A 57671-nucleotide genomic window follows, 5' to 3' on the forward strand; every position below is an offset into this window, starting at 1 on the left:
GCCATCTTGGCCTCCTGGCTTTAATGGCGGTGTATTTTACAGAAAATCGTATTTCTTGGGTTTACGTACAGAGCCTAGAAAACGAAGCTCGAAAGGAGGGCTGCTTTCATTTAATGCTTGAAACCGGCTATCGACAACTGGAAGCAATTTCATTTTATGAGCGCAACGGATATCAGCGTCGAGGGCCATTCGGCGGATATGAATATGATCCCAATAGTATATTTTTGGAAAAGCATCTCGAATCATAGCGTCCATATGCAGCTGTGCTGGCCGGACGGATATTGCTCTAAGCGCAGCATTGAATTGTTTCGATGAAATCCTCAGAAATCATCACAAGGGTTCGCAGAGGCGTCTTTACACACTCTGTACCGAAAGCAGACTCTCAAGCTATTTTTATTATCTTCAACATCCCCCCTGGCGGCCCATCGGCCATTCTTATTGCGTAATTGCGTGATGGCCAGGCTTGAAACCATTGGCCCTAGAACCCACGATAGACCGCTATCGGCCAGAAGCTGACCTTAACTGACGTAACCTTGCTGGTATGACTTGCAGTGACGGGTCAGATCGAAGCGTAGATGCCCGGCGTTGTGGCAAATGGAAGCTCAAACAGACCTGGAGTGACAGTAGTGCTCAATCATCTTTATAGGTTTCGCCCTGTCAATAGCCTTCTTGGTGGTAACAGAGAAAGCGAGCTGGAGGGGTGCTATATCTATTTCTCGCCACCGGAAAAGCTCAACGACCCACTGGAAGGACACCGAGAGGTCATATGGAAAGGAGATTCGGTCGTATGGGAGAATTTCTTCCAGCACTTCATGGACTGCTTACTCATTCGAAATACCCAATATTTTACTGGTGAGTTTGAAGCTTTAGATTTTCCTATATATCCAAATTATGAAGTTCAAGCAGTGCCACCTGAAAATTACAGAGAGATTGCCGATCTTGTATTGAGATTTTTTGACTCGCCAAATGTAAAGAGACATATCGCAGTTTTGGCATTTAAGGAGCGAGAAGTAAATCAGAACGAGCTAATGCTGCACCTGCGGTCGATTCAGTCCTTTGCAATGCATATTATTTCTGAAGTATTAGTATCCTACAAACTTGTTGAAAAAGGCTACGGTATAAATGGCGCACCGCATGAGGAGCTGCTGACAGTCTCAACCAATCTTCTAAACTATTTCGAAGGCCTAGGTGATGAGCTGTTAGAAGCTGAATTCGACAGTTCTGCATTGGCATTTTTAAGAAGTGATGATCTGGTAAAAGGTTATGCTAGGTCGAAAATAGGCGAGTCTCAAAATTGGACACGGCTTTGCATAGATTTTCCGGAAGAGTTTTTGGCCTCAAGGATCAGACTCACAACTTCTGAATGGTTTGTAAGCTGTTTCATGGAGAATTGTGAGAACTCGGCAATCTGGGGTACGTATGGCAATAACCATCAGGGCGTTTGTCTTAAGTTTAAAGTGAATAATGATGAAGGGCAGCCTGGAATCTCGCTGATGAAGCCCGGATTAAAGCAGGGCATAAAGTGGTGGACTCAAACCAAATTTCACTTCAGTAAAGTCTCCTATACAGAAAAGAGCCCTGATCTTGATTTCTTTTGTAACCTAGCTGGATATGGCGCTCAAGAAGTTATAGACAAATGGTATACCGATAAAAGCGGAAATATAAGCTCACGAAAAATGGATGTTTTCGAGAATCAACCGCAATGGCATGCTAATTATCACAGAGACAATTTTAAAAGCCTTACGGTAAAAACAAGGCACTGGTCGAATGAGCAAGAGTACAGGCTTATTCTAAAGCCTCAGTTTAACTCCTATATTGACGAAGATGATAGAAAGCTCCGTTACACCTTTGATGATCTGGACGGTATTATATTCGGGATAAAAACCGCTGATTCAGACAAGTATAAGCTTATTGAAATGGTAGAGAGGATGTGTCAGACAAGAAACCGTGAAGAATTCACATTTTACCAATCGTTCTATGATTCTTCCGCTGATGCCATTCTTTATCGGCCAGTCGCTCACGTTGGCAAACAAGGTGTTAGAACGCATAGGGACTGAGCACCGGTCCAAGCTGACCGCCGGTTTGATGAGAAACGGCGACTGCTCAGAGCGATCTCATCGAAACTCGAAGCGAACAAGATCTAAAAACCTCTCGTCTTTCGAGCTTCCATTCCCTTTCCAATCGCCACCCCAACGAACTTTGACCCCTACCTTCAGAACGGGCCGGAGTCGGCCAGAAGCTGTCATTGACCATGGGACTGCTCGCGGCCTGGGGCTGAACGATACGAACATAATTCGCAAGCACGTTTGTTGAATTTTGAAAGACATAAAGAGGATGGCGGACTTGGAGTCGAAGATGTTGGGCTTCTCGCAGGCTCAAAAATACCGACTCTGCTTGAATTCTCCAAGGTTTCGCACATAAGCTGCATTACTTAATCCAGCACAGTGTTCTGAGAGGCTAGACATTGAAAGATCCAAAAGTTTTCATTTCTTATAGCTGGTCCAGTCCATCTCACGAACGTTGGGTTCTGGATCTCGCAGAAAGCCTTATGGCATCAGGAATAGAAGTCAAATTAGATAAATGGGATTTGAGGCTTGGTGGAGATGCTGTTGCTTTTATGGAGTCGATGGTAACCGATAAATCCATCGATAAAGTGCTAATAATTTCAGATAAGAGTTATTCAGAGAAAGCCGATGAGCGTCGCGGCGGTGTAGGAACAGAGACACAAATTATCTCCAAAAAAGTGTATGAGCAAGTAGATCAAGAGAGATTTATAGCAGTAATCGCAGAGAAGGATGACGAAGGTAAAGCATATATCCCCACCTTCTATCATTCTCGTCTATATATTGACCTTAGCAATCCAGAAGCTTATTCCGAAGGGTTCGAAGAGCTGATTCGATGCATCTACGGCCAGCCCCAATATCAAAAGCCGAAACTAGGAAAAAAACCAGATTTTCTTAGCAAAGAAATTACTATTAATCTCGGCACTGCCCCATTAGCCCGACGAGCCATGACGTCCATTAAGGAAGGAAAAAATATTGCAGGTGCTGCGCTCGAAGAGTACCTGACAATTTTTGCGGAAAACTTAGAGCGCTTCCGAATTGAGCATAAAAATGAAGCCCTATTCGATGACCAAGTAGTAGCAAATATTACAGAGTTTGCCGCGTACAGAAATGAACTACTCCAGGTAGTTACAAACACAGCACGATACTTAGATCAGCAGGAAGCCGCAGATCATCTTCACAGATTTTTAGAAAGCATTTTAAGATATCAAGAAGCACCAGAAAATTTAAATGGCTGGCGAGAAACGGACTTCGATAACTACAAGTTTATAATTCATGAGATATTTCTATATACAATAACCATCTGCTTAAAATATGGCAAGCTACTGATAGCGACCCAGTTATTGGATAAATCTTATTATGTTAATTCTCGTCGCGCCGCCGCATACCTTTCCAACTACGAGTGCTTTTATAACGACGCCAGCATATTAAGCCAGAGAAATCAACGCCTTCAGTTAAATAGAACATCCCTAAGCGCAGATCTCACGAAAGAGTTTAATAACACCAGCGGTGTAGATTTTTCGAGTCTAATGCAAACGGATTTCCTATTATTCGTTCGGTGTGAAATTCATTCTGGCCATTGGTGGCCTAAAACTCTTGTATATTTGGGCCATTATCCAGGTGCTTTTGAAATCTTTACTAGGTCCGCTTCAGCCCAATATTTTGAGAACCTGAAGAAAATTCTCAAAGTGACTGGCAAGGATGAACTTGAACAGTTTGTGGCGGACGCCACTCAGCGCGGAGGCCGTTACTACGGCTTTAGTCCTTGGGGAGTCGACTGGAAGAGACTTATGAACCTCGATGATCTCAACTGCTTACCCTAACGCGCCTACTCGACCGAACCTCGCATCTGTATGGAAAAAAAGATCGAGCCGAATATCACGATGCCTTGAGAGTAGGCTCGGAGAGCTTCCTCTTACGGGCTTCAAAAAAACGCTTGCTAGTACCCGCTTTTGCCGTTTCCTGCTGTTCGTGAAAGGCTGCATCGGCCAAAAACGGACGTTGGCGAATGACCGCTTTCGACCCAAAGCAGCCCTTCGTGGAGGACTGCTTACAGCTAAAAGCAGTCGCCCACTAACGAGTACTTCCGCCCAATAGAAGGCGTTCGTACCAGAGATGAATAATCCGTATCCGCCAGTGAATCTAAGCGTCAGATTCTTTTTTTGTGAGCCTGATGGCTGTGGTCATATGCTGTACAGCGTAGGTCTTGTACCAATTATTCATGCCTGCAATAGCTTTTTGAGCTGGTGCCGTCTCCGCTGCTCCGACTAATTCCGCACAAGCCTGCGCCATTGAGACAAGAATGCGTGCTGCTTCGGGCACGTAAGGAAGGTCATTTCCAGCCTCATGACGCTCACGAATAATCTGGTAGCGAATGTTTTCCGGGAGCGTCCAAGCACTGATTAAAAAGTCCTGAACGGAGTAATCAACGCCTTTGATTTCTACGGTCGCGGAGCGATGTTCTTCATTGAATCCTGCCGTTTCGATCAGCTCACAGCTATCGATGACAGTACTCATCATTTCTCGAATTTGTTGCCAATCAGTTTTCATTTGAATTCCTTTTCATTGTTTTCTTTCAGCAGGATACGTTGAGCGTCTTTCTGTGGACAGATGAAAGGCAGCTTATGGCCGATAGCTACCATCCACCATTTGCAGCAGCTATCCGTTTTCAGCCCATGCACGCTGTCTAACAGGAAACCCGCCACAACTGATCCAACCTCGTCGTATAGCTCTGACTCATCATCTCCCGCCGCATGCCCCAATCGGGTTTGCTCGGCACACTGGCTGCACGCAGCGTGCCCCTGCCCCAGCGCCCGTTGATCTGATCCAGCACCGCCATCACCCTGGACGCTTCTGCGGGCTGATTGACCGCAAACAGGTCATCAGAAAACTCTCCCGGCTGACGAAGATCCAGCAGCAACACCTCAGCCTTGCTGTACTTGTACCCGAGCTGAAACACATGCTCCAGCGCATCGACTGCCGCCTTGGTCAACAGTCGCACATCATCCGTCGGGTATGGCAGGGTCACGATCACCCCTTTGGCGTATTTCGCTTCGTCCGGGTTGAACATGCCGGTACGGATGCTGACTCTGACTTTCTTGCAGTAGGACTTTTGTGCCCGCAGTTTTTCCGAGGCGCGCATCATGTACGTGGCCACCGCCTCTTTGATCGGTGCCAGTTCGGTCAGCCGTTTGCCAAACATCCGACTGCAGCAGATTTCCTGCTTTGGCGGGTCAGGTTCGTCCAGTTCCAGGCAAGCCGTACCCGACAACTCACGAGCGGTTTTCTCGATCACCACGCTGAATTTTTTACGCAGGGACCACGGATCAGCTTTGGCCAGGTCCATCGCGGTCTTGATGCCCATGCCCTCCAGGTGAGCAGTCATACGGCGTCCTACTCCCCAGACTTCAGACACGGCCGTATTGCGCAGCACCCAGTCGCGCTCATGGTCACCACACAGGTTCACCACGCCGCCGGTGTGCGCCTGGAGGCGCTTGGCGGTGTGGTTGGCGAGTTTGGCCAGGGTTTTGGTATGGCCAATGCCAACGCCCACGGGTATACCGGTACATTTGAGGATTCTGGCGCGCAACTCCCGGCCCATGGCGCTGGCATCCGCAATGCCGGTCAGGTCGGCAAAGGATTCATCGATGCTGTACACCTCCACTGCCGGCACCATGGACTCGATCAGGCTCATGACGCGCTCGCTCATATCTCCATACAGCGCATAGTTCGATGAGAACGCGACGATGCCCTGCTGCTGGAGGCGTTGTTTGATCTGGAAATAGGGCTCGCCCATTTTCACAAAGGGCTTGGCGTCGTAACTGCGGGCGATGACGCAGCCGTCATTGTTGCTCAACACCACGATGGGGACTTTGGCCAGGTCAGGTCGGAATACTCGCTCGCAGCTGGCATAGAAGCTGTTGCAGTCAATCAGGGCGAAAACCGGCTTGGGCTTAGTGACCATGGCTGCGCACGCTGTGAGTAATCACCCCCCAGATCGACAGGTCGTCTCCCTCCATGACATGCCGGTCCGGGTATTTGCTGTTTTCAGACTTAAGGATGACATCCTTCCCACGGATACACAGACGTTTGCAGATCGGGTCATTGTTCAGCAGTGCCACCACGACATGCCCGTTAACGGGCTCGACCGAGCGATCGATGACCGCCAGATCCCCTGAGAAAATGCCGATGCCCTGCATACTGTCGCCATCGATAGTCGCGAGGTAAACGTGGGGCGCACGCACGTTGAGCACTTGGTCCAGCGAGATGACTTTCTCGATATGGTCCGCAGCCGGTGACGGAAACCCGGCTGGAATCTTGAACGAGCACAGCGGTAAACGAACCCCGCCTTCAGCAAGTGGACCCAAGAGTGTGAAGCTCATGACGCACGCCTTTAATAAACTGTATGTATATACAGTTAACGTTGTAGGACGCATCCGATCAATATTTCCGACAGATGTTTCTGACAGGAGGAGCACCCGACCCGATGAAGCTAAGCTCTGAACAGCACTGTCTTTGTCAGAGGTGATCACCATGTGCGGAAGATTTGTGCAGTCCCAGGGCATCGCGGATTACCTGGAAGTGTTGGCATCAGACCGAAAACTCGTCAGCGGGTATGACAACCAGCCCATTGGCCGCTACAACATCGCGCCCAGCACTCGCGTCAACATCCTGCACGGGGTGCCAGACGGATTACGAATAGATCCGGTGCGCTGGGGCTGGGCGCCCTTTTGGGCCAAGGGCAAGCGCCCTGATCCCATCAACGCCCGGGTAGAAACCGTCACCACGGGCAAGTTCTTCAAGCAACTTTGGCCAAACGAACGGGCTCTGGTGATGGCCGATGGGTGGTATGAGTGGGTCAAGGATCCGGACGATCCCAAGAAGAAACAGCCCTATTTCATTCGACTTAAAAGCCAGGCCCCCATGTTCTTTGCCGCGCTGGCCAAGGTTCATCCTGGGCTCGAGCCAAATGAAGATGACGGCTTCGTGATTATCACGGCCGCCAGCGATCAGGGGATGGTGGATATTCATGATCGCCGCCCGGTGGTGCTTGCGCCTGAGCATGCCCGGGAATGGGTGGAGAGCGATCTGGATGCACTAAGAGCTGAAGAGTTGGCGCTGGAATGCAGCCAGCCGACTGAAGAATTTGAGTGGTATCCGGTAAGCACAGCGGTAGGCAATGTAAGAAACCAAAGGCCTGAGCTGATCAAGCCGCTTTGAGGGGCAGCTACGATGGGAGCGCAGTTGCACTTTCGAAACCTGAGGGGTAACCTTTTGCTGTCGCTGCAAATTCAGCGACCGGACGTCGCGGTCCGATAGACAATAGGCGCACAAGCGCCCCCATAACAATTGCAGGCGCTTTTTTTGCGTTCGCAACTCCGTGTTATGGCGGCTGTGCGTGGGAGACCTTCGGGTCTGCCGGGTTCCTATTGTCCCGGTCCGCGAACCCGCGCACAGCTGCCACCCTCATTCGTTTCGCGGCGAACCGTGGCAGCTCCTCAACAATAGGAGTTACGCCAAGTGAAACACACTCTCAATCCGTCCAAAATTCACCCAGAAACTCATCGAGCAATGGATCTCGCGGTCATACAGACCAACTCCAGACAAATTAGCACCCAAAATTCAAAATCCCGGCACCTGGATTTGAAAGGCGGTGAACTATGATCTCGTCACCTTTGATCGAAACGGTTGGTGGAGCCTCGTTCGGCAAATGCAATGCTCAGGATCAGCGCCTGTTTAGTATCAACCCTGGGGTTTCGGGCGAAGAAGCACTTCAGCACGCCTCTCTCCTTTTAAACTGTGTGAACACACTCTCGTTCTTGGGAGCCATGGACGATGGCCACGAGACGATGCGATGGGCTTCACATTATCTGAGCGAGATGGCGAAGGCGCTGATTGATGACGTTATGCTTGGGATTCAACAGGTGCAGGACAGCGAATACAAATCTACAAATTATTAATGCTCATAGCAAAAAGCCTACACACAGCAAAGATACGCATTGCAAATATATTGATCGCAACTTGAATCACTGGCTATTTAATTGAGACTGTTGGGTTAGGGGGGGTGATAGGATGCCCCCCTATTTCACACATCTGCTAGCCCTAAAGCTCCCTGAAACCATCTTTCACTCGCGTCTCTACCACTCCCTGCAGCGCCTCCTGAAAAGCCTGCAAAGCCGGTCTGTCTGGAGCGTCCGCAGACGTATCTTAATCTCGCATGAGGCATTCAAATTCTGTCAGAACAGGAGTATTACGATACAACTGTTCCTTACCCACAACCTTACTTAGCAAACTTGAACATAAATGTTTACCTTGAGCCGTAATACCAACATATGCAATCAATTTAACGTCATTAGTTTCAACGCGTACAAATCTGACATGCTGGTTAAATTGGTGAAATCTTGGGTGAAAAAAGTGCCCACTTTTTTCAGGGATTGGATAGCTCACATATGGTGGCGCAAACATACCCCAATCGTCCGCGGTCTTAGCCGAATTACACGCGGTACACGCCACCGCCAAATTCCAGAAATGGAGTGCAAACTCAGGATAGATATCACGAGGCAGAATATGCTCGATAGGACTGGCATACGCATTATTCAACAACCACCTGCGACAGTAGCAGCACTCGTGCCCTTGCTGGCTTATCAAAAACTTTCGCAATGCTTGCTTGATCTTAGGGCCAGTGATATTACCGCTGGGCTTGCCGTAGTCACTCAACTCTTTCCAAACGCCTCTATCACCAGCCTGCGCTTTTTTCCGTAATGTTCTAATCACGACAAGCGCATTACGCCTGTGCTTTTTAACTGGGTATGCATTGCCCCAAAACTGTTTTGCAAGTGTTCTCATCATGAGCGGAGTGGGTAGCAATGGATCGGTCATTCTTACAGTTCCTTGCCCGCCAAATCATAAATCTCATCAATAGCTAGCTTAGCCTGCTCAACGAGACTTATATCTTGTTGCGAACGAACTTCTTGCTCATTCCCACTCGAATTTATAATTCCAGTCATATCATTTAGCTCATCCAACATCCCCCTTTTCTGATCCAGATCGAGATTTCCGGGAGCATTTACTGCTCGAATTGCCTGTGAAACTAATGCCGCACATCTCTCATGGACTTCACGATTATGTGGAGTGTAAACCTTAAATCCCTCAAGTAAAATAGTTTCGACAGAATGCCTCTGCTCTGGAGGAATAGGCGTTAGAAAACCTTTATTCGCCAAAAAGCAATAACTTTCCTCGCCTCCTACATTCGCCACAACTGTCGGAGAGTGCGTAGCGACAACAAAACTACATTCAAGCTTATTAGAAATAACCTCAAAAAGTTTGGGAAGCATCTGTTGCCAATGCACATGCAGACTAATTTCAGGCTCATCAACTAAAACCACAGCACCAGGCTCAACACTAGATATTATCTTTGAGAGCATTAAAACAATACACTGCTCGCCGGAACTCAGATTTTTAAATCTAACTATATTATTACTATCCTCACGCATCAATGCAGGCTCAAAGTCACGACCAACACCCACTTCCTTGATAAGGTTCCTGTTAGCCTGAGACAATTCAATAATCAAGTGCGAATTATCACCTCTCAGCAGTGCTTCATCCGTCAAATCCTCACGAACCATATAAAGCCGATGTTTCAAATTAACAAGATCCATAACGGATGCAAATACATCCCCGCGAGGTGTCGCATTAACAATCTTCATTAGTGACTTCAGCAAATTTCGGGCAATCACTTTATCCGATCGACCTCTCAACCTACTCTCACCGCAGTACTTGAATAGACGGTGTTTAGAGCTAAAACGATCTGCAGCACCTGACGAAACACCTAAAACAGGAATTTCAAGCTCACATAAGTCATCAACAAGATTAGAGAGCAGCAGACTTTTACCTGCTCCATTATTACCAATTATGTAAATCAATCGACATTTATTGGGATTTCCAATAAACAGAGAGATCACCGGCTCAATACTGAGAAGACGATAAGTACTGACAGGCTCAGCCAAATGCCGAGCCACTGAAACAGCACCTTTATGAAACACATCAGAACTTACAACCTTACAAACAGCGGGAATATCTTTGTATTTAGCATCTAAAATCTTATTGGAGCCGTCACCAAAGCTTCGTGCAAACAAAACCTTCAGCGGTTCTTTCATAAGTGCTGGATAACGCCCTGCTCTAAACTTTACTTTTGACGACCACAAATCCACCAAAGCAGCCGCAAACCCCACAGCATCCTCAGTTGTCACTCCCCGTTCAAGGTCAACTATATGACTGACATTCACACAGAGCGTTCTATAACGTATAAGCTTTGACTTATTCAACAGCCACGCAGTCAATCTCTTGGGCCTACCCCCATGATCAAAGCTTGTAAATTCAATTACGACTTCAAGTAAGTCCTCATGATATAAATATTCTTTAACTCTCTTTCTAAGATTAGCATCAGAGCCATCATTTACTCCTTCCAATACCACCAGAAGCTTTTCAGGAAGCTTATGATTTTTAAAAAGCTCATCAAGCTGACTCATTGATGTCACTACAGAGGAAGAACCAGATAGAATATCTAAAACCCCGAACAAGTCGGACTCAGGCAGTTGTAAATCCGAGTCAAGAGGAACAGGCTCTATATCGTGCACCACTAGCCTTAGCAAAACTAAATCCTGGTATGACGTACTATTATTAGGATTAAAATAATACTGAGGATAACGCACCGAATTCCATCTTGGTAAAAAGGCCTCCCCAAAATAGAGAAAGTAATCAACTACATCCATCTCACGCTTCAGCCCAGTTACAAGTGCTGCGATAGTGCCCGGATGCTGACGACCAAGTTTAACGTAAGAAGACACAACAAAATAAAAAATATAGTCATACAAAAACAAAATATTATCGCGCGTGGCGGAAGCGCACGCCTTACTCACAACCCGCTCTACAACATCGTACCCAGAAAAATCAGAGAAATCGACAGATGCACGCCCATATTGCCTAACATAGTAACCCACTAAGACCTCAGCAAGTACCAGATTATCTTTTTTCTCATTGTACGAATCGTGCTCAAGACATTCTCCGATCCATTTACTAGCTTCCCAATCAACACAGCGTACGGCAATAAGATATAGCGCCGCGGTAAAGAAATCATACTTATCCACCTCAATACAATCCAACGCCAACGCTTCAAGATCACGAATAACTTTCGCTCCAACAAGTTCCCGTTCGTCTAGCATCACCACTCCTATCATTTTCTTCAATTAAAATCAGAGACAATATTACTCCACATCAGCCATAAACCACCACAACTATAAACTACTACTGATATCCAATCTTTGTATCCAACCCGCCAACCTTTCAATCCGAACAACACCAACACCAATCAACCCCTCATGCCAAAACCTCCAAGCTTGTTACATACCTACTAGCACTATAACGACCATCTTGAGCAATCTGATGCTGTGCAGATGAGTGAATTCGTTCACAACTCGAACACATTTTGCAACACGCCTTCGCTGCAAGCACACCCACTGAGAAAAATACCGTACCAACAAAATGTGGTTACGCTCCTGGTATTTATAGAATTTTACGCGGATCGATAATTGGCTGTTGCTACGGAAGCCCTCGATCGATCCGGATCGCATAGGCCCAACCTCAGTAATAAATAAACAACTCACCAAAAAATAATTTCTTGCTGCGTCCGTTATTACTTTCCTGTTTCTTGTACCAAAACCCACCTCAGGCGTAGCATTATGTATTCACTACAGGAACGTCCCAATCAATCACTTCCTTTGATGATCGCCCTTGTCCTAGTGTCCAGCCCAGGCATCACCCAAGCTGACACCAAGGTTTTCACCGATAAAGTACGCCCTGTAATAGCGACTGATGAAACCCTCATCAGTCATATCGACCAACAGCAACACCTCGAAACCGAACTATCCCGCGCCCTCCCCTCAGATCCGCAACAAGCTGCGGCTATCATCCAGAACCGCTTGAACAGCCCCTCCGGCAAACGCCTGCAATCCGACCTCGCCAAAGCCCAACAAGATTTAACTGACGCTTGGAGCCTGGGTATTGAGAAGATCCCGGCCGTGGTCGTTGATCGACGTTATGTGGTCTATGGCGAACCGGATGTGGCCAAGGCCCTGGATCTGATCAACCGCGCCAGGAGCCAGCCGCAATGAATCGCCACCTGCTGCGCCCGGTCTCGCTGGCCCTTATCTGCAACCTGCCCTTCAGCGCATCCGCATCAATCAACTCGGCCACCATTGTTGCCTCTTCGCTCTCGCCACAGTGCCTTGAGTACAAAGTGGTCGGAATCTGCTACTGGCTGTTGTGTACGACGTTCGGCTGCAAGGTGAAGACTTCCACCAAGGTGCGCCATTACGTACCGGATGCGGTGGTGTCGGCGTACTCTAATACAGGGGCGAATCCGTGGGCCGAGCTGACGGTGCTCGGCACGCCTACTCCGCTGTCTCAAGCGGGTAATGACGCGACCACCAACCATATCGGCGAAAACGCAGCGCTGAAGTTCAAGGAAGCGGATGTGATCGGGCATCCCGGCGGTGCGACGTTCAGTCAGTTTGCCAGTGCTTCGGGGTATGCCTGCCAGGGGGCGACGTTGCCTCTGGTGCCCTACTTCGTCAGCACGCTTGATCCGATTGCCTGGCGATACGGCATCCCCGAATCGATCTACCCCGAAGCATTGATCCCCGGTCGGCGTGAAGTCGGCAGCATGGCCACCGCGGAACTATGGGGTAACGTTTATCCTCGCAGTGGCTTTCTACATCAGTCGGATGACTACAAAACGGGGGCTGTGATCGCCCAGCGGGCGGGTGATATCACCACGCGCTCCGGCCAATTCCACGTTTACTTACCCATGCTGGCCAAGGCCAAGGATGGGTATTGGCCAGCTGGTGCGCTTGTCGAGGGCGACGCCAAGACCGGTAAATGGCAAGAACTGAGACCACGCACAAGCCAGTCCTGCGCTGTTTTTCCCAATAGTGACGTTCAGATCCAGGCAGAAGACGGTGGCTATACCTGGGCACTGTGGCGGCCTTATTCGTGCTGCCAGCGGCGCGGTCAAACTTTTCTCGGCAGTACGGACTACCAACAATGAGCAAGCTAACGCTAGTTTTCAGTGGGCTTGGGCTGCTGTGGACTCTCGCAAGTTCGGCGGTTTTTGCAGCCGACCCGATAGGCGCCTCTTCCTCCGGCAGTGTCATCGGTGACGATGTGCTTTACAGCATCGGCGGCGGCAGCGCGGTGACGATGGGCAGTGCCGGGAATATGGACAGCATCGCAGTGGGCGGCGGCTGGAACAGCAATCTGGTCTGCGGAAACATGAGCCTAAGTAACACGCTGGAAAATCAGTTGAACGGGGCAACCGCTGGTTTCCAAAACATCATGACTTCAGTAGTGCAGAACGCCACTGGTGCGGTGGCCTCACTGCCCGCCTTGATCCTTCAACGTACCAACCCGGCCCTCTACAACTTGATTACCAATGGCATTCTGCAGGCCCGGCTGGATTTTGACCGCTCCAAAAGTACCTGCCGCGCCATCGGCGACAGGATGGCCGATATCGCAGGCAACCAAATGGGCTGGGGCAAGCTTGCCGAAGGCCAGGCTATGAGCAAGACCTTGCAGTCCAATACGGACGCCGTATCTGCAGTCGAACAAGTCGAAAAGAAAGGCGGTAATGATGGCGTGACCTGGGTCGATGGTGATCGCGCAGGAGGCTCCGGGCAAAAGCCGATTCGCATCGTGGGGGATGTCACCAGGGCCGGGTACAACCTGCTGAACAAACGCGCAGCCAATGACTCATCCTCGATCAACAAGGACATATGCGGCAATGGACTGGTGTGCAATGTTTGGTCTTCCCCTCAGGAAGCCAGCACTTTCGCCAACCGTGTATTGGGGGAGCAGCAGCAACAGACCTGTGACAACTGTCCAAAAACGGTCACTGCCGCAGGCGTGGGCCTGACACCTCTTATCCAGGAAACCTACGATATCAAGTTAAAGGCCCTGCAAGAGCTGCTGACAGGCAGCAAAGCGTTGTCAGTGGACAATCTAAATGCTGCCAGTAGCCATTCATTGCCGATCACGCGGGGCGTGGTGGCGGCACTGAAAGATGAACGTGATCAGGATGTGCTTGCCCGTCGATTGGCCTCGGAAGTCGCTTTATCCGATGTGCTGGAGAAGGCGTTAATTTTGCAACGCACGCTACTGGCTGGCAGCCGCGAACCCAATGTAGCGGCCAATGATCTGGCCCTGCAGGCCGTCAATTTGCAGAGTTCGTCGCTGCAGCAGGAAATTGGCAACCTCAAGATCGAGTTGGACATGCGCCAGCAACTCGCGAAGAACTCGCCCATGGCCATCATTGAGCGCAGTAAAGCCCGGGCTGAAAACTCTCGCGGGGTGTTTCAGGGAGACCCTGAGACTGGCCGCCTGAACCAGTTGCAGTCGCCAGCCAAAAGCAACCCGTGAGGCATAGACCATGAACCGGCGAATCGGGCACCGCATCCTCATCGGGCTTGGCGTTTTTCTCGCTGTCTTCGTCCTCGCAGTGTCGATGAGTGCCGCCTTGCTGCGCCTGTTCGACAGCGTCCAGCAGTGGCAACAATGGCGGGCAGATTATTACTGGCCGCTCCTCGCTTGGCGTTTGCTGCTCTACGCCGTACTGACTGTGGGCTGGCTAAAGCTCAAGGCTCGTCTGTGCAAACTACAGCGCCTGTACAGTCGCGGCCGCTTGTTGAAAATAGAAATATTGTTCGTCTTTTTGGTACTGCTGATTGAGCTGAGCAAAGTACTGTTTCAGAACGGAGGTGCGCAGTGACCCTCTACACCAATGATTACCTCGAGTACTACCTGACCCTGGTCGGCTGGCTAATCAACAACGGAATTTGGGCGATGATCCAGGATAGCGGGTTGTTTGCCCTGCCCTTCTGCATCATCGTTGTTCGCGAATGGGTGAAGGTACGCGGAGAAGGTGCTGACGAGGGCAACAAGGGCGTGCTCTCGCTGGCACGGATCGAGACCAGCATCTATATCGGTTATGTGGTCGTGGCGCTATGTGGCGTGCCGGCAGTCAATGTGAGCTTCGATACCCTGGCGTTTGACCAAAGCAGAGCTCAGCAGTGCCAATACAGCCTGCCTGCCCCAGGAGATACTGGCTGGAACACCTCATTCAGTTCACTGGCTGGCAAAAGCGCTCATATGCCAGTGTGGTGGGCCTTTATGCATGCACTGTCCAAGGCCGTGACTAGTGGTTCTGTGGCTGCAATCCCGTGTGGAACCGACCTGCGGCAGATGCGAATGGCGATCAATCAGACGCGGGTTAACAACCCATTACTGGCCCAGGAAGTGGCTGACTTTACTCACGACTGCTACGGACCTTCGCGCGCGCGGTTGTTTATGCGCAGTCCTGACGTGGTGGCTGTAAACAACAAAACAGATGCCCTCTCTGACCTGAGCTGGATTGGATCGCGCTACCTGCTCAATACAGCAGGCTATTACGACACCGACTATTCCAGAACCCCCAGAGCCTTGTGGCCCTATAACCCGGCACGCGACGTTGGCTTACCCATGGTCACGGGTGGTGGCGGGTATCCGACATGCAAACAATGGTGGATCGACGGCGGTACAGGACTGAGTGAGCGTCTGCAGAAGCAGGTCGACCCCGATGTTCTGACTCGATTCTTGGGATGGGCCAAGTGGCTGTCTTCAGATCAGATCAACGAATCCCTCGTTCGACAATTAGTCTCCCCTTCAAATCAAGTGCAAGGCGATGTGTACACAGACTACGGCGGGCAGATCGGCGGAACGGTTTGGAATGGACTGGCCCGGGCAACCGGCACATTCGGGGTTGCGATTGGCTCTTTGGGCTACTTCCCTGCAATGGATATGGTTCGCCAGGCGTTACCCATGGTTATGGCATTTTTGAAGATGGCCATGGTGATTTGCATTCCACTGGTGCTGGTTGTCGGCGCCTATCAGCTAAAAGTGGCCATGACGATGTCCGTGGTTTTCTTTGCGCTGATCTTTATCGACTTCTGGTTTCAGCTCGCACGATGGGTCGATAGCAGCATTTTGGATGCGCTTTATGGCTCTGGGTCGCCACATCTGAGCTTTGATCCGGTAATGGGGCTGAATACCGCCACTCAAGACGCCATCCTGAATTTCGTGATGGGGGCAATGTTTATCATCTTGCCGCTTTTCTGGATGGCGACACTTGCATGGGCTGGTATGCAAGTCAGCGGTGTTATTGAGGGGTTAACACGAGGATCGCAACCCGTAGATAAGGCAGGCGCAAGTGGCGCCGGGGTTGGGAAACAGGCTATCGGATCAGTTGGCGGCAAAGCCTAAAAATCGGTACGCACATCATCTGCACGGTAGTACCCCCAGCCCTCTGGACCATCACGCCATATAGCATCATCTTGCTCATGGTTGGAATGGTATTCCTCACCTAGATGTGGGGAGTCGGAAGGCGCCGCACCAGGAGCCACGTCCATTTTAGGTAGTGCCCAAATGATCAGCCCAAAGCAAGCGACCGACAAAAAAACACTCACAAACCAAGTTACAGTTTGAGCCACCAACACAGCGACCAGGATGAAGAAAGCACAACGCTTGACCCATCGTAGTGCTGAATTCTGATCCTGAAAGAAAAAACGCACACATCGACCCAAGCTATAGCCCAAGAGGCCTGCAAGCTTCTGGGTAGTCTGCGCAGTCATGGCAATTCTCCTTTGTAGCCCGTGCTGAGGGCGACCTGAAGTTACCTATACGCCAAGAGTAATTTCTATGCAAATCGATTCAGATGCCAATAAAGCCCTGCGTAAAGCCAGATCTGACCCAAAAATTTGGACATAAACCTTTCGGCGTCAGATCAGACATGATGGCACTCTCCTGGACAGTTTCGATGGATCTCAGGCGCAGGTGTTGGACGGATGATTACGCTTCAACTGTTTGGTAGAGTCAGATTTCGATAACGATTTTGCCGATTTGTGCGTTGGACTCCATGTATTGATGAGCCTCAACAATCCTTTCGAACGGGTACTTTTTTGCAATCAATGGATACAGCCCACCGCTCTCAAGCCCTTTGATGATGAAGGTTTTGGCTCGGCTCAGACGCTCTGCGTCTTGAGTGACCTCAAACAACTGATACCCGCGAATAGTCAGGTTCTTACCCAGTACTTCCATTACCGGAATACGCATTTCACTGGTGTCTAGTGCGCCGTACTGGAAGAAGATACCCAGGGGGGATAATGAATGGAGGATGCTCGCAACCTCGACTCCCCCGACCGGGTCAAATGCCATACGAGCACCTTTACTGCCGGTAATGCGGTTGACCTCAGTAACGAGATTCTGTTCTTTAGTCGCGATCACATGAGCAGCACCAGCATCCAGGAGAGCTTGCCGTTTTTCACTTGTGCGGGTAAGTGCCACAGGCACTGCCCCTAGCAAATTTGCGATCTGAATGGCGGCTAAACCGACACTACTGGAGGCTGCGCGGATCAATACAGTCTCGCCTTTTTTAAGACCCCCAATGTCGATCAGGGCTCCGTACGCTGTAACAAACTGCATCCAAGTGGCTGCTCCCTCGACTGCCGTCATGCCAGCCGGCTGCTTCACAATGGCGTGTAGTGGAGCGATGACTAACTCGCCGTACATTCCATAATCAGCGAAGGAAAACGCAGGAATGACGTTAACTTCATCGCCAATGGCGAACTCGGTAACACCCTCCCCGATGCTTTCGATGGTGCCAGCAGCTTCATAACCCAATATGGCCGGCATTTCAGGAATGAAGGTGTACTGGCCTGAACGATACATTGCCTCGGCACGGTTCAACCCCAAAGCTTTCACCTTGATCCGGACCTCTCCAATGCCTGGAGCGCGAACATCGACGTCATCGATCTGAAGCACTTCTGGGCCACCCACGCGGTGGAAACGGACGACTTTTGACATTGCTCAACTCCCGATATCTGGAAAACGTCAAAGGTAATCCGTTCTTTTGTCGCCCAGAAGACCGGCCTAAGACACAGACTGTTATCCTAAAAATAACAATCCGGTCTAAGTCAGATCATGAGTTGCCATCAATGCCTTTAACCAATGTACGAAGGCTTCGACCTTTGGCGGTAATAAATCGCGGTGTGGATAGAGAACGGAGATTCGCTTGGAGGGCACGGGGTAACCGTCTAGCACTCTGACAAGCGAACCGTCTTTCAGGTGATTGCGAACCGTCAGCTCAAGCGCTTGGAGCAATCCAAACCCGGATAACGCCGACGCAACAAACGCTTCAGTATCGTTCACGTTAATTCCCGACTTTAGGCGCATACTCGTCACCTGCTCGTCCAAGGCGAAGAACCATTCGATTGGCCGTGGATTGGTACCAGAGAAATAATTAACTGCTCGATGGCTGGCCAGATCGTCTAATGTGCGAGGTTCACCATAACGATCAAGGTAGGCAGGCGCAGCACATGTCACCATCGGTAGGTAGCCGATGCCAGTTGCGACCATGCTTGAGTCTTCGAGAGCCCCTAACCGCACAACACAATCCACGCCCTCTCCGATCAGGTCGACAGGCTTGTCGCTCGCGCCGAGGGTCAACTCAATATGTGGATACCGACTTTGGAAGTCCATAAGGGACGGGATGATAAGCAGCTTCCCAAGGGCTACAGGCATATCAATTCGCAACTTCCCGGCGAGCAGTGCCGGACGGTTACCGAATGATGCCATGACCTCATCGACCTCACCCAAAATAGCCTTGCACCGCTTGTAGAACGCCTCCCCCTCAGGAGTGAAGCTTACCTGGCGGGTTGTTCGGTTAAGCAAACGCCCTCCCAGTTGCTGCTCCAAATTCTGAATCGTTTTGGAGACAGCAGGTCGGTGAAGGTGCAAGGCTTGCGCTGCTTTGGTAAAACTGCCGGTTTCGATGACGCTAACGAAAACCTGCATCGAGTGAACGATGTCCATCAAAACGAACCTGATAAAAGATCATCACAGCATAACCGAACTGCTGCCGCATAAGTGTGCGCCCGCCCCACAACGCGACTAGCACCTTTAAAGTGTTGTGTGTCTGGATATAACTTTACCGGGTATTTACAACAGAGCTCAAAAACAGAAGCCAAAATGGTTTAAAGGATAATGGAAGGGAGCCCAAGGGTAAAAGCCCCATCCGAAAGGGCTTGCTGCGCAAAAGGCCTGTCCCTGCAATAGCTTAGGCCATCACTGTCACCAACTACCGACCATTCAGCCGTCACGCACACAACCGACAGACAACGAATAAACGACGGCACCTACATGGCTAAGAGACCCATCCGATTTCCAAGCCTTTTTATAGGCCCCAAAATCACTCCGACTTCATGGACGTGATGGCATATTGCCTTTTTAAATAGGATGAGCAGCGGGTGTTATTTTCCCGTTGAATGGACCCCATCTGATAGAGGAAAAGCCCGCCCCATGATTCTTATGTGGAGCTGGCCATGCTTAGTTTATTTCGCCGTAGCAAAACACTTCCTGACCAAGCACCGCCCCCAAACGGTTTTTTACAACCTGCTTGCGGCCAAACGCTTCTGGACACACCGCGACGGCAAAAAATGCTGGAGCACATCTGGCAACGGGCATCATTATCCCGTGCGCAATTTGAGCGCTTGTACCGCCACCCAATAGCTCGCTACGCCGAACTGGTTCAGCTCCTCCCAGCCTCACAGAACCACCACCATGCACACCTTGGCGGGATGCTGGATCATGGCCTGGAAATCGTCGCCTACGCCTTGAAAATCCGCCAGACCTATCTGCTTCCCATCGGCGCGCCTCCAGAATCGCAATCGGCTCAAGCCGAGGCCTGGACTGCAGCGGCAGCTTATGCCGCGCTGATACATGATCTAGGCAAAATTATCGTCGATGTACACATCGAGCTGGAAGATGGGCAAATCTGGCACCCTTGGCACGGGCCCATCAAGCGCGCCTATCGCTTCCGCTATGTGGACGGGCGCAATTACCAGCTTCATGGTGCAGCTGCAGCGCTGATTTATACGCAGGTACTGACCCCGGATATTCTGGATTGGCTTATTGGCTTTTCTGAGCTGTGGGCGCAGTTGATCTTTATTCTGGCTGGCCATTACGAGCACGCCGGAATTCTCGGTGAAATTGTCGTCAAGGCAGACCAGGCATCTGTCGCCCAAGCGTTGGGCGGCAATCCGTTACGTGCATTGTCTGCGCCCAAGCAGTCTTTGCAGCGACAACTGGCTGATGGTTTGCGCTACCTGGTTCGCGACACTCTCAGACTGAATCAAGCAGATGGGCCGGCAGATGGGTGGCTGACACACGATGCACTCTGGCTCGTCAGCAAACCCATTGCAGATCAGCTTCGAGCCTACTTGTTGACTCAGGGCGTCGAAGGCATACCCAGCTCCAATGCGACCTTCTTCAACATGCTGCAAGATCAGGGTGTTATTCAGACCAATGCCCAGGACAAGGCGATCTGGAAGGCAACGATCGATAACGGCCGCGGCTGGCGGAATACCTTTACGTTGCTCAGGCTCTCTCCTGCCCTGATCTGGACCGACGCGAACGATCGTCCCGCTGCTTATTCGGGAACGGTACAGGTCGAATCAGGTACCTCCGCTGATGACACCCAGAGCGATGCCCAGAGCCTCCCTCCGAGCTCGCAACAAAGCCCCCCTTTCGTATCAGCAACCCCATTTGTAGCAACTGTAAATGTTCCGTTCGAGCACCTCCCCCCAACCGCCAGCGACCCGGCCGAGGTTGAAGCATTGATGGCTCTACTAGACGACATCAAAACGCCGCTGGATTCACATCCGGTAACCAGCCCCATCGAACCAGAACCCACGCATGCGAATGCTGGAAATGAGCCGCTCTCTGAAACCCTAGCCGAAACTCCCCGTCAGAAAACCGAACTGGGCCAGGGGTTTGTTGATTGGCTCAAGGAGGGGATCGCTGCCCGACGAATCATCATCAATGACACCAAAGCACTGGTGCATACCGTAGCGGGGACTGCAATGCTGGTGACACCCGGAATTTTCAAAAGGTTTGTACTGGAGTTTCCTGCCCTTGAAGCCCAGGCGAAAGCCCAGGAGTTGAATGCATGGCAACTGGTACAGCGCAGCTTTGAGAAACTTAAACTGCATCGCAAAACAGCAAAGAGCCTCAACATCTGGACATGTAATGTGGTTGGGCCACGCAGCACGAAAAAGCTACGCGGCTACCTGCTGCAAGACCCACTGACTGTGTTCAATGAAGTCCCATTCGACAATGTGAGCCTGAGTCTTGTCGTCGAATCAGCCGAGGGTTCCAAATGAACACCCCGCTGGAATTGACACAGGACTACATTTTTACCCATGACCTTCGAGAAGCCAGCGGAAAGATCTACCTGGCCTCGACTCGCGCGCTACTCAGGCATTTTGGCCACAGCGTATCCGTCAAAAATATTGACCACCGCTCAATATTGGGATGGCGCAGAAAAGTACTGGCAGAAGGACTCACCAAACAAAGCTGGAACACCTATTCAAACCACCTGCGCAGCATATGGGGATATGCCATTGAACAAGGCACATTGACTCATTGCGCAATCAATCCGTTCAAGAAAACCACGGTCAACCCACCGAGAAGAGCCAGTAAAACGATTGACCGTAACGCGATACGAACTGCGCGCGAATGGCTAAAGTCACTGGTGATCGAAGAGCACAGCACAAATGAACGCAGCAAAATAACGCCCGCCTGGTTCTGGCTCACCGTGTACGAGATGTTTTATTACTCGGGGATTCGTATCAATGCGCTACTGAATTTGCGGTACCGGGACATCGATTGGGGCAATCGCCTGATTCAAGTACAGGCTGATACAGAAAAAACCCACCGTGAATTTTTCATACCCATTCCAGTTGGCCTGGAGCCCCATATTCGCAGGCTGCTAGATGCCGCCGATGAAATTGGTTTCGGACCGAATGACCAGATTTTCAACGTCAACAGGTTTTCCAGCCACTACCGATCCAAGGTCATGAATATTGACCAGGTCGAAGGAATGTATCGCAAGCTTATTGAAAAAATGGGCGTTCGAATGACCCCTCACCGATTCAGGCATACGCTGGCTACAGATCTGATGCGCCAACCGGAACGAAATATCCACCTGACCAAAAGCCTGCTCAATCATTCGAATATTGCTACGACCCTGTCCTACATTGAGACCGATTACGATCATATGAGAACCGTGCTGCACGAACGCAGCCTGATTCAGGGGGCGGTCGCTCTCGAGCGCCGTGTGGACGAACAGAGGCCTATGGCCGCTTTGGTGGAATTGCCTGCAGCGGTTGCCGAGATAGAACCCTCTCAGGACTGCCCACCACCATGTGAAGCCACGGTAACCGCGATCACGCAGGTCGAGAAGATACAAAAGATCGAAGCAGCGTCTCCGCCGCCGCTATTCCCAGCCGAACCCTCATCGACATCAAAGCTGCTGACTCAGGTCACCAGCCTGGCTTCCGAGCGCTACACACTTGAACAGGCAATTCTTCCGGTGGGTACGGGGCTCAGTCATGAGCTCACATGGGATGGACCTGGCACATGGTGGCAAGAACTGGGGCTTCCACCAGCCGCCATGGATGAAGGTACGGAGCCCTCTCTGCTGCTCACCTTGATGATCAGTCAGGTCGGTGGCATGAAGATCCACAATTGGGGCTAGGAAATGCGGAACCAGGATCGTAGCAATCGCACTGAAGGCAACAAACCCCGGAGAGATCCGAGCAGGCTTGTAAGCTCAAGGTAGCAATCATCTGAAACGCTTTGCAGAGCAAAAAGAATGTTCCTGCAACAGCAAAATCCACCTTCCGACAGACATTGCTTAAATCGCTAAAAACAGCCAATAACTCGACCGCTCCATATTGACATCACCTGAAGTCGAAATTAGTGTTCGACTCAGACGGCTGCATGTCTGCAAAGTGTGTGTTGTGCTTTGTACACCTTCCAGCCCCCGCCCTACCAAATCCCAGACACAAAAAAGCCGGTTAATCCTGAGGACTAGACCGGCTGTTTTGGTGTAGCGATATGGTGGGTCGTGTGGGATTCGAACCTACGACCAATTGGTTAAAAGCCAACTGCTCTACCAACTGAGCTAACGACCCGCTTCGTTGTGGGGCGTATAATACTGATTTCTAACGAGAATTCAATACCCGCTCAGAAATAAATCGGAAATAATTCAAAAATAACGGGTTGGGTCGCTAATTCCGGCAGCTGCAAAGCCTTCTGCACGCAAACGGCAACTGTCGCATTTGCCACAGGCACGCCCTTGATTGTCAGCCTGGTAGCAGGAAACTGTCAGCGAATAGTCCACGCCCAGCTTTATACCAGCCTGTACGATTTGTGCCTTGCTCAGGTTTTGCAGAGGCGCCTTGATACTGAAGCCCTGCCCCTCTACTCCGGCCTTGGTCGCCAGGTTGGCCATGACCTCAAAGGCCTCGATAAACTCTGGACGGCAGTCCGGGTAACCCGAGTAGTCCACCGCATTGACACCGATAAAAATATCTCGCGCCTGCAGCACTTCTGCCCAACCCAGCGCCAAGGACAGGAACACGGTATTGCGTGCCGGAACATAAGTAACCGGAATGCCTTCACTCGGGGCCTCGGGCACATCTATGGAGCTGTCGGTCAATGCCGAGCCACCCATGCCGTCCAGGTTCAGGCCGATAACTTTATGCTCAACAGCACCCAGATCCCGTGCAACACGTGCAGCAGCGTCCAGTTCAGCACGATGGCGCTGACCGTAGTCAAAGCTCATGGTGTAGCAGCTGTAGCCCTCGGCACGAGCCATGGCCACGACGGTTGCCGAGTCAAGGCCGCCAGACAGCAGGATCACGGCCCGTTTTTCAGTGACAACAGTTTGTTCAGTCATTTCAGCGCCCCGGCTCGTCATTCCACAGATATTTGTGCAGCTGCATTTGCAAACGTACTGGCAGGTTATCCGCCACGATCCAGTCGGCCAGGTCACGGGCTGACAGGTCATGGTGGCTCGGCGAAAACAGTACTTCGCCTGCACGTCGCTCCAGCCCGTATTCAATCAACTTGGACACTGCCCAGTCATAGTCTTCCCGCGAGCAGATCACAAACTTGACCTGGTCGTTGGGCGTCAACAGGGCGATGTTTTCGTAGAGGTTGCGGTGGGACTCCTTGGAGCCCGGCGTTTTCAAATCCAGCACGCGACTAACGCGCGGATCTACCGCCGAGATATCCAGCGCACCACTGGTCTCGATCGAGACTTCATAGCCCGCATCGCAGAGCTGCTTAAGTAGAGGAATGGCATTGGGCTGGGCCAGCGGCTCGCCGCCTGTCACGCACACATAACGCGGGCGAAAGCCGGCAACCTGCTCAAGGATGTCGTCCAGAGGGCGCACAGTCCCGCCACTGAAGGCATAAGCGCTGTCACAGTAACCGCAGCGCAAAGGGCAGCCAGTCAGGCGCACAAAAACGGTGGGCAGGCCAGCCGTCCGCGTTTCACCCTGCAACGAGTAAAAAACTTCGGTAATTCTCAATGTGTCTTGCATATTCGCCACGGGCGTAACAGCTAAACAGGCTGTCCGCCTCCGTCAGGCACTCCAAAAAATCTGCTCGCGCAGGATCCAGAAGAGCGTATTTCATAAAAGGGCGTGGATTCTAACGAAAAAACCCGCGACAGGCGCGGGTTTCTCGATTAAAGCCGGTTATTGCTTACATACGCTGCAAGTCGCGTTGCGCCAACTGTGCAGCGGAAGTGCCTGGATACTGGGCCACAACCTGCTGCAGAATGCCTTTTACCTTGTCGGTATGGCCCAGGCGGCGCTCTACGTCAGCAAGCTTGTAGAGCGAGTCCGGCACTTTGGCATGCTTGGGGTACAACTGGCTGACCTTGGCAAAGGCCTGGCCTGCCGCTTGCAAATCACCTTTGGCCAGGTTCACTTCTCCCAACCAGTACTGGGCGTTACCCGCGTACTGACTGTTGGGGTATTTGCGCAGAAAGGCAGTAAATGCCTGGCTGGCCTTGTCGAAATCCTTGGCTTTGATCAGGTCGAAAGCAGCATCGTAATAGAGCTTCTCTTTCGCCGGATCGCCAGGCTCGGCACTGGCAGCGGCCTGGGAAGCAGGCGCTGCTGTATTACCGGCGGCATTAGCGCCACCAGCAGAAGAATTATCAGGGGCGGCAGCAGGAGCAATGCCAGCACCAATACGCCGATCAAGTTCCTGGTATCGCTCCAGGCTTTCTTGTTTCATGCGCGAAATGTCGTTCTGCAGAACTTCAATCACACCCTGTTGGCGTGCAATCTGTTCCTGCATTTGTTGCAGCTGGTTGAACAGCTCGCCCTGTGCCGAGACAGGGGTCGAAACCCCTCCCCCGGCATAGGCGCCGCTCGCACCATAACCCGGTGACGGATAACTCCCCCCGCTATTGCTATAGCCAGAGTTGTCATCGACCACAGGAACCGCAGCCCATGCCGATAGCGGCAGGAGGCTGAGAGTCAGAATAGTTACAGCACGGCGGCACGTTCGCATGACGAATTACTTACGCAGTTCGACGCGACGGTTTTGAGCCCACGACTGTTCGTCGTTGCCAGTAGCGATTGGACGCTCTTTACCGTAGGACACCAGCTCCAGCTGTGCTGGAGAAACGCCTTGCAGTACCAGGTAGCGTTGAACGGCTTTCGCACGACGCTCGCCCAGTGCCATGTTGTACTCACGAGTACCACGGGCGTCAGTGTTACCTTCCAGAACAACGCGAGCGCCGTTAGCTTTCAGGTCTTTGGCGTGAACGTCCAGAGCGCGCATTGCTTCTGGTTTCAGGTCCGAAGAATCGTATTCGAAGTAGAAAACAGTGATAGCGCGCAGAGCAGCTTCTTCGCTCAGGGAACCATCAACAGCGCCAGTGTTTGCGCCGTAACCAGCGTTTGGATCAACAGCAGCGCCTTCACCGGCATTGTCGCCGCCTTTGGACGAGCAACCTACAGCTACAGCCATGGCCAGTGCCAGCGCAGCAAATTTACCAAACTTCAGCATTTCCATCGTAAAACTCCTAATGAACCCCAAGTGTTATGTGCAACGTAAAGCTATCACCACGTCAGTTCAGGTAAGGGGACCAGGAAGGTTCTCTGACTTCGCCTTGAGCGGTAGGAAGAGGGAGCCTTACGCGTCCATTAATGGACACGAGCATCAAGACTCCCCGGCCCTGCTGGCGGGTGGCGTAGATTACCATGGTGCCGTTGGGCGCAACAGTAGCAGACTCATCAAGGTTGGTATCTGTGAGGATTTTCACGCTTCCACGCTGCAAATCTTGCGCCGCAACACGGAAATTGGTGAAGCCGTCCTGACGATGGATCATTACCAGGGTCTTTTCGTCAGCCGAAAGCTTAGGACTGGCGTTGTAGTTGCCGATAAAGGTCACGCGCTCTGCGTTACCGCTGCCAACGTTGGTCTTGTAGATCTGTGGTTTGCCGCCACGGTCGGAGGTGAAATAGATGGTAGAACCATCTTTACCCCAGAAAGGTTCTGTATCAATTGCAGGGTTGTTGGTAACACGAGTCAACCCTCGGGAAGCCAGATCCATCACATAGATCTCGGCATTACCGTCCTTGGACAATACGAACGCCAGTTTCGAGCCGTCCGGCGACCATGCTGGCGCACCGTTCAGACCTTCGAAATTGGTGATTTGCTCACGGCGGCCGGTATCAATGTTCTGCACGAAGATGCGAGGACGTTTCTGCTCGAACGACACATAAGCGATGCGTTTGCCATCGGGCGCAAAACGCGGCGACAGGATCGGCTCACGGGATTGCAGCAGGGTCACGGCACGGGCACCGTCGTAGTCCGAACGTTGCAGGGTGTAACGGGTGTTGGTGGCACTGGCACGCTCGGCCGTCACGTAAAGAAGACGGGTGGAGAATGCACCTTTGATACCGGTCAGTTTTTCAAACGACTGATCGGAGATGTAATGCGCCATGTCCCGCAGCTGTTCAGCCGTGCCCGACACACTGCCAGTCAGTACTGGCTGCTCGGTTGCAACGTTGAACAAGGCGTATTGCACCTGCAGGCGACCGCCTGCCGGCACGATATTGCCTACCATTACGTACTGGGCACCCAGGGCTTTCCAGTCGCGGAAAATGACTTCGCTGGCCTGGGTAGGCAAGCCGATCATGTTCTGCTTTGGAATCGGCGCGTAGTAACCCGAGTTGCGCAGGTCATTGCCGATAATTTCAGCCATGTCGTCCGGCAGCACTGTACCGCCCTGCCAACCAAAAGGGACTACGGCAATTGGCGTTGCCCGATCGCTGCCACTGGTGACCAGGATGTTCTTTTCATCTGCTACAGCCATCCCTGCCAGGCAGCAGACGACGACCAGCAGTCCTCGAAAAAGTTTAATCACAAGGCTAGATCCTCAGGTGTGAATGTCATCTTGAACGATCGATAAGGATTAAAATCGCTGGGTTTCATACCCTGCATTTCCGTTAAACGGCCAATATTCTTGACCGCTGCCACTGCGGAGCTGTCGAACGGTCCGTCACCGCTGGATTTGGCAACCGTCACAGAGGTTACCGTACCATCTGGCAACATGCCGATCTGCAGCACCACTGTCATGTTTTTGCGCGCCGATGGCGGACGGGCCCACCCTTCTGCTGCACGAGCACGAATCAAGTCATCGAAACTGCCGGCGACCTCATCACCTTGCTCATCTGCCAGCGCCTGCTGGCGTTGCGGCGTATCGGAAAGCAAATCAGCCAAGGCTTGCGCCTTTTTCTCTTCGGTCGATTTACGAGCTGCTTCCACGGCCTTTTTCTTGGCGGCATCGGCAGCGGCCTTTTTCTTCGCATCTTCGGCGGATTTCTTTTTCGCCTCGTCTGCTACGGCCTTTTTCTTGGCGTCTTCAGCTGCTTTTTTCTTCGCATCTTCAGCCGCTTTTTTCTTGGCGTCTTCCGCGGCCTTTTTCTTGGCCTCTTCTTCCGCAGCCTTCTTGGCCTCTTCCTCGGATTTTTTCTTGGCTATGTCAGCCAGTTTTTTCTCTTCGGCTTTTTTGGCTTCAGTGGCCTTTTTGGCATCATCGGCTTTCTTGGCTTCATCAGCCTTCTTCGCCTCGTCTGCCTTTTTGGCCTCGCTCGCTTTGGCTTCGTCAGCCTTCTTGGCTTCTGCAGCTTTTTCGGCAGCCTCTTCTTTCTTTTGTTCCGCAGCTTTTACAGCTTCCTGCTCAACCTTCTTTTGTTCCATCTGCTCGACTTCGGTCTGGCGCGCGGCGGATTTCTTCGCCTCACCCGCAATCTTTTGATTGGTCTGGGTGGTCGCCTGACTTTTGGACTTGAGCTGGTACAAGGTCGCCTGAACAATCGGTTTGGAAGGCGGCAGTTCCGGAGTCATGGCAAAGCTGACAAACAGCATGCCAAAAATCAGGACGTGCAACCCTACCGCCCAGACTGCAGGCCAAAAATAGTTTTCAGAGGCGGACGGCTCCCGCTGTTCGCGCATCAGGGAGCCTCGGTTATCAAGCCAACGTTACCGACCCCGGCCTTCTGCAGACCACCCATAGCCCCCATTACCGCCCCGTAATCCACGGTCTTGTCACCGCGAATAAACACCTGGGTGTGCTTGCCGCCTTCATTGCCTGCGCGGATGATCTTGGTCACGGCGTCAGTCATCTGGGGCAAGGTCATTGCCTTGTCCATCTGCTTGTCGGTGTCGACTTCGCTGCCAAGGTTCCAGAAGTAGGTCTTGTCAGCCTTGATCGAAATGGTCAGAACCTGGGTATTGTTGTCTTGCGGCAAAGCCTCGCTGGAGACCTTGGGCAAATCAACCTTCACACCCTGGTTGAGCATCGGTGCGGTCACCATGAAAATGACCAGCAGCACCAGCATCACGTCGATGTAAGGCACTACGTTCATCTCGGCGACCGGCTTGCGCTTTTTACGCGCTCGAGCGATTAAAGCCATTGGAAATTACCTGCTTATTCTTCGCTGGTGTGCACTTTGCGGTGCAGGATCGCCTGGAATTCATCGGCGAAGGTGTAGTAGCGGCCGATCAGCGTTTCGCTACGGGCAGCAAAACGGTTGTAAGCAATAACTGCCGGGATGGCCGCGAACAAGCCGATGGCCGTTGCGATCAGTGCTTCGGCAATGCCTGGCGCTACAGTCGCCAGTGTTGCCTGCTGGGCAGTGGCCAGGCCACGGAAGGAGTTCATGATGCCCCATACGGTACCGAACAGGCCGATATACGGGCTTACGGAACCAACGGTGGCCAGGAACGGCAAGCTTTGTTCAAGCTTTTCTTCTTCACGGGAGATGGCCACGCGCATGGCACGCGCCACACCTTCCATAACCGCTTCAGGATCAACGCCCGGCTGCTGACGCAGACGCGAGAACTCTTTGAAACCGGCACGAAAGATTTGTTCCACGCCCGAGTCCGGATCCGGATTGCTACCTGCCTGACGATACAGTTTCGACAGGTCGATACCCGACCAAAAACGCTCTTCAAAGCTTTCAAGGGCACGTCGACCGGCGCGCAACATGGTGCTGCGCTGAAAAATCATGACCCACGAGGTAACCGATGCGGCCAGCAGGGTCAACATTACCAACTGCACAACAATGCTGGCATTGCTGACCAAGCTCCACATGGAGGAATGGTCGACGACGTTAGCTTCCACGCTTTATCTCCTGCTCTAAATGTTTACCCGCGCCGCTCACGTCGGCAAAGGCCGTACGTAGAGCTTCGGGAATGGCTCGGGGTTTAAAACTATCGGCGCGCACACAGGCCACCAAAAACTGCCCTTCACAGAGCAGCGTTGCATCTGCAGCCCGCCAGACCTGCTGCTTGAAACGCAGGCTGGCACGGTTGAGTTCCATCACTTGCGCACTTACCAACAGTTCGTCGTCCAGTCGCGCCGGTGCGTGGTAGCGCGCCTCGCTGGAATGCACGACAAATAACAGGTTCTCGCCTGCCAGCGCGGACTGGGCAAACCCCAATTCCCGCAGCCTTTCGGTTCGAGCCCGCTCCATAAACTTTAGATAATTTACGTAATACACGACGCCACCCGCATCGGTGTCCTCGTAATAAACGCGACAGCGATGTGCGAACGGCTCAAGCCTGTTTTGCGCGCGCATACTCTAGTGCTTACTCCTCAGGTTGCCAATCCGCCAAACCACTGTTTTTTACGCTTCTTGGCCTTTATGACCGAAGATTTTCAGCGCCAGTCCTTGAGACAGCAAAAACCTTAAAAAAATCGACCGCTAACGGCTTATTAATCATCCAAAGCATTCAGAAATTCGTCTACCACAGGCATATCGCCTAATCGTGACGGAATGTTTAAACCAAAGTGCAAATACGCATGCCGGGTCACAACGCGACCACGCGGCGTACGCATGATGTACCCCTGCTGAATCAGATACGGCTCCAGCACGTCTTCAATCGTATGACGCTCTTCGCTGATTGCTGCGGCAAGGCTATCGACTCCCACAGGCCCGCCATCGAACTTCTCGATCATGGTCAGCAGCAATCGCCGGTCCTGATGATCAAAACCATGCTCATCTACGTCCAGCAGGTTCAACGCCAGGTCAGCGACCGGCTTGGTGATATGCCCCTTGGCACGCACCTCGGCAAAATCCCGCACACGACGCAGCAAACGGTTGGCGATACGCGGTGTCCCGCGAGCCCGCCGGGCAATTTCATACGCACCTTCAGGGTCGAGCGGCAAACCGAAGATACCCGCCGAGCGACTGACAATCGTCGCCAGGTCGTCAGTACTATAGAACTCCAGTCGCTGAACAATCCCGAAACGATCACGCAACGGATTGGTCAGCATCCCGGCGCGCGTGGTCGCCCCCACCAGGGTAAAAGGCGGCAGATCGAGTTTGATGGAACGCGCAGCCGGCCCTTCGCCAATCATGATATCGAGCTGGAAGTCCTCCATGGCCGGGTAAAGCACTTCCTCGACAATGGGTGAAAGGCGATGGATTTCATCGATAAAGAGCACATCATGGGGCTCAAGGTTGGTCAGCAGCGCAGCCAGATCACCCGGGCGCTCCAGAACAGGCCCGGAAGTGCTCTTGATCGATACGCCCATTTCCTGGGCGATGATGTTGGCCAGCGTCGTCTTGCCCAGCCCGGGCGGCCCAAAGATCAATGTGTGATCCAGCGATTCGGCACGCCCGCGCGCAGCCTGGATAAACAGCTCCATCTGCTCGCGAACGGTGGGCTGGCCAATATAGTCGGCCAGGCTCAGAGGCCGAATCGCCCGATCCTGAACTTCTTCCCGGTCCCGCCCGCTTGAGGCTGTAATCAGTCGATCAGCTTCAATCACTTAAATCATCCCCTTGAGGGCTCGGCGAATCATGTCTTCACTGCTCAACGTTTTATCCTTGATCGCAGAAACCGCCTTGCTCGCTTCCTGAGGCTTATAGCCCAGGGAGATCAAGGCACTCACCGCATCACTTTCAGCGCTGGCGACCGGCACCGGAGCATCCGGCTGATTAGGGACCAGGGCGAACATGCTGGGTACTTGCTCCCACGCCTTGAAACGATCCTTCAACTCTACCAGCAGTCGTTCCGCGGTCTTTTTGCCCACCCCCGGAACCTTGGTCAAGGCCGATGTGTCCTGAGCCTGCACACAGCGCACAAGCTCATCGACTTCCAGGCTGGACATCAACGCCAGCGCCAGCTTGGGGCCGACGCCGTTGAGCCGGATCAGCTCACGAAAAAAGTCACGCTCGCGCTTGCCTATGAAACCATAGAGCAACTGGGCGTCTTCGCGAACCACAAGATGGGTATGCAGGGTCAGTGGCTCGCCGACAGACGGTAATCGATAAAGCGTGGTCATCGGTACTTCCAGCTCATAACCCAAGCCGTTTACATCGAGAATCAGGTGCGGCGGCTGTTTTTCAGCCAGAGTGCCGCGCAAGCGTCCAATCACGTTTCAGATCCTTTCACTGGCCAGATCAATGGCTGACAAATACAAAGACAGAGCCGCATCATTACAGATGAAGCCCTGTCAGGAAGCCCAATTCAGTTAAAAATTGCGTTTCACAGCCGCAAACGCCCGCCACGGCTACGGGCCGCACCCAGCCCGTGGGGCAGCAAGCTGGAGCGAGTGTGGGCATGGCACAAGGCAATCGCAAGGGCATCCGACGCATCGATTTGCGGCTTGCTGGTCAGCTTGAGCAGGTGCATGACCATCATCATCACCTGTTCTTTATTGGCGCCACCTGTACCCGCCACCGCCTGCTTGACCTGGGTTGCCGAATACTCGGCGATCTCCAGGTTTTCTTCGGCTCCCGCAACAATGGCCGCGCCCCTGGCCTGCCCCAGCTTGAGAGCCGAATCGGCATTGCGGGCCATAAACACCTTTTCGATGCCCATGGTGACAGGACCGTACGTCTGAATAACCTCACGCACCCCACGATAGACGATCTGCAACCGCTCATGCAGTTCGCCGCTCCCCGTACGAATACATCCCGAAGCCACGTACACACAGCCACGCCCAGTGTCTCGCACGACGCCATAACCGGTGATTCGCGAACCCGGATCGATACCAAGAATAAGAGTCATAACGCCTACAGCTTATGAAGTGATGCCCACCGGCACATACCCGGACAGCTTAAAGGCAGAAGCCGGAGGTGCCCAGCGCCGCGATTGTCGCGACGGAGCACCTCCGGCCTCTTGATTGACGCAATCGCTCAGGCAAGCTGCTCCAGGACGGCGTCAGGGATTTCAGCATTGGAGTAGACGTTTTGGACGTCATCCAGGTCTTCAAGCATGTCGATCAACTTGAGAACCTTTTCTGCGCCCTCCAGATCAAGCTCGGCACTGGTGGTCGGCAACATGACGATTTCAGCATCCGTCGGCTTGAACCCTGCCGCTTCCAGGGCGTTACGCACGGCATAGAAGCTGGAGAACGACGTGAACACATCGATGGAGCCATCTTCGTTGGTCACCACGTCGTCGGCATCGGCCTCCATCGCGGCTTCCATCAAGGCATCCTCATCAACGCCGGCTGCATAGGAGATCTGGCCCTTGCGCTCGAACAGATAGGCAACAGAACCGTCAGTACCCAGGTTGCCGCCACACTTGCTGAACGCATGGCGTACAGCCGCAGCAGTACGGTTACGGTTGTCGGTCATGCACTCGACCATTACGGCTACGCCACCCGGGCCATAGCCTTCGTAGCTCAATTCGACCATGTCATCGGTATCAGCCGCACCGGCACCACGGGCCACGGCGCGATCAATGATATCGCGACTCATGTTCGCCCCAAGGGCCTTGTCCAGCGCCAGACGCAGGCGCGGATTGGAACTCGGATCGCCGCCACCTTGACGGGCAGCAACGGTCAGTTCACGGATCCACTTGGTGAAAATCTTGCCTTTTTTGGCATCCTGACGCTCTTTGCGGTGCTTGATGTTCGCCCACTTAGAATGACCTGCCATAACGCACTCCGAATCCCTTTAAAAACCTTGCCAGGCCAAGGCCTGTCAATAAAAATTCTCGACCCCAAATGCAAAGGCGCACCCGAAGATGCGCCTTTGAAGGTCAGACTTACTCTGCCTTGGCTTGTTCGCGCAAACGAATATGCAGCTCGCGCAACGCTTTGGCGTCAACCACGCCAGGTGCTTGTGTCATGACACAGGCAGCACTCTGGGTTTTCGGGAAGGCAATCACTTCACGAATCGATTGTGCACCGGTCATCAGCATGACCAGACGATCCAGACCGAAGGCCAGGCCACCATGGGGCGGCGCGCCGTACTTCAGGGCGTCCAGCAGGAAGCCGAATTTCTCTTCCTGCTCGGCTTCTTCGATACCCAGCAGGCGGAATACCGCTTGCTGCATTTCCTTGCGATGGATACGGATCGAACCGCCACCCAGCTCGGTACCGTTCAAGACCATATCGTAGGCACGGGAGATCGCGGTTGCCGGGTTGGCTTCCAGCTCTTCAGGCGAGCATTTCGGTGCAGTGAACGGGTGGTGCAAGGCGCTGAAGCTGCCGTCGTCGTTCTCTTCGAACATCGGGAAGTCGACTACCCACATAGGGGCCCACTCGCAGGTCAGCAGGTTCAGGTCGTTACCCACCTTGATACGCAGCGCGCCCAGGGCCTCGCTGACGATCTTGGCCTTGTCGGCACCGAAGAACACGATATCGCCATCGACGGCACCGACGCGATCCAGGATCACGTTCAGGTTGGCCTCAGGGATGTTTTTAACGATCGGCGACTGCAGACCTTCCACGCCTTTGGCGCGCTCGTTGACCTTGATGTACGCCAGGCCTTTGGCACCGTAGATGCCGACAAACTTGGTGTAGTCGTCGATCTGCTTGCGCGGCATGCTTGCAGCACCCGGAACCCGCAGGGCCGCAATACGGCATTTAGGGTCGTTGGCCGGGCCGCTGAACACCTTGAAATCCACGTCTTTGAGCTGATCGGCAACGTCAACCAGTTCCAGCGGGTTACGCAGATCGGGCTTGTCGGAGCCGTAGCGGCGCATGGCCTCTTCGAAGGTCATGTGCGGGAATTCGCCGAATTCCAGATCCAGCACTTCCTTGAACAGGTTGCGGATCATGCCTTCGGTAAGGCCCATGATGTCTTTTTCATCGAGGAAGCTGGTTTCGATGTCGATCTGAGTGAACTCAGGCTGACGGTCGGCACGCAGGTCTTCGTCGCGGAAGCACTTGGCGATCTGGTAGTAACGGTCAAAACCGGCCACCATCAGCAACTGCTTGAACAGTTGCGGCGATTGCGGCAAAGCAAAGAACGAACCGGCGTGAGTACGGCTAGGCACCAGATAGTCACGGGCGCCTTCCGGGGTGGCACGGGTCAGGATCGGTGTTTCAACGTCCAAGAAGCCGTTTTCGTCCAGGTAACGACGAATGCTGGTAGTCATGCGCGAACGCAGGCGCAGCTTCTCGAGCATTTCCGGGCGACGCAAGTCGATAAAGCGGTAGCGCAAACGGGTTTCTTCGCCGACATCCGAGAATTCGTTAAGCGGGAATGGCGGGGTTTCTGCTTCGTTCAGAACTTCCAGCTCATAGCCCAGCACTTCGATCATGCCCGACGCCATGTTGGTATTGCCTGCACCGGCAGGACGCAGACGTACCTTGCCGGTGATCTTGACAACATACTCGCTGCGCACACGGTCGGCAGCGGCGAAGGTCTCAGCGCGATCCGGGTCGAAAACCACCTGGGCCAGACCATCACGATCACGGATATCGAGGAAAATCACCCCACCGTGGTCACGGCGACGGTGAACCCATCCGCAAAGGGTAATTTCCTGGCCGTCCAGGCTTTCGTTCAGTTGGCCGCAATAATGGCTGCGCATCATGGTAGTGGTTTCACTTCTCGTAATTCGAAATTCGGTGGAGGTCTTGCGCACCGTCGGTGCTGGTAACCTTGCAAGAGCCCGCTTGTGTTCTGACTGCTTTCGCTAGACCTCAGTCGGATTTATCGCCGCCTGCCAGATTCTTTTTCGAGCCTGTCTTGAAGTCTGTTTCATACCAGCCTGTACCGCTAAGGCGGAAACCCGGCATGGACAGCATTTTCTTCAGCTCGGGGGCCTGACAGGCTGGACAATCAACCAGCGGTGCAGCGCTGATCTTTTGAATGGCTTCCAGCTGATGACCACAGGAAGCGCACTGGTAATCGTACATGGGCATTGGCGTGTCTCGACAATCCGTTAGCGGCAACCCTTAAGCAGGGCCGCACAGCAAAGAGCGAGATTATATCTGGTAAATCGAGCCATTGCAGCCGCATGAACAGCCAGAAGCACCTAAATGCATCATAAATAGTGGGCGATTACAAGCCGTCGAGCATGCACCTCCAGCCGGCTGCGGCCTTCAACCCGCAAACACCTGCTGCTGTTTTACCTCCTGAAGGCCGCGACCCATTTTCAACAAGTGCATGACGCAGACGACCCGAATGAACCCACTGAAGTTCTTCACCCCGCCATGGCGCAAGTGAACCTCCAGGTCGATATAGGACAGCAGCGTATTTATTGAACACTTGTTGATACGTGATATATCGGACAACACCTCCCAATACACTTCCTCAAGCCGCAAACAGGTGGCAAAGCCATTCAACCGTACCGAACGTGATAATGGCCGGGCCAGCGTGATGCCAAAGTCCAGAATGGCAGGGTCAATCCTGACCCTCTGCATTGATCTGCACCCGGCATTTTCTTGCCGCATCAATCGCCCCATCGCAAAAGCACTCCATTGCGCATCATTGGATTTGATTACTCTTTTTTCAAAGAACTTGCCTCATAAAACGACATGTAAAAATTCTTATCCAGCGGATCAAACCCGCAAATCTGTAGGAGCGCTCTCGCTACGTGCGGCGAATATGGTCATGGACGGAGCAGGCAGCACCCCCATCAGATCACACCACCCCCCAACCCCCAGACCAGAGGCCTACATGCGTCTAAGACAAGGCTTTCGTAATAAGCTGATTTTGCCTAGGCCTCATCGAACAGTCTCACTCACAGATAGACCCATACGCTTAATTTGAGTAGACCCAAGCTTTGCTGTTAAATAGGCAGCGTGTTGCCCAATTTTCGCCTCCGGCGAGGGCGCATAGGCTGATGAACTCACGTGTCCAGCGCCTCCATTTTTTCTGAAGCGAACCGTGCGCAATCAGCTCTTCCTTGCGATCTATCTTAATGTGAGTCATTGAAATGTTGAAAATCGTCCACCTGATAACGGGTGCAGCGGCTTTGCTGCTGTCCTTTATTCCCAGCCTGCAATCTGAAGCTTTACCTTACCTACAACATCCTGATGCCCTTTACCTGGCGTTTTTTGGCCTGCTGAACCTGACACTGGCCCCAGTCATTCCATTCTGGAATAAAGGCCCGCGCCATCAACTGCAGAATCTGGTCAGTGCGCTGCTGGTACTGTCCGTTGTCCTGCAGACCCTGACCCTGTTCGGCCTGCTGCTGCCGATTGGTGATCAGCCCGCTGTTCTCCTGGGCCTGACACCTGCTGTTATTGCCGTACTGCTTCATCTTGCTGTCAGCTTCTATAAATCGTCACCTTCGTCGTCCTCGCAAAGCTATGACATGACCAACCGCGATACAGGGACTGTCAAATGGTTCAACACCTCAAAGGGTTTCGGCTTTATCTCCCGAGATTCCGGTGATGATATTTTTGTACACTTCCGCGCCATTCGTGGCGAGGGCCACCGTGTTTTGGTGGAAGGGCAACGTGTCGAGTTCTCGGTCATGAACCGCGACAAGGGCCTGCAGGCCGAAGACGTGATCGCAGCATTGCCGCGCCGCTGATTCAAGCCTGAAAAAAAACCGCGATCAGCCAGGCTGAATCGCGGTTTTTTTATGCCTGCACAAAACAATCAATAGTGCGGTGGCGGAGCCTCTTCTTCAAACGACTCGAACTGCCCGCCCATTTCCTCCTGGCGCTTGAGCAAGGCGGCCATCTGCATCTGCAGACGATCCACGGTGTTCTGCTGGGCCACCAGTACATCATTCAATGCCTGAATGGTGTCATCCTGAAAAGCCACGCGGCTTTCAAGGTCCATCACTCGCGCTTCAAGCGTCACGATCAACCCTCCGAAATAGTAAAACTTGCATCAAGAGCCGATGCCAGCCTGTCCCGGACAGCACGCACCTCTGCCGGCGCATAGGGTTTTGCAGGATGCTTGCCCCAGACAGGCCCTGGCCATGCCACATCAGCCCGGTAACGAACAATCACATGCATGTGCAACTGACTGACGACATTACCCAGGGTGGCAACATTGATTTTATCCGCACCGTACGACTCTTTCAGCACCCGCGCCAAAGCCGTGGTCTCAGCCCACATCCGCTGTTGGTCGGCGTCATCCAATTGAAACAGTTCAGTTATACCCTCGCGTCGCGGCACCAGGATAAACCAGGGGTAATTCGAATCATTGGAAAGCAGCAAGCGGCACAAGGGGAAGTCCCCTATCAGCCAGGTATCCTCTTGAAGACGTGTATCCAAAGCGAACACTGGGAGCTCTCCTGTTTGACCGTTCATTTCAGCACAACCCGGCACCCGGTGACACTCACCGCAGGCCAGACGACAGGAATCAAGGATACCCTTGATTGCGACTGGCATCACGCCTCCAGCCCTGCACGCACCGCAAATGCGGCGCTGCACGCCCAAGCAACAGTGCTCGAACACTTATGCACCAAAACTGCACAAAGCGCATGTTTCAAGCGCGCCAAAACGTCACCTGCCACCCCAGCGGGTGTTAACCGGTAACGCTTAAGGCGTAAATCCGGGACAGGCACCACTCCTTGCAACAAAAAACAACACCCTGAAGGCAGCTTTATCGCCGTTTGACCCAAGCAAGATCAGGCCTCATAGCTCAAAAACGCAGAATATTATTTATTTTTCAGCCAGGCAGGAATTTGAGCACGCTTGTTGCATAGATCATTGACACAGTCGCCAAGCCTGAGCAGGAGCACAGCAACCTGACGATAAATAACAATAGCTAAACAGTAGGAATTTTGAGTTTTCATTGTAGGCAACATGAAATCAATCATATGCCCAACACTGGAAACAGTACTGAATAGATGCTCAAACAAGGCTCTAAGCGGCGCGCTTGCGACATGTGGGGTGCCATTTGCGACATGGCTGTAAAGAAGCTGAAAGGTTATGAGAGCAAGTATCGCCAATATTGCCGGCGTGATATAAGTTTGCGCCGACACAAAAAGAAAGAGCCGCCCAGATAATAATTCAGGTGGGACGGCAGTACTCTTCCTAAAAACCAAAGGAGCAAATCACGATGCGCGTGATGAAGTGGAGCATGATCGCCCTGGCTGTTTCAGCCGGCACTACTCAGTTCGCAATGGCTTCGTCCCAGGACGACGCAAAAGGTTTCGTTGAAGACAGCACGCTGACTTCCAAAACCCGCATGCTGTACATGAACCGCGACTTCCGTAATGGTGCTGGCAACAAGCAGCAGGCCGATGGTTCGTTCAAAAGCGGCTACCGTGAAGATTGGGGCCTGAGCGAGCTGCTTAACTACCAGTCCGGCTTCACCCAAGGCACCATTGGTGTCGGTGTTGATGCTTTCGCCATGGGTACTGCACGCCTGGATGGCGGTGCCGGTCGCCAGGGCAACGGCCTGTTCGCCAGCAAAAGCGATGGCTCCCCTGAAGATACCCAAGGGAAAATCGGCGGCGCGGTCAAATTCCGCCTGTCCGACACCGAGCTGAAATACGGCAACCAGTTCGTCGCCAGCCCGGTTTTCTCCACTGACGACAGCCGCCTGCTGCCTGAGGTTGCTACCGGCACCCTGATCACCAGCAAGGAAATCAAAGGCCTGGAGCTGACCGCAGGTCGCTTCACCGCACTGAGCTCCCAGACTGGCATGGCCCGTGACAGCATCAACGGCAAAGGTGAGCCAGGCCTGACCGCCGCCAATATTGCCGGCGCAACCTACCAGTTCACTGACAACTTCGTCGGCGGCATTGCCGCATCCGATGTTGATGACTACTTCAAGAAGCAGTACATCAACCTGAACTACACCCTGCCAATCGCAGAGTCTCAAGCCCTGAACTTCGACTTCAACGGCTACAGAACCTCGAGCCAGGGTCAGGAACGCGCCGGCGACGTTGACAACAAAATCTGGAGCCTGGCAGCCGCCTATAGCCTGGGCGCCCACAAGTTCACCATCGCTCACCAGCGCTCCACCGGTGACAGCGCTTACTACTACGGCGTAGACGGCGGCGGTACTATTTTCCTCGCCAACTCCGTGCAATATTCCGACTTCAACCAGCGTGACGAACGCTCCTGGCAGGGTCGCTACGACCTGAACATGGCCAGCTACGGCGTGCCAGGCCTGAGCTTCATGGCTCGCTACGTGAAAGGTGACAACATCTCCACCAGCACGGGCGAAGGCAAAGAGCACGAGTTCGACTTCGAGACCAAATACGTATTGCAGGAAGGCCCGGCCAAAGACCTGTCCTTGCGTCTGCGTAGCGCGGTTTACCGCACCAACGGCAACAACAGCGTGAACGGCACAGACAACAACGACGTACGTATCATTGCCGAGTACCCACTGAACATCTTGTAACCGAGGCCTAAGGGCTCTAGTTGCAAACACACTGTTTAGTGAAAGCCACGCACCTGTCTCAGGGCGTGGCTTTTTATTGGCCGACATAAAACCAAGTTATATAGCAAGCTAACTAACAGAGCCGAATGCAACTAATTATCAGTTATACATATATGTCCGATCATGCATTCGCAGCGGCGACCACAAGCGACAAAAACAATTAAAGGGGCCTTAGCCCCTTTAATTGTTTATCCAGACCTGACTCAATAATCAGGTGCAGTTCCCGGCCTTATTCCGCAGCCACTTCCTGAACCACACGTACTACACGCTGCGGAAAAGGAATATCAATACCTTCAGCCTTCAAGCGGTCACGCGAATGCTCGTTGAGCATAAAGAGTACATCCCAGTAATCCGGGGTGTTGACCCAAACCCGCAGCGACATGGTGATAGCACTGTCGCCCAAGGCAGTCACCACAACGACCGGAGCAGGCTGCTTCAGCACGCGCGGGTCATCGGCCAGCGCCAACAACACTTCACGCACCTTCTGCAGGTCCGCCTCGTAGTCCACACCCACATCAAACACCACCTTGCGCGTCGGCTGACGGTTGTAGTTGGTGATGATGCCGTTGGACAGGTTACCGTTTGGCACGATGACGGTTTTGTTGTCACCGGTACGCAGCACCGTGTGGAAAATCTGAATGCTGTCGACAGTCCCGCTTACACCTTGAGCTTCGATCCAGTCACCGATCTTGAACGGGCGGAACAACAGAATCAGTACCCCACCTGCAAAGTTGGCCAGGCTGCCCTGCAATGCCAGGCCAATGGCCAGACCTGCCGCACCGATGGCTGCCACAAACGAGGTGGTCTGAATACCGATCATCGATGCAACACTGACAATCAGCAATATCTTGAGAATGATATTGGCCAGGCTGCTGATAAAGCCCTGCAGCGCAAGATCCGCCTTTCTCAACGCCAGCAACTGACCGATCTTGGTCGTCAGGCGGTTAATCAGCCACCAGCCGACAGCCAGGGTAACCAGTGCCAGCAGCACGCGACTGCCGTACTCCATGATCATCGGAACCCAGGCCTGGGAGGCCTTGATCAATTGATCAACTTCAGTGTTCAAATCCATTTTTATCTCCTCACGCCATTACCAGCCAGCGTCATTTATTCAGCAAAACGATCGAGCCACCCTGGCAGCTCAATCGTTTCTGCAGCGCCCAGGAAAATCGGACGTCAATGATCGCCAGAGGTTCCCCGGGTGGTGATCAGTCGCGGAAGTTGTTGAACTGCAGCGGCATGTCGAACGTCTTGGCACGCAACGCAGCGATGGCTTCTTGCAGGTCATCACGTTTTTTACCCGTGATACGCACTTGCTCGCCCTGAATGGCGGCCTGAACCTTGAGCTTGGCGTCCTTGACGTGAGCGACGATCTTTTTCGCCAGCTCTTTATCAATGCCTTCCTTGAGCACCGCTTCCTGCTTCATCAACTTGCCCGAAGCGTAAGCGTCCTTGACCTCAAGGCACTGAACGTCGATCTTGCGCTTGACCAGTGCCAGCTTGAGGATCTCGATCATGGCTTCGAGCTGGAAGTCGGCTTCAGCGGTCAAGTTGACCGTCAAATCCTTTTCCTTGAACTCGAAAGTACCTTTACCCTTGAGGTCATAACGACGGTCCAGCTCCTTGACGGCGTTCTCGACGGCGTTGGTGACTTCGTGCTTGTCCAGTTCGGATACCACGTCGAACGACGGCATGTAATTTCTCCAATAATAAACGGCGCGCTCAACACAGATGGAGCACGCCTGACCTGACAGTTAAAATGCGCGGGCATTATAGCGGTTCTTCGACTTCATTCACTTGCGAGCTCACATGCCAGATTCGGCCATCCCACAAAATCCCCCAAACGCACCGGCACGGGCTAGCACCACCTGGCACATTCTCGGTGCAGGCAGCATGGGGATGCTGTGGGCAACACGACTGGCACGCGCCGGCCTGCCCGTCACCCTCATTCTGCGCAACGACGACCGCCTGCAAGCCTATAAAGCCGTGCAAAAGTTGACCCTGATTGAAGGCGAAGATTCACAACACTGGCCCATCAGCGCACAAACCCCTGAAACCGACGAGCCTATCCAGCGCTTGCTGGTCACCTGCAAGGCATACGACGCCGAGCAGGCGGTCAAGCAAATCGCCGGGCGCCTGAGCCCGGGTGCCGAACTGATCCTGTTGCAAAATGGCCTCGGCAGCCAGCAGGCCGTCGCTGCGCAGGTACCCCACGCGCGTTGCATCTTCGCCTCCAGCACTGAAGGCGCCTATCGCGATGGCGACTGGCGCGTAGTGTTTGCCGGGCGTGGCCATACCTGGCTGGGCGACCCACGTCATGGCCCTGCCCCTCAATGGCTGGAAGAGCTTCAACTCAGCGCCATTGCCAATGAATGGAGCCCGAATATTCTGAGCAGGTTGTGGCGCAAACTGGCACTAAACTGTGCGATTAACCCACTGACGGTGCTCCATGATTGCCGCAACGGCGGCTTGCAAGCCCATGATGCCGAAGTGAACACCCTGTGCGCCGAACTCAGCGCCTTGCTGGAACACTGCGGCCAGGCAGAAGCCGCCATCGACCTGGCCACCGAGGTGCACCGGGTCATCCAGGCGACAGCCAACAATTATTCATCGATGCACCAAGATGTCAGCCAGGGCCGGCGCACCGAAATCAGTTACTTGCTGGGCTACGCTTGCACTGCCGCCCGCAACCGATCGTTCGCCGCCCCCTGTCTGCAGGGTCTGCACCAACGCTTGAGCGAACACCTGCGCCAGCGCGGATTGCCCTGCAACTGAGGGCCGCGCTACCCTGCCCTTCTGTTCTTTTATCAAATGGCCATCTCATGCCCTTGCGCCAGCGCCTTGAAAACCTCCCGGTAGGCCAGAAGCTGCTGACCGCCCTGCTCGCCTTGCTGGCCACCGTATTGCTGGTGGCCAACTTGACGTTTATCAGCGTCGCGTACTGGATCTCCCACGAGAGCACGGCTCCGCAAGCCCTGCAAACCCTGGGCAAGCTGACCGCAAACCCCGACCTGATCACCCACGCACTGGACTCGCCGCAAAGCGCCAAAGCCCTGCTCAACGAGATCGGCAGCTACGCCCCCCTGCGTGCTGCCGCCATTTATGACAGCGCGGGCAACCTGCTGGGACAACTGCAACACGGCGAACACCTGCCACTTCCGGAGCACTATCGTCAACTTGAGGCCTGGAGCCTCACCGAACTGCGCAGCCATCAAATCACCCGCCTGCATAACGGCGACCAGCCCCCCGGGCATTTGTTGCTGATCGCCAGCAGCGAACTGCCAATGGCGTTCTATACCGGCACGCTAACGGCCAGCCTGGGCATTCTGATCATCAGCGCTTTGCTCTGGTTCGTGGTGGCGCGGCAGATCAAGCGCCTGATTACCCAGCCTATTCACCGCCTTGAAGTACTGTCCCGCCAGGTCACTCGCGAGGAGAACTACGCATTGCGCGCGGCGCCCGGCAACAACGACGAAATCGGTAGCCTGGCTGAGGCATTCAACACCATGCTGTCGCGCATTGAAGTACGCGATCAAGCGCTCAAACGCGCACGGGACGAGGCCCGCCAGGCGTACGATCAAGCGCAGTCGCTGGCCGAAGAAACCCGCAACACCAATCGCAAGCTGGAACTGGAAGTCCAGGTACGCAGCAAAATCGAGAAAAAACTTACCGGTTTTCAGAACTACCTCAACTGCATCATCGACTCCATGCCTTCGGCGCTGATTGCACTGGACGAACAGCTCTATGTCACCCAATGGAACCAGGAAGCCAGCGCCCTCTCCGGCACGCAGCTGGATGAAGCCCTGAACAAGCCCATCGAGCTGGCATTTGAACCTCTCAAGCCCTTCCTGCCGCAACTCAAAGACACCATTGAGCACCACCAGGTCGCAAAAATTGAACGCGTCACCTGGAATCAGGGCGAGGAAGCCCGCCACTATGCCCTGACCTTTTACCCCCTGATGGGCGGTGGTGGACGCGGCGTGGTGATCCGCATCGATGACATCACCCAGCGCCTGTCGCTGGAAGACATGATGGTGCAATCGGAAAAAATGCTTTCCGTAGGCGGGCTGGCTGCCGGCATGGCTCACGAAATCAACAATCCGCTGGGAGCGATCCTGCATAACGTACAGAACATTCGCAGGCGCCTGTCGAGCGAGTTGCCCAAGAACATCGAACAAGCCGAGCAGACCGGCATCGACCTGGAGGTGGTCAACCACTACCTGCAGGCCCGGGAAATCCCGCAACTACTGGATGGCATTCAACAGGCCGGTGCACGCGCGGCGAAAATTGTCACCCATATGCTCAGCTTCAGCCGCCGCAGCAACCGGCAGATGAGCCCCTGTGATCTGTCGGCCCTGATTGACCAGGCTCTGGACATCGCCAGCAATGATTTCGACCTGGCCATTGGTTTTGACTTTATGGGACAAGCCATCACTCGCCAGTTCGACCCGCAACTGGGACCGGTGCCCGGCATCCCCAACGAACTGGAGCAGGTGCTGCTCAATTTGCTGAAGAACGCCGCCCAGGCCATTCATCAACGTGCCGATCAGAGCGAGCCGGGACGCATAACCCTGCGCACCAGGCTCAACCCGCCCTGGGCGGAAATACAGGTCGAAGACAACGGTGCCGGTATGCCCGAGGCGGTGCGCAAACGAATTTTCGAGCCCTTCTTCACCACCAAGGAAGTTGGCCAGGGCACAGGGCTTGGCCTGTCCGTGTCGTACTTCATCATTACCAACAACCACAAGGGCCAAATGGAAGTGCACTCAACCCAGGGCCAAGGCACCTGTTTTACCCTGCGCCTGCCCTTGGCCGGCAACCAGCCGGCCTCCCCCGAACCAACCAACGTGGAAATGTAACCATGGGCTTTCGCTTATCGAAAATTTATACCCGCACCGGCGACAAGGGCGAAACAGGGCTTGGCGACGGTCGCCGTGTGCCCAAGGATCACCCGCGCATAGAAGCCATCGGCGAAGTCGATACGCTTAACAGCCAGGTCGGCCTGCTCCTGGCCGGGCTCATCGAGCACAGTGCCAGCCAGCCGGGGCTCAACGAGCTGATCGAGGTGCTTGAGCCGTGTCAGCACCGTTTGTTTGACCTGGGGGGTGAGTTGGCGATGCCGGAATATCAGGCACTTAACGCTGCCGAGATCGAACGGCTTGAAACTGCGATCGATCGCTGGAATGAGGAGCTGGGGCCACTGGAGAACTTCATTCTGCCCGGCGGCTCGAGCCTGATAGCCCAGGCCCATGTTTGCCGCAGCCTGGCACGTAGTGCCGAACGCCGCTGCCAGCAGCTCAATGCATTGGAGCCACTGGCAGGTGTGGGGCTGGCGTATATCAATCGCTTGTCTGACTTGCTGTTTGTCGCCGCGCGCCTGATTGCCAAGCGCCAGGGGGTTGCAGAGATCCTGTGGCAGGCGGCAGCCAAACCAAAGGCTTGATGTCGTTCATTTGTAGTCGCTCTACTCGTCAGCGACTACAGGAAAAACTGAATCTGTGGGAGCGAGCCTGCTCGCGAAGGTCGTTCGCGAGCAGGCTCGCTCCCACAACCAACAGAACGTGCATGCCGTCGCGGGACCCGCAACAGCCTCCGAATCACATCAAACCTGCGGCCAGAACGCCCGAATACCCGCCACGCCCTGGGCACCGATCTGCCACGCCTGCTGGCGATCATCCGGGCCGAGCCCACCCAGCAAAAATACCGGCCTGCTGAAATTGGCGATCAATTGCTGCGCCTGCTCCCAGCCCAGTGGCTGTGCATCAGGGTGGGTCTGCGTCGCCAGCACCGGCGACAGGGTCACGAAGTCCACATCCATCTGTTCAGCCAGCGCCAGCTCCTCGGAGTTATGGCATGAAGCAGCCAGCCAGCGGTCTTTTGGCAATGGCCGACCCTTGGCGGCGTACTTGCGCAATTGCGCGGCCGTCAGATGCCAGCCGGCCGAAGGAAAATCCCCCAACCACTCCAACGGCCCCTTGAGCATCAACTGCGCCTTGCCGGCACACAAGCCGGTCGCGTCCACCGCCAGGTCGCGGTACTTGGGGTCGTACCCATTGGGGGCACGCAACGAAATCAGCCTGATCCCGCCTGCAATCGCCTTCTGGATACCGCGCAACAGCTCAGGGGTCTCCAGTTCATCCGGCGTAATCAGGTACTGATCGGGCAAGCGGGCAGCGCCCACAATGGGCTGATTGGCGTCAGGGAACCTGTAGTCCACCAACTCGCGCTGACTGACCCAAGCCAGTGGCTGACCTTCTACGCCATGAGGTTCGCCGGAAAACGCCGAAACTTCCCATACATCCAGCAGAACCTGCTTATCCGGATAGTCATGCTGAACCTTGATCAGAGGCCGGGCCACCTCGACCGTAATGCCCAACTCTTCTTTCAGCTCGCGCGCCAGTGCAGCTTCGACCGATTCCCCGGCCTCGACCTTGCCGCCGGGAAATTCCCACAGACCGCCCTGATGCTGAGTGTCAGCGCGACGAGCGATCAGAATGCTGCCGTCTGTGCCTCGGATAACGGCCGCAGCCACATGAACTCGTTTCACCCTTGTACTTCCTCTAATCCGGCCTGTTGCCAGGCTTTGAACGCAGGCCATTGATAAATGGCGTCGATATACGCTTGATCTTCTGCTGACAGCTCCACGCGATAAGTGCGAAGGCGCACAGCCACCGGCGCGAAAAACGCATCAGCCACACTCAACCGCCCGAACAGGTACGGCCCGCGTTCGCTGGCCACAGCACGGCACTCTGCCCACAAGGCAATGATGCGCTCGATGTCGGCCTGAGCCTCGGCCGGCATGGGTACCAGCGCCTGATCATGGCTCAAATCAAATGGCAGATTGCCCCGCAACGCAAAAAAGCCGCTGTGCATTTGCGCGCAAGCCGATCGGGCCTGGGCCCGTGCCTTGATATCTGCAGGCCATAACTGGGCCGCAGGGAAACGCTCATTCAGATATTCGGCAATCGCCAGCGAGTCAGCGATGGTGCCATGTTCGGTCTTGAGCAACGGTACTTTACCCGTTGCCGAGTGTTGCAGAATCAGTGCCCGGGTATCCGGCTGACCCAGTTTTATCAGTGTCTCGGTGTAGGCAGCACCCGCCAGATCCAGCGCCAGCGCGCCACGCAGGGACCACGAAGAGTGCAACTTGTCGCCAATGATCAGGTGGAAGCTCATACACAGACACCTTGAGAATTAGGGGGTAAATCTGATGCCCTCAAGGCATCACGGTGCTGCCCGCGCAGGATCGGCTGACAACCCCGTGATGTCGAGACGACTTAGGTACGGTACTCGGCGTTGATTTTCACGTATTCGTGGGACAGGTCAGTGGTCCAGATAGTCTCGCTGCAGGTACCACGACCCAATTCGATGCGGATGGTGATTTCTTCGCGAGCCATCACTGCCGAGCCCTGCTCTTCGGTGTAAGTGGCCGAACGGGCGCCGCCGCTGGCAATGCACACTTCACCCAGGAATACGTCAATCTTGCTGACGTCCAGATCCGGCACGCCTGCGCGGCCCACTGCAGCCAGAATGCGGCCCCAGTTCGGGTCCGAGGCAAACAGCGCGGTCTTGATCAGCGGCGAGTGTGCAACGGTGTACCCCACGTCCAGGCACTCCTGGTGATTGGCGCCGCCATTTACTTCAACGGTGACAAACTTGGTCGCACCCTCACCGTCACGCACGATGGCCTGCGCCACCTCCATGCAGACTTCCAGCACCGCCCGTTTCAACGCGGCAAACAGCGGGCCGCTGGCTTCTGTAATTTCAGGCAGGGCAGCCTTGCCGGTGGCAATCAGCATGCAGCAGTCGTTGGTCGAAGTATCGCCATCGATAGTGATGCGGTTGAACGACTTGTTCGCACCGTCGAGCAGCAGGTTTTGCAACACGTCGCGGGCAACTTTGGCGTCGGTGGCGATGTAGCCCAGCATGGTGGCCATATTTGGACGAATCATGCCCGCACCCTTGCTGATACCGGTCACGGTGATGGTTACGCCTTCATGCTCGAACTGACGGCTGGCACCCTTTGGCAGGGTGTCGGTGGTCATGATGCCGGTTGCAGCCTCGGCCCAGTTGTTCTCGGACAAATCGTCCAGCGCGGCTTGCAATGCGCCTTCGATCTTCTCGACAGGCAGCGGCTCGCCGATCACCCCGGTGGAATACGGCAGCACTGCACTGGCATCAACGCCGGTCAGTTCAGCCAGCCTGGCGCAGGTCCGGGTTGCAGCGATCAGCCCTGGCTCACCGGTACCGGCGTTGGCATTGCCCGTGTTGGTCAGCAAATAGCGAACCGGGCCTTGCACACGTTGTTTGGCCAGAATCACAGGGGCCGCGCAAAACGCATTCAGGGTGAAAACACCCGCCACGCTGGAGCCTTCGGCGCAGCGCATAATCACCACGTCCTTGCGCCCTGCGCGCTTGATACCGGCAGAAGCGATACCCAGTTCAAAACCGGCCACCGGGTGCAAAACAGGCAAAGGACCAAGACCAACAGCCATGACGCGCTCCTAAAAAGTTCTGTGCGCCGCCGCAAAAGGACGGGAATTCAATGGTAAAACGCCGCGACGGCTAATGCCGGTCGCGGCGCAGGTGTTTCAGCAGGTGAAGCGGGCTTTAGTTGATTTGCCCGTGACAGTGCTTGTATTTCTTGCCCGAGCCGCAGTGGCACAGCTCGTTGCGACCCAGCTTCTGCTCGCTACGAACAGGCTCGGTTGCCGCCACAACATCTTCGACGTCAGCACCTTGCAGCACCTGGGCCATTGCCTCCGGCTGGTCAAGGCCCGGCGCTTCAGCATGCTGGAACTGCATGCGCGAAGCCAGGTCTTCAGCTTCCTGGCGCAGGCGCGCCTCCTCTTCGACCGGGTCTTCACGACGAACCTGTACGTGGGACAACACACGGATCGAGTCGCGTTTGATCGAATCAAGCAGCTCGGAGAACAGGTTGAACGACTCGCGCTTGTACTCCTGCTTCGGGTTCTTCTGCGCATAACCGCGCAAGTGGATACCGTGGCGCAGGTGGTCCATGGTCGACAGGTGGTCTTTCCACAGGTCATCCAGAACGCGCAGCACAATCTGCTTCTCGAACGTGCGCAGTGCTTCAGCACCGGCCTGCTCTTCTTTCTCGTTGTAAGCTGCAATCAATTCAGCCAGCAGCTTCTCACGCAGGGTTTCTTCGTACAGGTGATCATCTTCGTCGAGCCATTGCTGGATCGGCAGTTTCACCCCGAAGCCGCTTTCGATGGCCGCTTCCAGACCTTTGACGTCCCACTGTTCCGGCAACGATTGTGGCGGAATATGAGCGCTTACGGTGCTGTCCAGTACATCCTTGCGGAAGTCGGCGATGGTCTCACCGATGTTGTCGGCTGCCAGCAACGTGTTACGCATGTGATAAATCACTTTACGCTGTTCGTTGTTGACGTCATCGAACTCCAGCAATTGCTTGCGGATATCGAAGTTGCGACCTTCAACCTTGCGCTGGGCCTTCTCGATCGCGTTGGTCACCATGCGGTGCTCAATCGCTTCGCCGGACTGCATGCCCAGGGCCTTCATGAAGTTCTTCACCCGATCAGAGGCGAAGATACGCATCAGGCTGTCTTCCAGCGACAGGTAGAAACGGCTGGAACCGGTGTCACCCTGACGGCCGGCACGGCCACGCAGCTGGTTGTCGATACGGCGCGATTCGTGACGCTCGGAAGCGATCACATGCAGGCCACCCGACTCCAGCACCTGCTGGTGACGTTTTTGCCAGTCGGCCTTGATCTGCGCGATCTGCTCAGGTGTCGGGTTTTCCAGGGAGGCTACTTCCACTTCCCAGTTGCCGCCCAACAGGATGTCGGTACCACGACCGGCCATGTTGGTTGCAATGGTCAACGCGCCCGGACGACCGGCCTGTGCAATGATTTCTGCTTCTTTTTCGTGGAACTTGGCGTTCAGAACCTTGTGCTCGATGCCTTCCTTCTTCAGAAGGTTGGACATGTGCTCGGAGGTTTCGATGGTTGCCGTACCCACCAGCACCGGACGACCCTTGGCCATGCAGTCCTTGATGTCGGCCACGATTGCCGCGTACTTCTCGTCCGCGGTGAGGAACACCAGGTCGTTGTAGTCTTTACGCGCCAGCGGCTTGTTCGGCGGGATGACCATTACCGACAGACCGTAGATCTGGTGGAATTCAAACGCTTCGGTGTCTGCTGTACCGGTCATGCCCGACAGCTTGTTGTACAGGCGGAAGTAGTTCTGGAAGGTGGTCGAGGCCAGGGTCTGGCTCTCTGCCTGGATATTCAGGCCTTCCTTCGCTTCGATCGCCTGGTGCAGGCCTTCGGACAGACGACGACCCGGCATGGTACGCCCAGTGTGTTCGTCGACCAGCAATACCTGACCGTCTTCAACGATGTATTCAACGTTGCGATGGAACAGCTTGTGGGCGCGCAGTGCAGCGTACACGTGGGTCAACAGGCCCAGGTTGTGCGCCGAGTACAGGCTTTCGCCTTCGGCGAGCAGGCCGATCTGGGTCAGCATGTCTTCAACGAACTGGTGACCGGCTTCGTTCAGCTCAACCTGGCGGGTCTTTTCATCGATGGTGAAATGGCCAGCCTTGGTGACTTCGCCTTCCACTTCCTCGATGTGTTGCTCAAGGCGAGGGATCAGCTTGTTGATTTCAATGTACAGCTTGGAGCTGTCTTCAGCCTGACCGGAGATGATCAGCGGAGTACGGGCTTCATCGATAAGGATGGAGTCGACTTCGTCGATTACGGCGAAATTAAGCTCGCGCTGGAATTTTTCTTCCATGCTGAAAGCCATGTTGTCACGCAGGTAATCGAAACCGAACTCGTTGTTGGTGCCGTAAGTGATATCGGCAGCATAGGCTTCGCGCTTTTCCTGAGGTGGCTGGAACGGTGTCACGACACCGACCGTAAGGCCCAGGAACTCGTAGAGCGGGCGCATCCAGTTGGCATCCCGGCGAGCCAGGTAGTCGTTCACGGTTACCACGTGAACGCCCTTGCCCGACAATGCGTTGAGGTAAACGCCCAGGGTTGCTACCAAGGTCTTGCCTTCACCCGTACGCATTTCTGCGATCATGCCTTCATGCAAGGTCATGCCGCCGATCAGCTGTACATCGAAGTGACGCATGCCCATGACACGCTTGCCGGCTTCACGGCAGACCGCAAAGGCTTCTGGCAGCAGTTGGTCGAGGGTCTCACCTTTGGCTATGCGGGCCTTGAACTCTTCGGTCTTGGCGCGCAATTGCTCATCGGTCAGGGCAACCATCTGCTCTTCGAAGGAATTGACGACCTGTACTGTCTTGAGCATGCGTTTAACTTCGCGCTCGTTCTTGCTTCCAAAAAGTTTCTTTAACAAAGGCGCAAACATATCGGCAGGATCTTCCACACATAGGGATGGAGGGCGGCCCCGAGAGTCGCCCGAGCAGCCCTGATGGCCGCATGCGAACGAGCATTCTACCCGGAAACGGCGGTGAGGAAAGTGGCGTTATTCCACGATACTGGTACTGCGTTGTGAAGGGGCCTCCCTAAAATAAGGGCTTTTTGCTGAACTTCAACCCGTTTGCACAAGAAGTTACTCATTGATTTCATAAATAAATTCAGATTTACCTTAGCCCGGACCAGTGAGAGGCAGGCATCTGCTAAGATTGCAGCTCTGTTTTATCAGGTGTTTGAACATGGCATTTCGCCCACATCCAGCACGGGCACCCTCCGTCCTGCTCCGCGAGGCCAAGCCCCTAAAAGCTATTTTCGGCCATGCCAAGCGCCTGGCACACCTGCAACGCCTGCTTGAAAGCCAGCTTCAGCCCGCCGCGAGGGAGCATTGTCACGTTGCCTCATGGCGTGAAGGGAGTTTGTTGCTGATCGTGACCGACGGCCATTGGGCCACTCGCCTGCGCTATCAGCAAAAGCGCCTGCTGCGCCAACTGCAGGCATTCGACGAGTTCGCCAGCCTGACCCGCATTTTGTTCAAGGTGCAGCCGCCCACGGTACAGGCCAAGGTCGCGGGGCATACGCTGGATTTGTCCGTCGATGCCGCCCAGACCATCCAGGCAACGGCCGATGGCATTACCGACCCGGCCTTGCGCGCGGCCCTTGAACGCCTGGCCAGCCACGCGCGGCCAAAACCCGACTGATCCTCCTGATCAAGCCCCATTGTGGGAGCGAGCCTGCTCGCTCCCACAGTTGCAGTCTTGTTATTTATTTGCGCTTGCTGTTACCCAGTAACGACCCCAACAGCCCGCGCACCAGCTGACGGCCCATCTGACCCGCCGCCTGACGCGCCATCGACTGCAAGGCCTTGCCTGCTGTCGTGCCCAAAAAGTCTCCCGCCTGATCAAGAAACCCCGGCTCGTGCTGTGCAGCCTGTGTCTGCGCCTGATCTTGCGGCGCCACGCCTTTGCGGGCCATGAGGATTTCATAAGCCGACTCTCGATCAACGGGCTTGTCATAACGCCCCTGCAGCGCTGAACGGCTGATCAATGCAGCCCTTTCGGCCTCCGTCAGCGGGCCTATACGCGATTGCGGTGGCGCAATCAGCACCCGCTGAACCATCGCCGGCGTGCCTTTTTCCTCAAGCATGCCCACCAGAGCCTCCCCCGTGCCCAGCTCCGTCAGTACGGCCAGCGCGCTGAATGCCGGATTGGGGCGAAAGCCGTCTGCCACAGCTTTCAGGGATTTCTGCTCTTTGGCCGTAAAGGCCCGCAGCCCGTGCTGGATACGCAACCCCAACTGTGCCAGCACCGTATCGGGCAAGTCCGCCGGTGATTGAGTGACGAAATACACCCCTACACCCTTGGAACGAATCAACCTGACCACTTGTTCCAGCCGGTCCTGCAATGCTTTTGGCGTACCGGCAAACAACAGATGCGCTTCGTCGAAAAACAGCGCCAGTAAGGGCTTGTCTGCATCGCCGCGCTCGGGCAACTGTTCGAAAAGCTCCGCCAGCAACCACAACAGGAACGTTGCGTAGACCTTGGGCGCTTCATGCACCAGGCGGCTGGCATCGAGCAGATGGATCTGCCCGCGCCCGTCGCTGGCGGGCTGCAAAATATCGTCGAGCTGCAGTGCCGGCTCACCAAACAGGGCTTCTGCACCCTGCTGCTCAAGGGTTGCCAGACGGCGCAACAACGCCTGGCTGGAGCCCGTGGTCATCAGGGCCGCGTCATCGCCAAGCACTTGTGGGTTGTCACGCAGGTGATTGAGCAGTGCCTTGAGGTCTTTAAGGTCAAGCAGCAACAACCCTTCCCGATCCGCCACCTTGAAGGCGGCATAGAGGGCCGACTGCTGGCTGTCGGTCAGCTCCAGCAGGCTGCCCAGCAGCAACGGCCCCATGTCACTCAGGGTCGTGCGCAATGGGTGACCCGTCTTGCCCTGGATATCCCACAAAGTAACCGGATAGGCCTTGGGCTGGTAATTGAGCCAGGGCATTCCCGCGATCCGTTCGGCAATCTTGCCCTGGGGATTGCCGGCCGCACCCAGGCCGCACAAGTCACCCTTGATGTCGGCGGCGAAGACGGCCACCCCGGCATCACTGAACTGTTCAGCCAGCCGCTGAAGCGTAACGGTTTTACCCGTGCCCGTGGCTCCCGCCACTAAACCGTGGCGATTGGCCAGGCGCAAGGACTGCGCGATGGGCTGAGCCGAAAGGTCAGCGCCGATTACTAGAGCAGAAGAGTCAGGCATTTTGCCACCTTTGATTAATCTTTAGCGATCGCGGGTCGATACACACTGAATGCTAGACCACATAAAACCGGATTTAGCGTGGTAAAGCGGCTTGATCAACAGCCAACTTGCCCTGTTCAGGCAGTGCTGTGTAGAGCGCGCGTTTTACCAGAGTGTATGTCGCACACTTTTAGACCTTAGCGGACCCTTCAAGCCATGAATAAAAACCTGCGTTTCAGTCATAAAATCCTGCTTGCCGCGTCCCTGATCGTAATAGCCGCCTTTTCGCTATTTACGCTGTATAACGACTACTTGCAACGCAACGCCATCCGCAACAACCTGGACAACTACCTGCACGAGATGGGCAGTGTCACGGCCAATAACATTCAGACCTGGCTCGGTGGCCGGATCCTGCTGGCGCAAAACCTCGCTGAATCCATCGCCCTGACACCAGAGCCCGCCCAGGTGGCCAGCCTGCTGGAACAAAAAACCCTGAGCAGTACCTTTATGTCGGTTTATTTTGGTGACAGCCAAGGCGGATTTACCATTCGCCCTGACAGCAAGATGCCTGACGGCTACGATCCGCGCACCCGGCCCTGGTACAAGGATGCGTTCAACAGCAGCAGCTCCAGCCTGACCAAACCCTATATAGATGCTGCCACCGGACAGATGGTCATTACCATCGCGGCCCCGGTAAAAAAGGGCTCTCAAACCCTGGGTGTGGTCGGCGCCGACATGACCCTGCAAGCCATCACCGACAGCATCAACGCGCTGAATTTCAACGGCATGGGTTACGCCTTTCTGATCAATGCCGACGGCGAAATCCTGGTGCACCCGGACAAGAGCCTGGCCACCAGGAACCTGAAGGACATCTATCCGCTGGACACTCCCGCGATCACCACTGCGTTCAGCGAGATCCAGGCCAATGGCAAAACCCGGATCGTAAGCTTCACCCCGATCAAAGGGCTGGGCTCAGCCAACTGGTACATCGGCCTGTCGGTTGACAAGCAGCAGGCTTTCGCAGCGCTCAGTGAGTTCCGTACGTCGGCAATTATTGCCACGGTTATCGCCGTGGTTTCGATCATCGCCCTGCTCGGCCTGTTGATTCGCCTGCTGATGCAACCGCTGCACGTGATGACCCGCGCCATGCAGAATATTGCCGAAGGCGAAGGCGACCTGACGCGCCGCCTGGTGGTGGAGTCCCAGGATGAATTCGGTACCCTGGGCAGCGCATTCAACCGTTTTGTCGAGCGCATTCACGCTTCCATCAGCGAAGTGGCCTCGGCCACCGGCCAGGTCAACGAGGTGGTCCTGCGGGTTGTCAGCGCTTCCAACTCATCGATGCTCAACTCTGACGAACAGGCCAGCCGCACCAGTAGCGTCGCCGCTGCTATCAACGAACTGGGCGCCGCCGCACAGGAGATCGCCCGCAACGCCGCCCAGGCCTCGCACCAGGCCAGCGATGCACGCAGCCTTGCCGAGGAAGGCCAGGAAGTGGTCGAACGCAGCATCAGCTCGATGCAGAAGCTGTCGCAAATGCTTGGCACTTCCAGCGGTCATATCGAGTCGCTTAACGACAAGACGGTGAATATCGGTCAAATCCTGGAGGTGATTACCAGCATTTCCCAGCAAACCAACCTGCTGGCCCTTAACGCCGCCATTGAAGCAGCTCGTGCTGGCGAAGCCGGGCGTGGCTTTGCCGTGGTCGCCGATGAAGTGCGCAACCTGGCACACCGCACCCAGGAATCGGCGCAGCAAGTGCAGAAAATGATCGAAGAATTGCAGATCAGTGCCCGAGGCTCAGTGAGCACCATGGAAGAAAGCCAGCGTCACAGCCAGGACAGCGTGGAAATCGCCAACCGCGCGGGCGAGCGCCTGATCAGCGTGACCGTACGCATTGGTGAAATCGACGGCATGAACCAGTCTGTCGCCACGGCAACCGAGGAACAAACCTCGGTGGTCGAGTCGATCAATATGGACATTACCGAGATCAATACGCTGAATCAGGAAGGCGTCGAAAACCTTCAATCAACCCTTCGCGCGTGTTCCGATCTGGAACAGCAGGCTGCCCGCCTGAAGCATCTGGTGGGCAGTTTCAGGATTTAGGCTTCAGGCACACGCTGCATGCCTGCAGCGTCTAGCTCCTGCGCCCAAAGCTCGGCGGCACCGGGGAAGTCGGTGCCGTCCTCGGGGCTGAGGGCATCCGGGTCATAGCGACTCAGACAGCCCTCACCCAAGGTCGGTGGAGCACTGGATGTCGCCTTGTCGAGTGGATCGCTCATCACATCCTCCGCCGGCAATCCTTCGCGAGCAGGCTCGCTCCCACGGTGTCGATCAGAACACTACAGTCTTGTTGCCATGCACCAGCACGCGATCTTCAAGGTGATAACGCAAGCCACGGGCCAGTACCATTTTCTCGACATCACGGCCGAAACGCACCATATCCTCAATGCTGTCACTGTGGCTGACACGTACCACGTCCTGCTCGATGATAGGACCGGCATCCAGCTCTTCAGTCACATAATGGCAGGTTGCACCGATCAGCTTCACGCCCCGCATCGAGGCCTGGTGATAAGGCTTGGCGCCGACAAACGACGGCAGGAAGCTGTGGTGGATATTGATGACCTGGCCGGCATATTCGCTGCACAGGTCAGGTGGCAGGATTTGCATGTAACGGGCCAGTACCACCACTTCGGCAGCATGGTGCTTGACCAGACGCGAGACTTCGGCGAAAGCCGGCTCCTTGTTCTTCGGGTCAACCGGTACGTGATAGAACGGGATGCCATGCCACTCGACCATGCTGCGCAGGTCGTCGTGATTGGAGATCACGCAGGAAATATCGCAGTCCAGTTCATCGCTGTGCCAGCGGTGCAGCAGATCTGCCAGGCAGTGGGATTCGCGGCTCGCCATCAATACCACGCGTTTTTTCTGCGCCGTATCGGTAATGCGCCACTCCATCGAGAACTCTTCGGCGATCGGGGCAAATGCCTCACGAAACGCCTCCAGCCCGAACGGCAGGGAATCGGCACGAATCTCGTGACGCATAAAGAACCAACCGCTCTGGTCGTCCGAGTGGTGGCTTGCTTCAGTGATCCAGCCATTGTGGGAGGCAAGGAAATTGCTGACCTTGGCGACAATGCCGACGCCGTCGGGGCACGCAATCACCAACCGAAAAGTGCGCATGAGGGGAAAACTCCAAAAACTTTACTAAGGCCGCCATTCTAGCGAGTGCGCAGCAAAACTGCAGTATTCGTTACAGCTCGGCACCTGCGCCATCGGGTCGCGCACCAAAGGTGCCACACCAGCATCGACGTGGCCTGCACTGCAATGGACGGACACTTGCCGATGTTATTGATCGTCCATATTAACCTCACTGTAGCGCGGTGTATTTAATAGCGCGCATATTCCCGAGGGCAAAGTTAATGAATAAAATTTTAAATTAAATAGCCCTTTCATGTTTACTTGCAGTAACTGTCTGACTACTATTGCGCCACTGTCTCCCTGACATCCTTTTCAACATAAGGTTATCCTCATGTCCTTGATCAACGAATATCGTGCAACCGAAGAAGCCATCAAAGAACTGCAAGCCCGCCTGAAGAACCTGTCCGAAGACGACAAACTTCAAACCGAGCTGGAATTTGAAGGCAAACTGCGCACGCTGATGGGCGAATACCAAAAATCGCTACGCGATATCATCGCTCTGCTGGATCCGGAATCCAAAGTTAGCAAAGCACCTCGCGGCGTTGTTAAAACCACCGGCACCAAACGTGCCCGTAAGGTTAAACAATACAAAAACCCACACAATGGTGAAGTGATTGAAACCAAAGGTGGCAACCACAAAACTCTGAAAGAGTGGAAAGCCAAGTGGGGCGGCGACGTGGTTG

Annotated in this window: 56 protein-coding genes, 1 tRNA gene and 1 pseudogene (1 of these 58 running past the window's edge); 21 read left to right on the forward strand and 37 right to left on the reverse strand. The window is 54.3% G+C overall.

Annotation, left to right across the window (positions count from 1 at the left end; translation table 11 throughout):
* The 3 genes from GHO42_RS25905 to GHO42_RS20745 form a co-directional block, all read left to right on the forward strand.
* Positions 1-248, forward strand: a 248-nt coding sequence (locus tag GHO42_RS25905; protein ID WP_218576012.1) for a GNAT family N-acetyltransferase, incomplete at its 5' end; no start/stop codon positions are given.
* 378 nt (positions 249-626) lie between these two features.
* Positions 627-2057, forward strand: a complete 1431-nt coding sequence (locus GHO42_RS20740; RefSeq protein ID WP_178126943.1) for a DUF2971 domain-containing protein — start codon at positions 627-629, stop codon at positions 2055-2057.
* Positions 2058-2464: 407 nt separating this feature from the next.
* Positions 2465-3886, forward strand: a complete 1422-nt coding sequence (locus GHO42_RS20745; RefSeq protein WP_153326768.1) for an SEFIR domain-containing protein — start codon at positions 2465-2467, stop codon at positions 3884-3886.
* Positions 3887-4205: 319 nt separating this feature from the next.
* On the opposite strand, the gene GHO42_RS20750 is transcribed toward GHO42_RS20745, so the two are convergent.
* The 3 genes from GHO42_RS20750 to GHO42_RS20760 form a co-directional block, all read right to left on the reverse strand.
* On the reverse strand, positions 4206-4613 hold the full coding sequence (locus GHO42_RS20750) for a hypothetical protein (protein WP_095022933.1): 408 nt from the start codon (positions 4611-4613) through the stop codon (positions 4206-4208).
* A gap of 136 nt (positions 4614-4749) precedes the next feature.
* On the reverse strand, positions 4750-6027 hold the full coding sequence (gene umuC, locus GHO42_RS20755; RefSeq protein ID WP_095022934.1) for a translesion error-prone DNA polymerase V subunit UmuC: 1278 nt from the start codon (positions 6025-6027) through the stop codon (positions 4750-4752).
* A complete protein-coding gene (locus tag GHO42_RS20760; RefSeq protein ID WP_153326770.1) occupies positions 6017-6445 on the reverse strand; it encodes a LexA family transcriptional regulator in 429 nt (142 codons plus the stop codon). Before GHO42_RS20760 ends, umuC begins: the two co-directional genes overlap by 11 nt.
* A gap of 151 nt (positions 6446-6596) precedes the next feature.
* Here GHO42_RS20760 and GHO42_RS20765 point away from each other — a divergent pair, with 151 nt between their 5' ends.
* A complete protein-coding gene (locus tag GHO42_RS20765) occupies positions 6597-7283 on the forward strand; it encodes an SOS response-associated peptidase family protein (RefSeq protein ID WP_153326843.1) in 687 nt (228 codons plus the stop codon).
* 440 nt (positions 7284-7723) lie between these two features.
* Positions 7724-8023, forward strand: a complete 300-nt coding sequence (locus tag GHO42_RS20770) for a DUF3077 domain-containing protein (protein ID WP_153326772.1) — start codon at positions 7724-7726, stop codon at positions 8021-8023.
* A gap of 247 nt (positions 8024-8270) precedes the next feature.
* On the opposite strand, the gene GHO42_RS20775 is transcribed toward GHO42_RS20770, so the two are convergent.
* Both GHO42_RS20775 and GHO42_RS20780 read right to left on the reverse strand, forming a co-directional pair.
* Positions 8271-8942, reverse strand: coding sequence for an HNH endonuclease (locus tag GHO42_RS20775; protein WP_153384178.1), 672 nt, complete (start codon positions 8940-8942; stop codon positions 8271-8273).
* Between the two features lie 2 nt (positions 8943-8944).
* The gene (locus GHO42_RS20780) at positions 8945-11284 is read right to left on the reverse strand and encodes an AAA family ATPase (RefSeq protein ID WP_178114937.1); all 2340 of its coding nucleotides are present in this window, start codon (positions 11282-11284) and stop codon (positions 8945-8947) included.
* Positions 11285-11800: 516 nt separating this feature from the next.
* Between GHO42_RS20780 and GHO42_RS20785 the strand changes: the two genes are divergently transcribed.
* From GHO42_RS20785 to GHO42_RS20805, 5 genes are read left to right on the forward strand one after another with little or no spacing between them, the layout of a single operon-like run.
* Positions 11801-12232, forward strand: a complete 432-nt coding sequence (locus GHO42_RS20785) for a TIGR03757 family integrating conjugative element protein (RefSeq protein ID WP_178114938.1) — start codon at positions 11801-11803, stop codon at positions 12230-12232.
* Positions 12229-13167 carry a TIGR03756 family integrating conjugative element protein gene (locus tag GHO42_RS20790; RefSeq protein WP_153326777.1) on the forward strand — a complete coding sequence of 313 codons (939 nt, stop codon included), beginning with the start codon at positions 12229-12231 and terminating at the stop codon, positions 13165-13167. Before GHO42_RS20785 ends, GHO42_RS20790 begins: the two co-directional genes overlap by 4 nt.
* Positions 13116-14534 (forward strand): integrating conjugative element protein, encoded by a 1419-nt coding sequence (locus tag GHO42_RS20795; protein ID WP_371926146.1) that lies wholly within the window; start codon positions 13116-13118, stop codon positions 14532-14534. The genes GHO42_RS20790 and GHO42_RS20795 overlap by 52 nt, the downstream gene beginning before the upstream one ends.
* Positions 14535-14544: 10 nt before the next feature.
* Complete coding sequence (locus GHO42_RS20800) at positions 14545-14883, forward strand: hypothetical protein (RefSeq protein WP_153326781.1); 339 nt, start codon at positions 14545-14547, stop codon at positions 14881-14883.
* Positions 14880-16412, forward strand: a complete 1533-nt coding sequence (locus GHO42_RS20805; protein WP_178126944.1) for a conjugal transfer protein TraG N-terminal domain-containing protein — start codon at positions 14880-14882, stop codon at positions 16410-16412. The genes GHO42_RS20800 and GHO42_RS20805 overlap by 4 nt, the downstream gene beginning before the upstream one ends.
* Here GHO42_RS20805 and GHO42_RS20810 read toward each other — a convergent pair.
* From GHO42_RS20810 to GHO42_RS20820, 3 genes are all read right to left on the reverse strand, one after another.
* Positions 16409-16780: a hypothetical protein gene (locus GHO42_RS20810; RefSeq protein WP_153326783.1), complete on the reverse strand. Its 372-nt coding sequence runs from the start codon at positions 16778-16780 to the stop codon at positions 16409-16411. The genes GHO42_RS20805 and GHO42_RS20810 overlap by 4 nt on opposite strands.
* 241 nt (positions 16781-17021) lie before the next feature.
* Entirely contained in the window at positions 17022-18011 is a 990-nt protein-coding gene (locus tag GHO42_RS20815) for a zinc-dependent alcohol dehydrogenase family protein (RefSeq protein WP_095025873.1), read from the reverse strand.
* A gap of 105 nt (positions 18012-18116) precedes the next feature.
* Positions 18117-19019: a LysR family transcriptional regulator gene (locus GHO42_RS20820; protein ID WP_095025872.1), complete on the reverse strand. Its 903-nt coding sequence runs from the start codon at positions 19017-19019 to the stop codon at positions 18117-18119.
* Between the two features lie 509 nt (positions 19020-19528).
* Between GHO42_RS20820 and mobH the strand changes: the two genes are divergently transcribed.
* Entirely contained in the window at positions 19529-21367 is a 1839-nt protein-coding gene (gene mobH, locus GHO42_RS20825) for a MobH family relaxase (RefSeq protein WP_153326785.1), read from the forward strand.
* Positions 21364-22743 (forward strand): tyrosine recombinase XerC, encoded by a 1380-nt coding sequence (gene xerC, locus GHO42_RS20830; protein ID WP_153326787.1) that lies wholly within the window; start codon positions 21364-21366, stop codon positions 22741-22743. Before mobH ends, xerC begins: the two co-directional genes overlap by 4 nt.
* Positions 22744-23106: 363 nt before the next feature.
* On the opposite strand, the gene GHO42_RS20835 is transcribed toward xerC, so the two are convergent.
* From GHO42_RS20835 to GHO42_RS20915, 17 genes are all read right to left on the reverse strand, one after another.
* Positions 23107-23182, reverse strand: a tRNA-Lys gene (locus GHO42_RS20835).
* 74 nt (positions 23183-23256) lie between these two features.
* Entirely contained in the window at positions 23257-23949 is a 693-nt protein-coding gene (queC, locus tag GHO42_RS20840; RefSeq protein ID WP_095001772.1) for a 7-cyano-7-deazaguanine synthase QueC, read from the reverse strand.
* 1 nt (position 23950) lies between these two features.
* Complete coding sequence (gene queE / locus GHO42_RS20845; RefSeq protein ID WP_095001773.1) at positions 23951-24598, reverse strand: 7-carboxy-7-deazaguanine synthase QueE; 648 nt, start codon at positions 24596-24598, stop codon at positions 23951-23953.
* Between the two features lie 163 nt (positions 24599-24761).
* On the reverse strand, positions 24762-25580 hold the full coding sequence (gene ybgF, locus GHO42_RS20850) for a tol-pal system protein YbgF (protein ID WP_153326789.1): 819 nt from the start codon (positions 25578-25580) through the stop codon (positions 24762-24764).
* 6 nt (positions 25581-25586) lie between these two features.
* The gene (gene pal, locus GHO42_RS20855; protein WP_003441254.1) at positions 25587-26087 is read right to left on the reverse strand and encodes a peptidoglycan-associated lipoprotein Pal; all 501 of its coding nucleotides are present in this window, start codon (positions 26085-26087) and stop codon (positions 25587-25589) included.
* 55 nt (positions 26088-26142) lie between these two features.
* Positions 26143-27393 carry a Tol-Pal system beta propeller repeat protein TolB gene (gene tolB, locus GHO42_RS20860; RefSeq protein ID WP_016782234.1) on the reverse strand — a complete coding sequence of 417 codons (1251 nt, stop codon included), beginning with the start codon at positions 27391-27393 and terminating at the stop codon, positions 26143-26145.
* A 47-nt stretch (positions 27394-27440) separates the two neighbouring features.
* Positions 27441-28535: a cell envelope integrity protein TolA gene (gene tolA, locus GHO42_RS20865; protein ID WP_133144214.1), complete on the reverse strand. Its 1095-nt coding sequence runs from the start codon at positions 28533-28535 to the stop codon at positions 27441-27443.
* Positions 28535-28987, reverse strand: a complete 453-nt coding sequence (tolR, locus tag GHO42_RS20870; protein WP_162200692.1) for a protein TolR — start codon at positions 28985-28987, stop codon at positions 28535-28537. The genes tolA and tolR overlap by 1 nt, the downstream gene beginning before the upstream one ends.
* Positions 28988-29010: 23 nt before the next feature.
* Positions 29011-29706 carry a protein TolQ gene (tolQ, locus tag GHO42_RS20875; RefSeq protein ID WP_048363571.1) on the reverse strand — a complete coding sequence of 232 codons (696 nt, stop codon included), beginning with the start codon at positions 29704-29706 and terminating at the stop codon, positions 29011-29013.
* Positions 29696-30163: a tol-pal system-associated acyl-CoA thioesterase gene (gene ybgC / locus GHO42_RS20880; RefSeq protein ID WP_016782230.1), complete on the reverse strand. Its 468-nt coding sequence runs from the start codon at positions 30161-30163 to the stop codon at positions 29696-29698. Before ybgC ends, tolQ begins: the two co-directional genes overlap by 11 nt.
* 137 nt (positions 30164-30300) lie before the next feature.
* Positions 30301-31359, reverse strand: coding sequence for a Holliday junction branch migration DNA helicase RuvB (ruvB, locus tag GHO42_RS20885; RefSeq protein WP_095001776.1), 1059 nt, complete (start codon positions 31357-31359; stop codon positions 30301-30303).
* Positions 31360-31968, reverse strand: coding sequence for a Holliday junction branch migration protein RuvA (ruvA, locus tag GHO42_RS20890; protein ID WP_095001777.1), 609 nt, complete (start codon positions 31966-31968; stop codon positions 31360-31362).
* Between the two features lie 110 nt (positions 31969-32078).
* Positions 32079-32603 (reverse strand): crossover junction endodeoxyribonuclease RuvC, encoded by a 525-nt coding sequence (gene ruvC / locus GHO42_RS20895; RefSeq protein ID WP_029611572.1) that lies wholly within the window; start codon positions 32601-32603, stop codon positions 32079-32081.
* A 128-nt stretch (positions 32604-32731) separates the two neighbouring features.
* Positions 32732-33478 carry a YebC/PmpR family DNA-binding transcriptional regulator gene (locus tag GHO42_RS20900; RefSeq protein WP_016782226.1) on the reverse strand — a complete coding sequence of 249 codons (747 nt, stop codon included), beginning with the start codon at positions 33476-33478 and terminating at the stop codon, positions 32732-32734.
* A 109-nt stretch (positions 33479-33587) separates the two neighbouring features.
* On the reverse strand, positions 33588-35363 hold the full coding sequence (aspS, locus tag GHO42_RS20905) for an aspartate--tRNA ligase (RefSeq protein WP_016782225.1): 1776 nt from the start codon (positions 35361-35363) through the stop codon (positions 33588-33590).
* 109 nt (positions 35364-35472) lie between these two features.
* Positions 35473-35694, reverse strand: coding sequence for an FmdB family zinc ribbon protein (locus GHO42_RS20910; RefSeq protein ID WP_029611571.1), 222 nt, complete (start codon positions 35692-35694; stop codon positions 35473-35475).
* A gap of 180 nt (positions 35695-35874) precedes the next feature.
* A complete protein-coding gene (locus GHO42_RS20915) occupies positions 35875-36195 on the reverse strand; it encodes a ribbon-helix-helix domain-containing protein (protein WP_371926142.1) in 321 nt (106 codons plus the stop codon).
* A 515-nt stretch (positions 36196-36710) separates the two neighbouring features.
* On the opposite strand from GHO42_RS20915, the gene GHO42_RS26325 reads away from it, so the two are divergent.
* Positions 36711-37313: a cold-shock protein gene (locus tag GHO42_RS26325; protein WP_095001779.1), complete on the forward strand. Its 603-nt coding sequence runs from the start codon at positions 36711-36713 to the stop codon at positions 37311-37313.
* A gap of 68 nt (positions 37314-37381) precedes the next feature.
* Here the strand turns inward: GHO42_RS26325 and GHO42_RS20925 are convergent, their stop codons facing one another.
* The 3 genes from GHO42_RS20925 to GHO42_RS20935 form a co-directional block, all read right to left on the reverse strand.
* Positions 37382-37588, reverse strand: coding sequence for a SlyX family protein (locus tag GHO42_RS20925; protein WP_095019267.1), 207 nt, complete (start codon positions 37586-37588; stop codon positions 37382-37384).
* Between the two features lie 2 nt (positions 37589-37590).
* Positions 37591-38016 (reverse strand): HIT domain-containing protein, encoded by a 426-nt coding sequence (locus GHO42_RS20930; RefSeq protein ID WP_095001781.1) that lies wholly within the window; start codon positions 38014-38016, stop codon positions 37591-37593.
* 377 nt (positions 38017-38393) lie between these two features.
* On the reverse strand, positions 38394-38720 hold the full coding sequence (locus tag GHO42_RS20935) for a hypothetical protein (protein ID WP_153326791.1): 327 nt from the start codon (positions 38718-38720) through the stop codon (positions 38394-38396).
* 77 nt (positions 38721-38797) lie between these two features.
* Between GHO42_RS20935 and GHO42_RS20940 the strand changes: the two genes are divergently transcribed.
* Complete coding sequence (locus tag GHO42_RS20940) at positions 38798-40090, forward strand: OprD family porin (protein WP_095019266.1); 1293 nt, start codon at positions 38798-38800, stop codon at positions 40088-40090.
* 268 nt (positions 40091-40358) lie between these two features.
* Here the strand turns inward: GHO42_RS20940 and GHO42_RS20945 are convergent, their stop codons facing one another.
* Both GHO42_RS20945 and GHO42_RS20950 read right to left on the reverse strand, forming a co-directional pair.
* Positions 40359-41201 (reverse strand): mechanosensitive ion channel family protein, encoded by an 843-nt coding sequence (locus tag GHO42_RS20945; RefSeq protein ID WP_130872086.1) that lies wholly within the window; start codon positions 41199-41201, stop codon positions 40359-40361.
* Between the two features lie 136 nt (positions 41202-41337).
* Positions 41338-41823 (reverse strand): YajQ family cyclic di-GMP-binding protein, encoded by a 486-nt coding sequence (locus GHO42_RS20950; RefSeq protein WP_007906601.1) that lies wholly within the window; start codon positions 41821-41823, stop codon positions 41338-41340.
* A gap of 205 nt (positions 41824-42028) precedes the next feature.
* Between GHO42_RS20950 and GHO42_RS20955 the strand changes: the two genes are divergently transcribed.
* Genes GHO42_RS20955 through GHO42_RS20965 form a run of 3 tightly spaced genes read left to right on the forward strand, consistent with a single transcriptional unit; the run spans position 42029 to position 45572 of the window.
* The gene (locus GHO42_RS20955; protein ID WP_240881966.1) at positions 42029-42904 is read left to right on the forward strand and encodes a putative 2-dehydropantoate 2-reductase; all 876 of its coding nucleotides are present in this window, start codon (positions 42029-42031) and stop codon (positions 42902-42904) included.
* Between the two features lie 47 nt (positions 42905-42951).
* Complete coding sequence (locus tag GHO42_RS20960; RefSeq protein WP_095022949.1) at positions 42952-44988, forward strand: ATP-binding protein; 2037 nt, start codon at positions 42952-42954, stop codon at positions 44986-44988.
* Between the two features lie 2 nt (positions 44989-44990).
* Entirely contained in the window at positions 44991-45572 is a 582-nt protein-coding gene (locus GHO42_RS20965) for a cob(I)yrinic acid a,c-diamide adenosyltransferase (RefSeq protein ID WP_095001786.1), read from the forward strand.
* Between the two features lie 159 nt (positions 45573-45731).
* Here the strand turns inward: GHO42_RS20965 and GHO42_RS20970 are convergent, their stop codons facing one another.
* The 4 genes from GHO42_RS20970 to secA all read right to left on the reverse strand — a co-directional run bounded on the left by GHO42_RS20970 (position 45732) and on the right by secA (position 51493).
* Positions 45732-46676 carry a Nudix family hydrolase gene (locus GHO42_RS20970; protein ID WP_178126945.1) on the reverse strand — a complete coding sequence of 315 codons (945 nt, stop codon included), beginning with the start codon at positions 46674-46676 and terminating at the stop codon, positions 45732-45734.
* Complete coding sequence (locus tag GHO42_RS20975) at positions 46673-47305, reverse strand: glutathione S-transferase (protein WP_095001788.1); 633 nt, start codon at positions 47303-47305, stop codon at positions 46673-46675. The genes GHO42_RS20970 and GHO42_RS20975 overlap by 4 nt, the downstream gene beginning before the upstream one ends.
* A gap of 101 nt (positions 47306-47406) precedes the next feature.
* Complete coding sequence (gene argJ, locus GHO42_RS20980) at positions 47407-48624, reverse strand: bifunctional glutamate N-acetyltransferase/amino-acid acetyltransferase ArgJ (protein ID WP_095026570.1); 1218 nt, start codon at positions 48622-48624, stop codon at positions 47407-47409.
* A gap of 115 nt (positions 48625-48739) precedes the next feature.
* Positions 48740-51493: a preprotein translocase subunit SecA gene (gene secA / locus GHO42_RS20985; protein WP_095001790.1), complete on the reverse strand. Its 2754-nt coding sequence runs from the start codon at positions 51491-51493 to the stop codon at positions 48740-48742.
* 307 nt (positions 51494-51800) lie between these two features.
* On the opposite strand from secA, the gene GHO42_RS20990 reads away from it, so the two are divergent.
* Entirely contained in the window at positions 51801-52259 is a 459-nt protein-coding gene (locus GHO42_RS20990) for a DUF721 domain-containing protein (RefSeq protein ID WP_095001791.1), read from the forward strand.
* A 64-nt stretch (positions 52260-52323) separates the two neighbouring features.
* On the opposite strand, the gene GHO42_RS20995 is transcribed toward GHO42_RS20990, so the two are convergent.
* The gene (locus GHO42_RS20995) at positions 52324-53808 is read right to left on the reverse strand and encodes a helicase HerA-like domain-containing protein (RefSeq protein WP_095022951.1); all 1485 of its coding nucleotides are present in this window, start codon (positions 53806-53808) and stop codon (positions 52324-52326) included.
* 195 nt (positions 53809-54003) lie between these two features.
* Between GHO42_RS20995 and GHO42_RS26495 the strand changes: the two are divergent.
* Together GHO42_RS26495 and GHO42_RS26500 are read left to right on the forward strand one after the other, a co-directional pair.
* Positions 54004-55038 (forward strand): annotated as a pseudogene (locus tag GHO42_RS26495) (cache domain-containing protein); the annotation flags it as partial.
* 90 nt (positions 55039-55128) lie between these two features.
* Positions 55129-55893, forward strand: a complete 765-nt coding sequence (locus tag GHO42_RS26500) for a methyl-accepting chemotaxis protein (RefSeq protein WP_371926147.1) — start codon at positions 55129-55131, stop codon at positions 55891-55893.
* Here GHO42_RS26500 and GHO42_RS21005 read toward each other — a convergent pair.
* A complete protein-coding gene (locus tag GHO42_RS21005) occupies positions 55890-56069 on the reverse strand; it encodes a hypothetical protein (RefSeq protein WP_095001794.1) in 180 nt (59 codons plus the stop codon). The genes GHO42_RS26500 and GHO42_RS21005 overlap by 4 nt on opposite strands.
* 52 nt (positions 56070-56121) lie before the next feature.
* Positions 56122-56970 carry a formyltetrahydrofolate deformylase gene (gene purU / locus GHO42_RS21010; RefSeq protein ID WP_095001795.1) on the reverse strand — a complete coding sequence of 283 codons (849 nt, stop codon included), beginning with the start codon at positions 56968-56970 and terminating at the stop codon, positions 56122-56124.
* A 349-nt stretch (positions 56971-57319) separates the two neighbouring features.
* Here purU and mvaT point away from each other — a divergent pair, with 349 nt between their 5' ends.
* Positions 57320-57671 carry the 5' portion of a histone-like nucleoid-structuring protein MvaT gene (gene mvaT, locus GHO42_RS21015; RefSeq protein WP_048363549.1) on the forward strand. 26 nt of this gene lie beyond the right edge of the window, so 352 of the gene's 378 nt are visible here — the first part of the coding sequence; its start codon is at positions 57320-57322; the stop codon falls past the right edge of the window.

The organism is Pseudomonas sp. FSL R10-0056 (genome assembly GCF_009600105.1).
In the GTDB taxonomy this organism is placed as follows: domain Bacteria; phylum Pseudomonadota; class Gammaproteobacteria; order Pseudomonadales; family Pseudomonadaceae; genus Aquipseudomonas; species Aquipseudomonas bubulae.

Excerpts from the sequence above, each read along its gene's own strand:
- GHO42_RS21005 (WP_095001794.1), bottom strand. The coding sequence starts at position 56,069 with ATGAGCGATCCACTCGACAAGGCGACATCCAGTGCTCCACCGACCTTG.
- tolA (WP_133144214.1), bottom strand. The coding sequence starts at position 28,535 with ATGCGCGAACAGCGGGAGCCGTCCGCCTCTGAAAACTATTTTTGGCCT.
- GHO42_RS20800 (WP_153326781.1), top strand. The coding sequence starts at position 14,545 with ATGAACCGGCGAATCGGGCACCGCATCCTCATCGGGCTTGGCGTTTTT.
- GHO42_RS20950 (WP_007906601.1), bottom strand. The coding sequence starts at position 41,823 with ATGCCGTCGTTCGACGTGGTATCCGAACTGGACAAGCACGAAGTCACC.
- tolB (WP_016782234.1), bottom strand. The coding sequence starts at position 27,393 with ATGGCTGTAGCAGATGAAAAGAACATCCTGGTCACCAGTGGCAGCGAT.
- GHO42_RS20765 (WP_153326843.1), top strand. The coding sequence starts at position 6,597 with ATGTGCGGAAGATTTGTGCAGTCCCAGGGCATCGCGGATTACCTGGAA.
- ybgC (WP_016782230.1), bottom strand. The coding sequence starts at position 30,163 with ATGCGCGCGCAAAACAGGCTTGAGCCGTTCGCACATCGCTGTCGCGTT.
- ybgF (WP_153326789.1), bottom strand. The coding sequence starts at position 25,580 with ATGCGAACGTGCCGCCGTGCTGTAACTATTCTGACTCTCAGCCTCCTG.
- GHO42_RS20965 (WP_095001786.1), top strand. The coding sequence starts at position 44,991 with ATGGGCTTTCGCTTATCGAAAATTTATACCCGCACCGGCGACAAGGGC.
- pal (WP_003441254.1), bottom strand. The coding sequence starts at position 26,087 with ATGGAAATGCTGAAGTTTGGTAAATTTGCTGCGCTGGCACTGGCCATG.
- GHO42_RS20940 (WP_095019266.1), top strand. The coding sequence starts at position 38,798 with ATGCGCGTGATGAAGTGGAGCATGATCGCCCTGGCTGTTTCAGCCGGC.
- GHO42_RS20910 (WP_029611571.1), bottom strand. The coding sequence starts at position 35,694 with ATGCCCATGTACGATTACCAGTGCGCTTCCTGTGGTCATCAGCTGGAA.
- secA (WP_095001790.1), bottom strand. The coding sequence starts at position 51,493 with ATGTTTGCGCCTTTGTTAAAGAAACTTTTTGGAAGCAAGAACGAGCGC.
- ruvC (WP_029611572.1), bottom strand. The coding sequence starts at position 32,603 with ATGACTCTTATTCTTGGTATCGATCCGGGTTCGCGAATCACCGGTTAT.
- GHO42_RS20770 (WP_153326772.1), top strand. The coding sequence starts at position 7,724 with ATGATCTCGTCACCTTTGATCGAAACGGTTGGTGGAGCCTCGTTCGGC.
- GHO42_RS26325 (WP_095001779.1), top strand. The coding sequence starts at position 36,711 with ATGTTGAAAATCGTCCACCTGATAACGGGTGCAGCGGCTTTGCTGCTG.
- umuC (WP_095022934.1), bottom strand. The coding sequence starts at position 6,027 with ATGGTCACTAAGCCCAAGCCGGTTTTCGCCCTGATTGACTGCAACAGC.
- GHO42_RS20990 (WP_095001791.1), top strand. The coding sequence starts at position 51,801 with ATGGCATTTCGCCCACATCCAGCACGGGCACCCTCCGTCCTGCTCCGC.
- argJ (WP_095026570.1), bottom strand. The coding sequence starts at position 48,624 with ATGGCTGTTGGTCTTGGTCCTTTGCCTGTTTTGCACCCGGTGGCCGGT.
- aspS (WP_016782225.1), bottom strand. The coding sequence starts at position 35,363 with ATGATGCGCAGCCATTATTGCGGCCAACTGAACGAAAGCCTGGACGGC.
- GHO42_RS20945 (WP_130872086.1), bottom strand. The coding sequence starts at position 41,201 with ATGGATTTGAACACTGAAGTTGATCAATTGATCAAGGCCTCCCAGGCC.
- GHO42_RS20975 (WP_095001788.1), bottom strand. The coding sequence starts at position 47,305 with ATGAGCTTCCACCTGATCATTGGCGACAAGTTGCACTCTTCGTGGTCC.
- GHO42_RS20820 (WP_095025872.1), bottom strand. The coding sequence starts at position 19,019 with ATGGACATCGTTCACTCGATGCAGGTTTTCGTTAGCGTCATCGAAACC.
- GHO42_RS20810 (WP_153326783.1), bottom strand. The coding sequence starts at position 16,780 with ATGACTGCGCAGACTACCCAGAAGCTTGCAGGCCTCTTGGGCTATAGC.
- GHO42_RS20900 (WP_016782226.1), bottom strand. The coding sequence starts at position 33,478 with ATGGCAGGTCATTCTAAGTGGGCGAACATCAAGCACCGCAAAGAGCGT.
- GHO42_RS20780 (WP_178114937.1), bottom strand. The coding sequence starts at position 11,284 with ATGCTAGACGAACGGGAACTTGTTGGAGCGAAAGTTATTCGTGATCTT.
- GHO42_RS20760 (WP_153326770.1), bottom strand. The coding sequence starts at position 6,445 with ATGAGCTTCACACTCTTGGGTCCACTTGCTGAAGGCGGGGTTCGTTTA.
- GHO42_RS20815 (WP_095025873.1), bottom strand. The coding sequence starts at position 18,011 with ATGTCAAAAGTCGTCCGTTTCCACCGCGTGGGTGGCCCAGAAGTGCTT.
- mobH (WP_153326785.1), top strand. The coding sequence starts at position 19,529 with ATGCTTAGTTTATTTCGCCGTAGCAAAACACTTCCTGACCAAGCACCG.
- purU (WP_095001795.1), bottom strand. The coding sequence starts at position 56,970 with ATGCGCACTTTTCGGTTGGTGATTGCGTGCCCCGACGGCGTCGGCATT.
- GHO42_RS20960 (WP_095022949.1), top strand. The coding sequence starts at position 42,952 with ATGCCCTTGCGCCAGCGCCTTGAAAACCTCCCGGTAGGCCAGAAGCTG.
- GHO42_RS20790 (WP_153326777.1), top strand. The coding sequence starts at position 12,229 with ATGAATCGCCACCTGCTGCGCCCGGTCTCGCTGGCCCTTATCTGCAAC.
- GHO42_RS20955 (WP_240881966.1), top strand. The coding sequence starts at position 42,029 with ATGCTGTGGGCAACACGACTGGCACGCGCCGGCCTGCCCGTCACCCTC.
- GHO42_RS26500 (WP_371926147.1), top strand. The coding sequence starts at position 55,129 with ATGCTCAACTCTGACGAACAGGCCAGCCGCACCAGTAGCGTCGCCGCT.
- GHO42_RS20915 (WP_371926142.1), bottom strand. The coding sequence starts at position 36,195 with ATGCAGAGGGTCAGGATTGACCCTGCCATTCTGGACTTTGGCATCACG.
- GHO42_RS20995 (WP_095022951.1), bottom strand. The coding sequence starts at position 53,808 with ATGCCTGACTCTTCTGCTCTAGTAATCGGCGCTGACCTTTCGGCTCAG.
- queE (WP_095001773.1), bottom strand. The coding sequence starts at position 24,598 with ATGCAAGACACATTGAGAATTACCGAAGTTTTTTACTCGTTGCAGGGT.
- xerC (WP_153326787.1), top strand. The coding sequence starts at position 21,364 with ATGAACACCCCGCTGGAATTGACACAGGACTACATTTTTACCCATGAC.
- queC (WP_095001772.1), bottom strand. The coding sequence starts at position 23,949 with ATGACTGAACAAACTGTTGTCACTGAAAAACGGGCCGTGATCCTGCTG.
- GHO42_RS20750 (WP_095022933.1), bottom strand. The coding sequence starts at position 4,613 with ATGAAAACTGATTGGCAACAAATTCGAGAAATGATGAGTACTGTCATC.
- GHO42_RS20775 (WP_153384178.1), bottom strand. The coding sequence starts at position 8,942 with ATGACCGATCCATTGCTACCCACTCCGCTCATGATGAGAACACTTGCA.
- GHO42_RS20785 (WP_178114938.1), top strand. The coding sequence starts at position 11,801 with ATGTATTCACTACAGGAACGTCCCAATCAATCACTTCCTTTGATGATC.